39 protein-coding genes, 1 rRNA gene and 1 riboswitch (1 of these 41 running past the window's edge) are annotated in these 57671 nt (G+C 72.3%); of the genes, 16 read left to right on the top strand and 24 right to left on the bottom strand.

Annotated elements, in window-relative coordinates; translation table 11 throughout:
• Window positions 1-13904, bottom strand: the 5' portion of a protein-coding gene (locus ACIQE0_RS27040; RefSeq protein WP_402336926.1) for an amino acid adenylation domain-containing protein. It extends 1276 nt beyond the left edge of the window; the window shows 13904 of its 15180 coding nt (coding positions 1-13904); its start codon is at window positions 13902-13904; the stop codon falls past the left edge of the window.
• A gap of 486 nt (window positions 13905-14390) precedes the next feature.
• Here ACIQE0_RS27040 and ACIQE0_RS27035 point away from each other — a divergent pair, with 486 nt between their 5' ends.
• Together ACIQE0_RS27035 and ACIQE0_RS27030 are read left to right on the top strand one after the other, a co-directional pair.
• Window positions 14391-17174, top strand: coding sequence for an AAA family ATPase (locus ACIQE0_RS27035; protein ID WP_402336924.1), 2784 nt, complete (start codon window positions 14391-14393; stop codon window positions 17172-17174).
• Between the two features lie 287 nt (window positions 17175-17461).
• Window positions 17462-18013 carry a VOC family protein gene (locus ACIQE0_RS27030; protein WP_402336921.1) on the top strand — a complete coding sequence of 184 codons (552 nt, stop codon included), beginning with the start codon at window positions 17462-17464 and terminating at the stop codon, window positions 18011-18013.
• Between the two features lie 78 nt (window positions 18014-18091).
• Here ACIQE0_RS27030 and ACIQE0_RS27025 read toward each other — a convergent pair whose 3' ends face one another.
• Complete coding sequence (locus tag ACIQE0_RS27025) at window positions 18092-18790, bottom strand: alpha/beta hydrolase (protein WP_366335359.1); 699 nt, start codon at window positions 18788-18790, stop codon at window positions 18092-18094.
• A gap of 870 nt (window positions 18791-19660) precedes the next feature.
• Between ACIQE0_RS27025 and ACIQE0_RS27020 the strand changes: the two genes are divergently transcribed.
• A complete protein-coding gene (locus ACIQE0_RS27020) occupies window positions 19661-21715 on the top strand; it encodes a prolyl oligopeptidase family serine peptidase (RefSeq protein ID WP_402337204.1) in 2055 nt (684 codons plus the stop codon).
• Between the two features lie 24 nt (window positions 21716-21739).
• Here ACIQE0_RS27020 and ACIQE0_RS27015 read toward each other — a convergent pair whose 3' ends face one another.
• Window positions 21740-22384 carry a cysteine hydrolase gene (locus ACIQE0_RS27015; RefSeq protein ID WP_402336918.1) on the bottom strand — a complete coding sequence of 215 codons (645 nt, stop codon included), beginning with the start codon at window positions 22382-22384 and terminating at the stop codon, window positions 21740-21742.
• Between the two features lie 333 nt (window positions 22385-22717).
• On the opposite strand from ACIQE0_RS27015, the gene ACIQE0_RS27010 reads away from it, so the two are divergent.
• From ACIQE0_RS27010 to ACIQE0_RS27000, 3 genes are all read left to right on the top strand, one after another.
• Window positions 22718-23227, top strand: coding sequence for a pyridoxamine 5'-phosphate oxidase family protein (locus ACIQE0_RS27010; protein ID WP_366335509.1), 510 nt, complete (start codon window positions 22718-22720; stop codon window positions 23225-23227).
• Window positions 23228-23426: 199 nt separating this feature from the next.
• Complete coding sequence (locus tag ACIQE0_RS27005) at window positions 23427-24935, top strand: acyl-CoA synthetase (RefSeq protein ID WP_402336915.1); 1509 nt, start codon at window positions 23427-23429, stop codon at window positions 24933-24935.
• A complete protein-coding gene (locus ACIQE0_RS27000; RefSeq protein ID WP_402336912.1) occupies window positions 24928-26367 on the top strand; it encodes a carboxyl transferase domain-containing protein in 1440 nt (479 codons plus the stop codon). The genes ACIQE0_RS27005 and ACIQE0_RS27000 overlap by 8 nt, the downstream gene beginning before the upstream one ends.
• 176 nt (window positions 26368-26543) lie before the next feature.
• On the opposite strand, the gene ACIQE0_RS26995 is transcribed toward ACIQE0_RS27000, so the two are convergent.
• A complete protein-coding gene (locus ACIQE0_RS26995) occupies window positions 26544-27494 on the bottom strand; it encodes a LysR family transcriptional regulator (RefSeq protein ID WP_402336909.1) in 951 nt (316 codons plus the stop codon).
• Window positions 27495-27569: 75 nt separating this feature from the next.
• On the opposite strand from ACIQE0_RS26995, the gene ACIQE0_RS26990 reads away from it, so the two are divergent.
• Window positions 27570-28583: a DMT family transporter gene (locus ACIQE0_RS26990; protein ID WP_402336906.1), complete on the top strand. Its 1014-nt coding sequence runs from the start codon at window positions 27570-27572 to the stop codon at window positions 28581-28583.
• A gap of 173 nt (window positions 28584-28756) precedes the next feature.
• On the opposite strand, the gene ACIQE0_RS26985 is transcribed toward ACIQE0_RS26990, so the two are convergent.
• Window positions 28757-30088, bottom strand: a complete 1332-nt coding sequence (locus tag ACIQE0_RS26985; protein ID WP_402336903.1) for an aminotransferase class I/II-fold pyridoxal phosphate-dependent enzyme — start codon at window positions 30086-30088, stop codon at window positions 28757-28759.
• Window positions 30089-30123: 35 nt separating this feature from the next.
• Between ACIQE0_RS26985 and ACIQE0_RS26980 the strand changes: the two genes are divergently transcribed.
• The 3 genes from ACIQE0_RS26980 to ACIQE0_RS26970 all read left to right on the top strand — a co-directional run bounded on the left by ACIQE0_RS26980 (window position 30124) and on the right by ACIQE0_RS26970 (window position 32249).
• The gene (locus tag ACIQE0_RS26980; RefSeq protein ID WP_402337200.1) at window positions 30124-30792 is read left to right on the top strand and encodes a pyridoxamine 5'-phosphate oxidase family protein; all 669 of its coding nucleotides are present in this window, start codon (window positions 30124-30126) and stop codon (window positions 30790-30792) included.
• A gap of 9 nt (window positions 30793-30801) precedes the next feature.
• Window positions 30802-31479 carry an FMN-binding negative transcriptional regulator gene (locus ACIQE0_RS26975; RefSeq protein WP_402336900.1) on the top strand — a complete coding sequence of 226 codons (678 nt, stop codon included), beginning with the start codon at window positions 30802-30804 and terminating at the stop codon, window positions 31477-31479.
• A gap of 155 nt (window positions 31480-31634) precedes the next feature.
• Window positions 31635-32249: an XRE family transcriptional regulator gene (locus ACIQE0_RS26970; RefSeq protein WP_366339182.1), complete on the top strand. Its 615-nt coding sequence runs from the start codon at window positions 31635-31637 to the stop codon at window positions 32247-32249.
• Between the two features lie 256 nt (window positions 32250-32505).
• Here the strand turns inward: ACIQE0_RS26970 and ACIQE0_RS26965 are convergent, their stop codons facing one another.
• From ACIQE0_RS26965 to ACIQE0_RS26955, 3 genes are all read right to left on the bottom strand, one after another.
• Entirely contained in the window at window positions 32506-33480 is a 975-nt protein-coding gene (locus tag ACIQE0_RS26965; protein ID WP_402336896.1) for a DMT family transporter, read from the bottom strand.
• Between the two features lie 179 nt (window positions 33481-33659).
• The gene (locus tag ACIQE0_RS26960; protein ID WP_402336893.1) at window positions 33660-34820 is read right to left on the bottom strand and encodes an EamA family transporter; all 1161 of its coding nucleotides are present in this window, start codon (window positions 34818-34820) and stop codon (window positions 33660-33662) included.
• Between the two features lie 112 nt (window positions 34821-34932).
• A complete protein-coding gene (locus ACIQE0_RS26955; RefSeq protein WP_384091837.1) occupies window positions 34933-35502 on the bottom strand; it encodes a Clp protease N-terminal domain-containing protein in 570 nt (189 codons plus the stop codon).
• A gap of 255 nt (window positions 35503-35757) precedes the next feature.
• Between ACIQE0_RS26955 and ACIQE0_RS26950 the strand changes: the two genes are divergently transcribed.
• The gene (locus ACIQE0_RS26950; RefSeq protein WP_366339190.1) at window positions 35758-36186 is read left to right on the top strand and encodes an SRPBCC family protein; all 429 of its coding nucleotides are present in this window, start codon (window positions 35758-35760) and stop codon (window positions 36184-36186) included.
• A gap of 51 nt (window positions 36187-36237) precedes the next feature.
• Here the strand turns inward: ACIQE0_RS26950 and ACIQE0_RS26945 are convergent, their stop codons facing one another.
• Window positions 36238-36861: a PadR family transcriptional regulator gene (locus tag ACIQE0_RS26945; RefSeq protein ID WP_366339192.1), complete on the bottom strand. Its 624-nt coding sequence runs from the start codon at window positions 36859-36861 to the stop codon at window positions 36238-36240.
• Between the two features lie 236 nt (window positions 36862-37097).
• Between ACIQE0_RS26945 and ACIQE0_RS26940 the strand changes: the two genes are divergently transcribed.
• Window positions 37098-37526, top strand: coding sequence for a VOC family protein (locus ACIQE0_RS26940; RefSeq protein ID WP_402336890.1), 429 nt, complete (start codon window positions 37098-37100; stop codon window positions 37524-37526).
• Between the two features lie 139 nt (window positions 37527-37665).
• On the opposite strand, the gene ACIQE0_RS26935 is transcribed toward ACIQE0_RS26940, so the two are convergent.
• Window positions 37666-38112: an anthrone oxygenase family protein gene (locus tag ACIQE0_RS26935; RefSeq protein WP_402337196.1), complete on the bottom strand. Its 447-nt coding sequence runs from the start codon at window positions 38110-38112 to the stop codon at window positions 37666-37668.
• Between the two features lie 108 nt (window positions 38113-38220).
• Here ACIQE0_RS26935 and ACIQE0_RS26930 point away from each other — a divergent pair, with 108 nt between their 5' ends.
• Entirely contained in the window at window positions 38221-39042 is an 822-nt protein-coding gene (locus ACIQE0_RS26930) for a PhzF family phenazine biosynthesis protein (protein ID WP_402336887.1), read from the top strand.
• Window positions 39043-39111: 69 nt separating this feature from the next.
• On the opposite strand, the gene ACIQE0_RS26925 is transcribed toward ACIQE0_RS26930, so the two are convergent.
• Window positions 39112-39954 carry a CPBP family intramembrane glutamic endopeptidase gene (locus ACIQE0_RS26925; protein WP_402336884.1) on the bottom strand — a complete coding sequence of 281 codons (843 nt, stop codon included), beginning with the start codon at window positions 39952-39954 and terminating at the stop codon, window positions 39112-39114.
• A gap of 452 nt (window positions 39955-40406) precedes the next feature.
• Window positions 40407-41951: a glutamate-cysteine ligase family protein gene (locus ACIQE0_RS26920; protein WP_402336881.1), complete on the bottom strand. Its 1545-nt coding sequence runs from the start codon at window positions 41949-41951 to the stop codon at window positions 40407-40409.
• A 563-nt stretch (window positions 41952-42514) separates the two neighbouring features.
• On the opposite strand from ACIQE0_RS26920, the gene ACIQE0_RS26915 reads away from it, so the two are divergent.
• Both ACIQE0_RS26915 and ACIQE0_RS26910 read left to right on the top strand, forming a co-directional pair.
• A complete protein-coding gene (locus tag ACIQE0_RS26915) occupies window positions 42515-43099 on the top strand; it encodes a hypothetical protein (RefSeq protein ID WP_366339202.1) in 585 nt (194 codons plus the stop codon).
• A 341-nt stretch (window positions 43100-43440) separates the two neighbouring features.
• Window positions 43441-43647, top strand: coding sequence for a DUF5999 family protein (locus ACIQE0_RS26910; RefSeq protein ID WP_366339204.1), 207 nt, complete (start codon window positions 43441-43443; stop codon window positions 43645-43647).
• Window positions 43648-43739: 92 nt separating this feature from the next.
• Here the strand turns inward: ACIQE0_RS26910 and gcvP are convergent, their stop codons facing one another.
• Entirely contained in the window at window positions 43740-46625 is a 2886-nt protein-coding gene (gene gcvP / locus ACIQE0_RS26905; RefSeq protein ID WP_366339206.1) for an aminomethyl-transferring glycine dehydrogenase, read from the bottom strand.
• A gap of 189 nt (window positions 46626-46814) precedes the next feature.
• A riboswitch (glycine riboswitch) is annotated at window positions 46815-46914 on the bottom strand.
• Window positions 46915-47015: 101 nt separating this feature from the next.
• Between gcvP and ACIQE0_RS26900 the strand changes: the two genes are divergently transcribed.
• Window positions 47016-47411 carry a PRC-barrel domain-containing protein gene (locus ACIQE0_RS26900; protein ID WP_366339226.1) on the top strand — a complete coding sequence of 132 codons (396 nt, stop codon included), beginning with the start codon at window positions 47016-47018 and terminating at the stop codon, window positions 47409-47411.
• On the opposite strand, the gene ACIQE0_RS26895 is transcribed toward ACIQE0_RS26900, so the two are convergent.
• The 11 genes from ACIQE0_RS26895 to rrf all read right to left on the bottom strand — a co-directional run.
• Window positions 47321-48769, bottom strand: coding sequence for a DNA polymerase IV (locus tag ACIQE0_RS26895; RefSeq protein ID WP_402336877.1), 1449 nt, complete (start codon window positions 48767-48769; stop codon window positions 47321-47323). The two genes, ACIQE0_RS26900 and ACIQE0_RS26895, sit on opposite strands and share 91 nt — an antisense overlap.
• A 66-nt stretch (window positions 48770-48835) precedes the next feature.
• A complete protein-coding gene (locus ACIQE0_RS26890; RefSeq protein WP_366339210.1) occupies window positions 48836-49441 on the bottom strand; it encodes a MerR family transcriptional regulator in 606 nt (201 codons plus the stop codon).
• Between the two features lie 185 nt (window positions 49442-49626).
• Complete coding sequence (locus tag ACIQE0_RS26885) at window positions 49627-50097, bottom strand: bifunctional nuclease family protein (protein ID WP_016571419.1); 471 nt, start codon at window positions 50095-50097, stop codon at window positions 49627-49629.
• A gap of 53 nt (window positions 50098-50150) precedes the next feature.
• Entirely contained in the window at window positions 50151-50900 is a 750-nt protein-coding gene (locus ACIQE0_RS26880; RefSeq protein ID WP_366339212.1) for a MerR family transcriptional regulator, read from the bottom strand.
• 16 nt (window positions 50901-50916) lie between these two features.
• The gene (locus ACIQE0_RS26875) at window positions 50917-51813 is read right to left on the bottom strand and encodes an FHA domain-containing protein (protein WP_366339213.1); all 897 of its coding nucleotides are present in this window, start codon (window positions 51811-51813) and stop codon (window positions 50917-50919) included.
• A gap of 70 nt (window positions 51814-51883) precedes the next feature.
• Complete coding sequence (locus ACIQE0_RS26870; protein ID WP_402336872.1) at window positions 51884-52870, bottom strand: DUF881 domain-containing protein; 987 nt, start codon at window positions 52868-52870, stop codon at window positions 51884-51886.
• Window positions 52871-52875: 5 nt separating this feature from the next.
• Window positions 52876-53208, bottom strand: coding sequence for a small basic family protein (locus ACIQE0_RS26865; protein ID WP_016578706.1), 333 nt, complete (start codon window positions 53206-53208; stop codon window positions 52876-52878).
• Window positions 53205-54128, bottom strand: a complete 924-nt coding sequence (locus ACIQE0_RS26860; protein WP_402336868.1) for a DUF881 domain-containing protein — start codon at window positions 54126-54128, stop codon at window positions 53205-53207. Before ACIQE0_RS26860 ends, ACIQE0_RS26865 begins: the two co-directional genes overlap by 4 nt.
• A gap of 87 nt (window positions 54129-54215) precedes the next feature.
• Window positions 54216-56711 carry a mannose-1-phosphate guanyltransferase gene (locus tag ACIQE0_RS26855; protein WP_366339218.1) on the bottom strand — a complete coding sequence of 832 codons (2496 nt, stop codon included), beginning with the start codon at window positions 56709-56711 and terminating at the stop codon, window positions 54216-54218.
• Window positions 56712-56829: 118 nt separating this feature from the next.
• A complete protein-coding gene (locus tag ACIQE0_RS26850) occupies window positions 56830-57438 on the bottom strand; it encodes a CDP-alcohol phosphatidyltransferase family protein (protein ID WP_366339220.1) in 609 nt (202 codons plus the stop codon).
• A gap of 145 nt (window positions 57439-57583) precedes the next feature.
• Window positions 57584-57671, bottom strand: a 5S ribosomal RNA gene (gene rrf, locus ACIQE0_RS26845); the annotation flags it as partial.

Raw genomic sequence — 57671 nt, 5'->3', positions numbered from 1 at the left:
GGGCGCCAGACCACATAGCCCACCAGCGAGGCGTCCACCCCCTGGCCGTGGACCGCCACGGCCGCCTCGGCGACATCCTCGTACCGGGCCAACGCGGACTCGATCTCGCCGAGTTCGATGCGGTGGCCGCGCACCTTGACCTGGTCGTCGCCGCGGCCGCGGTACTCCAGGGTGCCGTCCGGCCGCCAGCGCGCCAGATCACCGGTGCGGTACAGCCGGCCGCCGCGCCCGAAGGGGTCCGGTACGAAGCGGTCCGCGGTCAGCCCCGGCCGCCCGGCGTAGCCGCGCACCACGCCCTCGCCGCCGATGAACAACTCGCCCTCGACACCCGCCGGAACGGGCCGCATCCGCCCGTCGAGCACATAGACGCGGGTGCCGGCCAGCGGCCGCCCGATCGGCACCGACGCCGCCTCCGGCCCGCCGGAGGCGGTCTGCGGCAGACGGTGGGCGGTGGACCAGATGGTGGTCTCGGTCGGCCCGTAGACGTTCCACACGGCCTCGGCCGTGCCGCGCAGCCGCTCGGCCAGGGCCGGCGGCAGCGCCTCGCCCCCGCACAGGCCGCGCACGCCCACTCCCCCGTGCCAGCCGGTCTCGGCCAGCAGATGCCAGGTGGCCGGGGTCGCCTGCACCACCGTGACACCGGCGTCGTCCAGGCACTTGGCGAGCAGCCCGCCGTCCCGCGCGCTCTCCCGGTCCACCACGCGGACCGTGGCCCCCGCGGCGAGCGGCACCAGCAACTCCAGTACGGAGATGTCGAACGAGGCGGTGGTGACGGCCGCGACGGTGTCCGCCGGGGTCAGCTGAAGCCTGCGGGTCATGTCCAGCGCGAAGTTGGTCAGGCCGCGGTGCGGGACCATCACGCCCTTGGGGCGGCCGGTGGAGCCGGAGGTGTAGATGACGTACGCGAGGTGGTCGGCTTCCACCGGGGCCGCGGGCGCGCTGTGCGGCTGCCGCGCGATCAACTCCGCGTCCCGGTCCAGGTCCACGGTCCGTACGCCCTCGACGGCCGGGATCCGCTCACGCCCGGCGCCGGAGGTCAGCACCACCCGCACGCCGCTGTCGGCGGTCATGAACGCGATCCGGTCCAGCGGGTAGTCCGGGTCGACGGGCACGTACACGCCCCCGGCCCTGAGCACCGCCGTCAGGCACACCGGCAGATCCACGGTGCGCTCCACGCACACCCCGACGCCGGTGTCCGGTCCCACCCCCAGCGCCCTCAGATGGTGCGCCAGCCGGCTGGTGCGCCGGTCGAACTCCGCGTACGTCAGCGCTCGCTGCCCGTCGTCCACCGCCACCGCGTCCGGGGTGCGGGCGCACTGGGCGGCGATCAGCCGGTGCAGCCGGTCGGGCTCCCCGGCGGCGGCCGGGGCCCCGGTGGCCGCGGGGGCGTTCCACTCGTCCGTCACCCGCCGCTGCTCCGCCGCGTCCAGCAGCGACAGATCCGCCACGGCCCGGCGCGGTTCCGCCGCGGCGCCGGCCAGCAGCCGCGCGAAGGAGCGCAGCAGCAGCTGGACGGTGTCCCGGGTGAACAGGTCGGTGGCGAACACCGCCTGGCCGCTGAGCCCGTCGGCGTCCTCGGTCAGATACAGGCTCAGATCGAACTTGGCGGCCCCGCCGCCCAGTTCCAGCGGCGCCACCTCCAGCCCCGGGAGGTCGGGCGCGGGCACGGTGTCGTCGTTGAGCACCAGCATCACCTGGAAGAGCGGGTTGCGGCTCAGGTCCCGCTCCGGGCTCAGCTCCTCCACCAGACGCTCGAAGGGCACGTCCTGGTGGGTGTAGGCGTCCAGCGTCACCTTCCGCACCCGGTCGAGCACTTCGGCGAAGGACGGGTCGCCGGACAGGTCGGTGCGCAGCACCAGCGTGTTGACGAAGAAGCCGATCAGCGGCTCCAGTTCGGCGTGGCCGCGGCCCGCGAGGGGCGCGCCGACCGCGACGTCCTCGGTCCCCGCCCAGCGCCCCAGCAGCGCCTGGAAGCCCGCCAGCAGCACCATGAACAGCGTCGCGTTGCGCTCCTGACCCACCGCGCGCAGCCGCTCCAAGGCCGGGCGGGGCAGCCGGAAGGCGACCTGGTCGCCGCGGCCGGACGGGGCGGGCGGACGCGGCCGGTCACCGGGCAGCTCCAGGGGAGCCAGGCCCGCCAGCTGCGCGCGCCAGTAGGCCAGCTCGCCCGCCAGCACCTCGCCGGTCATCCGGCCGCGCTGCCAGGTGGCGAAGTCGCGGTAGGTGACCGGGAGTTCGGGCAGGGCCGGGGCCCGCCCGGCGGTCAGGTCCCGGTAGGCGGTAAACAGCTCCTCCCACAGCAGACGGGCCGACCAGCCGTCGAAGGCGGCGTGGTGGACGACCACCACCAGCAGATGCTCCTGGTCGGCGATCCGGATCAGCCGGGCCCGCAGCAGCGGGGCGCGGCCCAGGTCGAAGGAGGCCGCGGCGTCCTGCCGGGCCAGCTCCTGCGCCCGCTCCCGCGCCTGCTCGCGGGGCAGACCGGACAGGTCGGTGCGCTCGGGCACGAAGACCTCGGCGGGCTCCACGACCTGCCGCAGACCGTCCTGCGACGCCTCCTGCCCGTCGGTGGCCAGGCGCGAGCGCAGGACGTCGTGGCGGACGACCACACCGGTCAGCGCGGCCAGGACGGCGTCCTCGTCCAGCGGGCCGGAGAACGCCACGGCGGTGGGCATGTTGTAGTCGGGACGGCCCGGCTGGAGCTGGTCCAGCAGCCACAGCCGACGCTGCCCGAAGGACAGCTCGGCCCGGGACGACGGGCGGTGCACGATCTCCTGGCGCGCCTCGTCCGCCGCACCCAGCGCCTCGGCGAAGGCGGCGATCGTCGGGTGCTGGAAGACCAGCCGCAGCGGAATCTCCCGCTCGAGCCGGCGCCGCAGCCGCGCGGCGACCTGCGTCGCGCGCAGCGAGTGCCCGCCCAGCTCGAAGAAGTCGTCGTGCACCCCGGCCCGTTCGCAGCCCAGCACCTCCTCCCACACGGACGCCACCAGGCGCTCGGTGGCGGTGGCGGGCGCGGTGTAGGCGCGCTGCCGCCGCCCGGTCTGCGGGGCGGGCAGCGCCGCCCGGTGCACCTTGCCGTTCGGCGTCAGCGGCAGCGCCGGCAGCTCCGTCACGACCGAGGGCACCATGGCCTGCGGCAGCTCGCCCCGGAGGAAGTTCCTCAACTTCTCGTGGTCACCGCCGCCTTGGCGCCAGACCACGTAGCCGACCAGCACCCGGTCCAGGCCCTCGCCATGGGCCGCCGCGACGGCCTGCGCCACCTGCGGGTGGCGGGTCAGCGCGGCCTCCACCTCGCCCAGCTCGATACGGTGCCCGCGCACCTTGACCTGGTTGTCCCGGCGGCCGTGGAACTCCAGGGTGCCGTCCGGGCGCCAGCGGGCCAGGTCGCCGGTGCGGTACATCCGGGCACCCGGCGGACCGAACAGGTCCGGGACGAAGTGCGCGGCGGTCCGCACCGGATCGTGCAGATAGCCGCGGGTCACCCCGGGCCCGGCCACGCACAGCTCACCGACCGCGCCCAGCGGAACCGGCTCCAGGTGCGCCCCCAGGAGGTAGCAGCGGGCGTTGGGGATGGGCCGCCCGATGGGGATCCGGCCGCTCGCGATGTCCTGCCCGGTCACCGGATGGTAGGTGGAGGTGTTGGTGCACTCGGTCGGCCCGTACTGGTTGACCAGGACGACGTCCGGCCCGAGCCGGCCCACCTCCCGCGCGGTGGTCGCGGTCAGCGCCTCGCCGGTCGTCATCAGCAGGCGCAGCGGCGCAGCGGGCGGCTCGACGGCGGCCGAGGTGAGCGCGTCCAGCATCGACGGAACGATCGAGAGCACGGCCGTGACCTGCTGCTCCGCCATGATCGCAAGCAGCGCCTCGGGGTCCTTGGCCTCGTCCGGCGACGCCACCACGACGCGCCCGCCCACCGACAGCGGCGCGAACAGATCCCGCACCGACGGGTCGAAGGTCAGCGCGGTCCGGTTGAGCACCACCTCGTCCTCGCCGATGCCGAACGTCGAGGTGAGATAGGTCAGGTAGTTGACCACGCCCCGGTGCGGAACGGCCACGCCCTTGGGGCGCCCGGTGGAGCCGGAGGTGTAGATCGCATAGGCGAGGTCGTCGGGCACCGCGAGCGGCGGCAGATCGTCCGCGGCCGCCGCGGCGATCACCACCCGCTCCCCGTCCAGGTCCAGGACCGGGACACCGGCCAGGCCCGGCGGGGTGCCGGTGCGCGACTGCTGGGTCAGCGCCAGCTGCGCCCGGCTGTCGGAGCACACCAGCGCGATCCGCTCGGCCGGATGGCCGGGATCGACCGGTACGTAGCCACCGCCCGCCTTCAGGACGGCGAGCACCGCCACCACCGCCTCCGGCGAGGGCTCCAGCACCACCGCCACCGTGCGGCCCGGCCGCACCCCGCGCTCGCGCAGGACGCGGGCGAGCCGGTTGGCCTCGGCGTTCAGCTCCCGGTAGGTGAGGTGACGCCCCCCGAGGGAGAGCGCACGGGCGTCGGGGCGGCGCCGGACCTGGGCCTCGACCAGCTCGTGCACGAGCCGGTCACCGGGGAAGTCCGCGGTCACCGTGTGCGCCCGCAGCACCTGGTGGCGCTCCTCCTCACCCAGCAGCTCCAGCCCGGACACCGAACGCGCCGGATCGTCGGCGGCGCCGGCCAGCAGGCGGACGTAGTGGTCGGCCAGCCGCTCCACGGTGGCGCGGTCGAACAGGTCGGTGCTGTAGTCGACCGTCGCCTCAAGGCCGTCGGGGCACTCGGTCAGCGCCAGGCTCAGATCGAACTTCGCGGTCCGGTTGTCCACCTCCACCGGCTCCACCGCGACCCCGTCCATCCGCAGCTGGGCGGGCTGGTCCGGGTGCAGCTGGAAAAGCACGTCGAAGAGCGGGTTGCGGCTCAGGTCGCGCTCCGGGCTCAGCTCCTCCACCAACTTGTCGAACGGTGCCTCCTGGTGGGTGTAGGCGTCCAGGGTCACCTTCCGCACCCGGTCGAGCAGTTCGGTGAAGGACGGGTCGCCGGACAGGTCGGTGCGCAGCACCAGGGTGTTGACGAAGAAGCCGACCAGCGGCTCCAGCTCCGCGCGGTTGCGGCCGGCGATCGGCGAGCCCACGGCGATGTCGTCCTGACCGCTGTAGCGGGCCAGCAGCGCCTGGAACCCGGCGAGCAGCGTCATGAACAGCGTGCCACCGGCCGCCTGCCCCAACGCGCCCAGCCGCACCCGCAGTTCCTCGGGTATCCGGAAGACATACCGGTCGCCCGCCCCGGTGCGCTCGGCCGGTCGGGGCCGGTCTGTGAGCAGCTCCAGCACGGGGGTGCCCGTCAACTGCTCGCGCCAGTACGCGAACTGCTCCGCGAGCGCCCCCGCGGCAAGCCTCTCCTGCTGCCAGGCGGCGAAGTCGCCGTACTGGCACGGAAGCTCGGGCAGCGCCACCCCGGCGCCCTCGCCCGTGCGCAGCGCCCCGTAAGCCGTCGCGATCTCCTCCCACAGCACGGACAGGGACCACCCGTCGCCCGCGGTGTGGTGCACGATCAGCGCGAGGGTGTGCTCCTCGGGCGCGGTACGGACCAGGCGGGCCCGGATCATCGGTGCCTGGGTGAGGTCGAAGGGCGTGGCCATGTCGGAGGCCGCCAGCTCCAGCGCCTGCTCGGCCGCCTCCTGGTGCGGCAGACCGGACAGATCCGTCACCACCGGGGTGAACACCTCCACCGGCGCGACGACTTGGCGCGGCTGGTCGCCCGCCTCCTGGCCGCCGTCCGCCGTGAACCGGGAACGCAGCACCTCGTGACGGCGCACCACCTCCCGCAGCGCACCCAGCAGCGCGCCCTCGTCCAACTCCCCGCGCAGCCGTACGACGAGCGGGATGTTGTAGTCCGGCCGCCCCGGGCTGAGCTGGTCCAGGAACCACAGCCGCTGCTGGGTGGACGACAGCGGAGCCGCTTCCCGGCCCTCCCGCCGCGCGATCGCCGGGCCCGCGTCACCGCCCGTCCGAGCGGCGTCCAGCTCCGCGGCGAACGCCTCCAGCGTCGGGCACTCGAAGAGCGCCCGCAGCGGGAGCTGGGTCTCCAGCCGCGTGTTCAGTCGGGAGATGACCCGGGTGGCCTTGAGCGAGTGTCCGCCGAGGGCGAAGAAGTTGTCGAACCGTCCGGCCTTGTCGAGACCGATCCCGAGCACCTCGGCCCAGACCTCGGCGACCAACTCCTCGGTCTCCGAGGCTGGTTGGACGTACTCCGTGACCGGTCCCTCGTTGCTCGGGAGGGGGAGGGCGGCGCGGTTGGCCTTGCCGTTGGGGGTGGTGGGGAGGTGAGCGAGGACGGTGAGGGAGGTCGGGATCATGTACTCGGGCAGGGTGCGCCGGAGTTGCTGGAGGACGTCGGCGGTGTCGAGCGTGCCACCGGGTGCGGGAACCGCGTAGGCAGCGAGGGCCGTGTCTCCACCGGCGTCCGGATAGGTACGGACGACCGCTTGGGCCACGCCCACGCATTGAGTGAGCTGGTTCTCGATCTCGCCCAGCTCGATGCGGAAACCACGGATCTTGACCTGATCGTCGGCACGCCCCAGGTACTCGAGGGAACCGTCGGGACGATGCCTGGCCAGGTCACCGCTGCGATACATCCGCGCGCCGGGCTCGCCGAAGGGATCGGGCAGGAAACGCTCGGCAGTCAGACCAGGACGGCGGTAATAGCCGCGGGCCAACTGCCTTCCGGCGATGAAGAGTTCACCGGTCAACCCCGGCGGCACCGGACGCAGTTCGGAGTCCAGCACATAGATCTGCGTGTTCCAGACAGGATGCCCGATCGGGACGGAGGTCGCGTCCGGTTGGGGCCGGCAGGTCCAGTGCGTGACGTCGATAGCCGCCTCGGTCGGACCATAAAGATTGTGGAGCGGGGCATCGAGCGTCGCATGGAAAGCGTCGTGAAGATCGCGAGGAAGCGCTTCACCGCTACAGACGACGCGCCGCAGCGAACTGCACGCGGAGGCCGTGGGTTCGTCGAGGAAGGCCCGGAGCATGGAGGGCACGAAGTGGACCGTGGTGATCGCCTCGTCCCGAATGGTACGGGCGAGGTAGACAGGGTCCTTGTGCCCGTCAGGCCGAGCAACGACGAGAGTGGCGCCGGTCAACAGCGGCCACAGGAACTCCCAGACAGAGACATCGAACCCGAACGGCGTCTTCTGCAACACACGATCACCGGCATCGAGCCGATAGGCATCCTGCATCCAGACCAGACGATTGACGACGGCGTGATGAGTGATCGCCGCACCCTTGGGACGACCGGTGGAACCCGACGTGTAGATCAAATAGGCCGGGTGATGCGGAAGCAACGGCGCCACCCGCTCGACGCCGGAGAGCGCGTCGACCGCGGGCTCGCCCTCGTCACCGTTTACCAGAAGTCGCAACACGCCTTCCTCCGCAGGCAGTTCAGCCGCGATGGCAGAGGTCGTCAGGAGCACCTGAGGTGCCGCATCGTCCAAGAGATAGCGAAGGCGCTCGGCGGGCAGATCGGGGTCCAGCGGCATGTACGCGGCACCGGCCTTCAGCGTCGCCAGGATCGCCACCACCAACTCGGTGGAACGACGCAAGGCCAGCGCCACAACGCGTTCGGGACCGGCGCCGTGCCCGATGAGCCGGCGCGACAGGCGGTCGGCACGAGCATTGAGCTCGGCGTACGTGAGGGACTCCCCCTCGAAGACCGTCGCCTGCCGCTCCGGCGTACGGGCCACCTGCGCCTCGAACAGCTCCGGCACCGTGCCCTCCGGCACCGCGTGCCCGGTCGCGTTCCACTCCCGCAGCACCCGCTCGCGGTCCGCCGCGGAGAGCAGGTCGAGCCGTCCCGACGGGGTGTCGGGGGCGTCGGCGACGGTCTCCAGGAGGCGTTCGAGCGCGCCGGCGATGGACGTCGCGGCCTCGCCGGAGAGCGCGTCGGGCCGGTAGTCGACGTTCAGGGACAGCCGCCGGCCCGGGACGACGATCAGGTTGACCGTGTAGTGCGTGGCGTCCGTCGCCTGTGCCTCGGCGAGCCGCAGCCCGCCCCCGAGGTCCGCCAACTCCACGGTGTCCATGGGGTAGTTCTCGAAGGCCACCGCCGTGTCGAACAGCGTGCCCAGCCCGGCGGCCCGCTGGATGTCGGCGATGCCCAGGTACTGGTGGTCCATGAGCGGGGCCTGTTCGGCCTGGAGGCGGGCGATCGCCTCGATCAGCGGTTCCTCGGGGCGGCCGGCGAAGCGCACCGGGAGCGTGTTGATCAGTAGGCCGACCATGTTCTCGACCCCGGCGATCTCGGGGTTGCGGCCGGAGACCGTACTGCCGAAGACCACATCGCCTCGGCCGGTCAGCCGCGTCAGCAGGACCGCCCATGCGCCCTGGAGCACGCTGTTGAGCGTCACTCCGGCGCCCCGGGCCCGTGCGGCGAGCCGTGCGGTGAGGTCCTCGGGCAGTTCCACGGCGATCCGCTCGGGCAGGCTCCGCGTCCGGTGCGGGTCCGCGGTGGCCAGCGTGGTCGCCTCGTCGAGCCCGTCGAGCGCCTGCCGCCAGGCGTCCTGGGCGGCCTCCCGGTCCTGTCGAGCCAGCCAGGAGAGATAGCTCCGGTACGGGACGGCGGCATCGGCCGCGCCGGTCACGCCGGCGTCCGCGCCGGTCCGCGTCAGGTGCCGGTACGCGGCGAACAGTTCCTTGAGGAGGACCGCCAGCGACCAGCCGTCCCACAGGATGTGGTGGTTGGCCAGCACCAGTCGGTGGGCGCGCGAACCCAGCCGGATCAGGGTGAAGCGCAGCAGCGGCGGCCGGGCGAGGTCGAAGCGGCGGGCCCGGTCGTCCGCCAGCAGTCGCTCCAGCTCGACGGTCCGCTCGTCCTTGGCGAGAGCGCTCAAGTCGATTTCGGTGAAGGGGAGTTCGACGTCCCGGAGGACGACCTGCACGGGGTGCGGCAGGCCCTCGGTCACGAATCCGGCGCGCAGGGCGCTGTGGCGGCGCAGCATCTGGTGGCAGGCCGCGCGCAGCGCCGCGGTGTCCGGCTCGCCGTCCAGGTCGAGGACGAGCTGTCCGGTGTAGACGTCCAGGCCCTGCTGGTCGTAGGCGGCGTGGAAGAGCATGCCCTCCTGGAGCGGGGACAGCGGTAGCACGTCCTCCAGGTCCGGGTACTGGGCGGTGAGCCGGTCGATCCCGTCCTGGTCGAGTCCCGCCAACGGGAAGGAGGGGGCGGCCGGTTCGGCCCCCGGGGCGCCTTGGGGCAGTTCGCGTGCGGCTGCCGCGGCGCTCGCGCCCGCTGCGGGGCCTGCGGCTGCCGCGGCGGACGCCCCGTGCTCGGCGAGGCAGGACAGCGCCCGCGCCCACTCCTCGGCCAGTTCCTCGGCCTCGTCCCGGGACAGCAGCGCCTGCGGCCAGCTCCACTCGGCGGTCAGTTCCGGGTGCCCGGCCCGGTCCCGTACCAGCGCGTCGATCTGGAGGCAGTGGTCGACGGGCATGTCCGGGTCGGCGGCGGCGCTCAGCGCCGGTGCCTCGGGGGCGGGTGCGAAGCCGCCGTCCTGGCCGTCGGCCGCCTCGGTGCCGGTGAACCGGCCCAGGTAGTTGAAGAGGATCTGCGGCCGCGCCAGGCCCGTCAGTGCGGGCGCGGTGACGGGGTTGAGATAGCGCAGCAGGCCGTAACCGGAGCCGTCGCCCGGCAGGGCGCGCAGGTCCTGGGCGACCTGGTGCACCAGCCGCGCGAGCGCGGCGCCGCCGCCCCAGGCGCCGTCCGCCTCCGCTTCCGTGCGCGCTTCCGTCCCGGCTCCGGCGAGCCGTACGGGGTACTGGGTGGTGAACCAGCCGACCGTGCGCGAGAGATCGAAGCGCCCGGTGGCGTCGCCGCGCCCGTGCCCCTCGACATCGACCAGCAGGGGCGCCTCGCCGAGCCCGCGCCGCTGCCGCCACCGGCCGACGGCCATCGCCAGCGCCGCCAGGAAGACCTCGTTGACGCCGGTGCCGAACGCGCCGGGGACGGTCGTCAGCAGCGGCCGGATGTGCTCGGCCGGCACCGTGAGCGTCAGCCGCCGCAGGCTCGCCACGGTGTCGCGCGCCGGGTCCGGCCGGCGCTCGCCCAGTGCCGGACCGCCCGCGGGATCCAGCACCCGCTGCCATACGGGCAGTTCGGCGGTGGTGGACGGCTCCTGGGCGCGGCGCTCCAGATGCCGGGCCCAGCCGCGCAACGAGGCCGGCTCCGGCGGAAGGTGCGGGCTTCGGCCCTCGGAGACCGCTTCCCAGGCGGCGGCGAGGTCGGCGAGCAGGATGCGCCAGGAGACGCCGTCCACGGCGAGGTGGTGCACGGTCAGCAGCAGCCGTCCCGGGTGTCCCGGGCCGCGGTCGCACCACACGGCCTGGAGCAGCGCGCCCGCGGCCGGGTCGAGGCGGTCCAGGGCGGCCTCGGCCTGCTCCGTGAGGGCGTGCCGCAGCGACTTCTCGGAGTCCTCGGCCGGCGCCCCCAGGGCGACGCGGGTGACCAGCGGCGCGGCGGCCACCGAGCCGCGCGGCCGGATGCGGCAGTCCCAGCCCGCGCGGCCGCCGTCGCCGCCGGTCGCGGTCATGGTCATGGTCATACGCAGGGCACCGTGCTGGTCGAGCAGCGCCTGTACGGCCGCGGTCACCCGCTCCAGGTCGGCGCCGCGCGGGGTGGTCACCAGCATCGACTGGCTGAACCGGCCCACCGGCCCGCCGTTCTCCCGCAGCCAGTGGACGATCGGCGTCAGCGGCACCTCGCCGTGGTCCTCGTCCTGCGCCCGGTCCCGGCCCTGGTCCGCCGCGTCCGACGGGCCGGCCTCGCGGACGACCTCGGCCAGTGCGGCGGCCGTCCGGTGCTCGAACACCTCGCGCAGCGTGAGCCCGAGGCCGGCCGCACGCGCCCGGCTGACCAGCGAGATCGCGGTGATGCTGTCCCCGCCCAGCTCGAAGAAGCCGTCGTCGGCCCCGACCTCGGCCATCCCGAGCGCCTCGGCGAACAGACCGCACAGCAGAGCCTCGCGGCCGCCGCGCGGCGCCCGTCCGGCCGGGGCGAGGCGCTGCTCCGGCTCGGGCAGCGCCGCCCGGTCGACCTTCCCGCTCGGCGTCAACGGCAGCCGCGCCAGCGGGACATACACCTGCGGGACCATCGGCCGGGGCAGCGACTCGGCCAGGTGGTCGCGCAGCGCCGCCGGCTCCGGGCGGTGCCCGTCGGCGGCGACCACGTACGCGACCAGTGCGCGCGGCCCGGAGGCGGTGCGGGTGACGGTGACGGCGGCCTGGGCGACGCCCGGGTGCCGGGCCAGCTCCGCCTCGATCTCGCCGAGTTCGATCCGATGCCCGTTGATCTTGACCTGGTGGTCGATACGGCCCAGGAACTCCAGCTCCCCCGCGTCCGTCCAGCGCACCAGGTCTCCGGTGCGGTACATCCGGGAGCCGCGCGGCCCCCACGGGTCGGGCACGAACCGCTCGGCGGTCAGCGCGCCCCGCCCCAGATAGCCGCGGGCCAGCCCCGCGCCCGCGATGCACAGCTCGCCGGGCGCGCCCGGCGGCAGCAGCCGCAGCCCCGGACCGACCACATACGCACGGTGGTTGGGCATCGGCCGGCCGATCGGCGGCGACTGCCCGCCGTGCGGCGGCAGGCAGCGCTGCATGGTCACCGCCACCGTGGTCTCGGTGGGCCCGTAGGTGTTCCACACCTCCCGGCCGTCCGCCGCCCAGCGGTCCACGGCATCGCCCGAGGGCGCCTCCCCGCCGGTGGACACCAGCTTCAGCGCGGGCAGTTGCGCCGGCCGCAGCAGCGGCAGCAGCGCCGCGGGCAGGTCGGTGACGGTCACGTTCTGGCGGGCCATCAGCTGCTGGAGCCGGTCGGCGTCCAGCCGCTCCTCGTCGGTGGCCAGCACCAGTGTGGCGCCGGTGAGCAGCGCGCCGAAGAGTTCCAGGACCGAGACGTCGAAGGTGAGCGCGGCGAAGCCGAGGACCCGGGAGTCCTCGTCCACCGCGCAGATCGCGGTGTTGTGGCGGGTGAAGTCGACGGCGGAGCGGTGCTCGACGACCACGCCCTTGGGCCGGCCGGTGCTGCCGGAGGTGTAGATCATGTAGGCGGCGTGGCGGGCGCTGACGGCCCGCTGCGGGCTCGGCCCGTCCGCCCGGCGGGTGTCCTCGTCGCCGTCGGCCGTTCCGCCGCCGTCCGCGATCTCGTCGACGGACACCAGGGTCGCGACGGGGTGCGGCAGATACGCGACGAGCCGTCGGCGGCCGACCACCACGTCCAGCCCGGCGTCCTGGAGGATGAACTCCAGGCGGCGGCGCGGCAGTCCGGGGTCGAGCGGCACATAGCAGCAGCCCGCCTTGAGGACCGCCAGCACCGCGGCGACCATCGTCTCGGAGCGCTCGACGCAGACGCCCACCCGCTGCTCGGGGCCGGCCACCGCGCGCACCCGGCGGGCGAGCGCCTCGGCCCTGGCGTCCAGTTCGCGGTAGCTGAGCTGCCGCCCGTCGCAGACCACCGCGACGGCGTCCGGCCTGCGGCGGACCTGCTCCTCGAAGAGCTCGTGCAGGCACTGGTCGGGCTGCTGCGGCGAGCGGCCGCCGTCGCCCAGTGCGCGCAGCAGGTCCCGGTCGGCCGGCCGCAGGATGTCCACGTCGGCCACCGGCGCCTGGGGGTCCGCCGCCGCGAAGCGCCGCAGGAAGTCCAGGAAGCGGCGCTGGTGGGTGTCGAGTTCCGCGGCGTCGTAACGGGCGGCGTCGGCCTCGAACTGGACGCTGAGCGGCTCGCCGTCGGCACGGTCGTACACGTTGATGGTCAGGCCCTCGACCGGTCCCACAGTGAGGTTGTGGGCCGAGGTGAGGTGTCCGGCGAAGGCCAACTGGTAGTCGAAGGCCATGATGTTGACGGTGATGCCGAACAACTCGCGTTCGCCGTCCCCGAGATCGAGGTCGCGCCGGATGTCCTCCAGCCGGTAGCGCTGGTGGCGCAGCGCCTCGCCGACCGACCGGGACACCCCGTGGATCAGCTCGCCCACCGCGGTGTCCTCGGCGACCGGCACCCGCAGCGGCACCACGTTGGAGAACATGCCCGGGGTGACCCGGGCGGCGGGCGTGCGGCGCCCGGTCACCGGCAGCCCCAGGACCACGTCCTGGACCCCGGCCGCCTGGTGCGCGTACGCGGCCACCGCCGCCAGCACGACCGCGCTCCAGCGGGTGCGGGCCGCGCGCCCGGCGGTCGCGAGGTCCTCGGCGGCCGAGCGGGGCAGCGGCAGCTCCCGACGCAGGATCTCGCCGGAGGGCGTCGCCGCGCGGCCGGCGAGGTCCAACGGTTCGGGCAGCTCGGCCAGTTTTCCGGCCCAGAACGTCCGGTCCGTCGCGAACTCCGGTGAGCCGCGGTAACCGGCGTCCTCGTCGAGGATCTGCCGGAGGGGAGCGGCCGGGGACGGCCCGGCGCCGGCGCCCTCCACCAGTGCCGTGTAGAGCGCGGCGACGCGGTGGGTGATCAGCGAACCGCTCATCCCGTCCACGACGATGTGGTGGTAGCGGTGGAACCACAGATGGCGCTCGGGCCCGATGCGCAGCAGCGCGTGCCCGAACAGCGGCCCGGCGCCCAGGTCGAAGGGCCGGTCCATCTCGCGGCGCATCCAGTGCTCGGCGGCCGAGCGGGGGTCGGCCTCGTCGCTCAGGTCGAGCACCGCCGGCTCCCAGTCCGGCATCTCGACCGGCACCTGCCGTACGGCGCCGTCCCGCTCCTCGAAGCGGACCTGGATCGCCGTGCACTCCGCCATGACCTGGTGCAGCGCCGCCCGGAACGGCCCTGGGTCCACCGGCCCGCGGATGTCGAGGTACTCCCCGAGGTTGAACAGGGTGTGGGAGGGATCGAGTTGGGCGGCCACCCAGATCCCCGTCTGGGCGGACGACAGCGGAAAGCCGGCGGCATCGGCGGCGGACATGGCGGGACCGACCTCTCGTGGTGCAGGGGCATGGTTGCGGCCGGGCGCCGACCGGGCCCGTGGGGGCCGGCGCACCGTGCGCAATCGGTCGGCCGGTCGACCGCGGCCGCCAGTGTGTTCGAAATCCGGAATGACGGCATCCGTTGCCCGTACAGGGGGTTGACCGGGGGGACCCGCACCGTCGGCCCGATGACGGTGCGCCCCGGGCGAGGCACGTCGCTCGACGGCCAACCGCAATGAACCGGCCAACCTCTGTCCGGTTCGACACGAAAAGCGAACGGACTTTTCCCGCCAACGACGAGGAAGCCGGACACTGCGCGACCGTCGGTATCCCCGCTTCCCGACCGGCCCAGCCATCTGTCATATGACGGGGTGGCAGCGCCGTGCGAACTCCCCGTCGCCCTCCGTCACTTGCCTGACCTGCGGCAACTGCCGGGCATGATGCACCGTCCATGGGATTGGGGCCGCCAACGGAAGGAGCACGGTTTGCTGGTCGGTCGTGAAGAGGAACAGGACGAACTAGACAGACTGCTCGCCGCGGCCCGGAAAGGGCACGGCGGCGCCCTGGTATTGCGCGGACCCGCCGGAATCGGCAAGAGCGTCCTGCTGAACCACCTGATGGAACAGGCCGAACCCGACGTACGCGTACTGCGGGCCACCGGCGTCGAGGGCGAGGCCGAGCTGTCCTTCGCCGCCCTGCACCAACTGATGCGCCCCCTGCTGCCCGCCCTGCACACGTTACAGCGCCCCCAATCCGCCGCCCTGGAAGGCGCGTTCGGCCTGGGCACCGCGCCCGCCGACCGCTTCCTGGTCGCACTGGCCGCCCTGACCCTGCTCTCGGACGCCTCCGAGGACGGCCCGCTGCTGCTGCTCGTGGACGACGCCCACTGGCTGGACTCGGCCAGCGCCGACGCGCTGCTGTTCGTGGCCCGCCGGCTGGAGGCCGAGGGCGTCGCCCTGGTGATGGCGGCCCGCGACGGCTCCCACCCCTTCCCCGCCCCCGGCGTCCCCGACCTGCGCATCGGCCCCCTCGAACCGGCCGCCGCCGCCCGCCTGTTGGCGCGCGCCCTCCCCGACGCCGCCCCGATCACCCGCCAGCGGCTGCTGCACGAGGCCGGCGGCAACCCCCTCGCCCTGGTCGAACTCCCCCTCGCGCTCTGCCCCGACCAGCGCGCCGGCTCCGTCGCGCTGCCCGAGCACCTCCCCCTCAACGAACGCCTCCAGCAGGTCTTCTGGCACCGCGCCAGAGCCCTCGCCGGGGGCGGCGACAGCGCCCCCGGCACCCCGGGCACCGACAGCCCGGACCCGGAAGGCGACGCCCTGCTGCTGGCCGCCGCCGAGAACGACGGCGACCTGACCCGCATCCTCTCCGCCGCCCCCGACACCGACCGCGCCATCAACGCCCTGTCCAACGCGGCCGGCGCCGGACTGCTCACCCTCGACCAGCACCAGGTCCGCTTCCGCCACCCCCTGGTCCGCTCCGCCGTCTACCAGGGCGCCCCGCTCAGCCGCCGCCGCGCCGCCCACCTCGCCCTGGCCCGCGCCTTCGGCACCGACGACGACCGCCGCATCTGGCACCTGGCCGCCGCCGCGGTCGGCACCGACGACACCGTCGCCCGCCAACTGGCCGCCCTGGCCGAACGCATCCGCCGCACCGGCGGCGTGGCCACCGCCGCCCAGACCCTGCGCCGCGCCGCCGCCCTCAGCTCCGTCCCCCGCGACCGCGCCCGCCGGCTCGTGGACGCGGCCGAATGCGCCTGGACGGCGGCCGAAACCGCCCAGGCCCAGGCGCTGTTGGACCAGGCCGAGGCGCTCACCGACGACCCCGTGCTCCGCGCCCACTGCGCCCGCGTCCGCGGCGCCATCATCCACGCCAGCAGCGACCCCGCCACCGCCCTGCGGGTCCTGCTGGACGGCGCCCGCCCGGTCCTGGACGAGGACCCCGAACTGGCCGCCGAGATGCTGGTGATGGCGGCCCGCTCGGCCTGGGTGGCCGCCGACCCGGCACAGCTGCGGGACATCGGCGAGCTCTGCGCCCAACTGCACCCGGACCGCGCCCCCGCCGCCGGACAGTTCGCCCGGCACTTCCGCTACCTGGGCAGCCTGGCCACCGACGGGACCTGCCCCGGACGCCCCGACGACCGCAACATCCCCGGCGCCCGCACCACATGGCTCAGCCCGGCCCACCCCCGGCCGTGGGTCTGGCCGCCGGTGTTCCTCCCCTACATGACCGGCAGTACCGAGCCGATGCTCGGCGCCCACCAGTGCGCCGTGGACGCGCTGCGCAAGGCCGGTGCGGCCGGCGCCCTGCCGATGGGCCTCGCCCCTCTCATCGCCCTGGAACTGCTCACCGGCCAGTGGCCCGCCGCCGTCGCCCACGGCGAGGAGGCCCTCACTCTCGCCGACGAGACCGGCCAACTCGGCGTCGCCTGTCATGTGCGTGCCATACTTGCCTGGGCCGCCGCGGCACAGGGCGACGCCGCCCGCTGCCGCGAACTGGCCGAGACCGCGCTGAGCGACGCGCTGCCCCGCCGGATCACCTCCGCCATCGCCCTCGCCCACTGCGCACTGGGCCACAGCGCCCTGGCCGAACGCCGCCCCGACAGCGCCGTACGGCTGCTCGGCGAGGTCATCAACCCCGGCGGCCCGGCCGAGCACTTCATGGTGAGCTGGCTGATCCTGCCCGACCTCGTCGAGGCCCATGTCCGCCTCGGCACCCCGGAGCCGGCCCGCGCGGCCCTGGCCCGCTTCGAGGGGCGCGCCACCCCCGAGCACCTGCCCCACCTGCACGCCACCTGGTACCGCTGCCGCGCCCTGCTCGCCCCGGACGACGAGGCCGCCGCCCTCTACACCGCCGCCCTCCAGGCCGCCGGCCCCTCCGCGTTCGACATCGGCCGCACCCACTTCCTGTACGGCGAGTGGCTGCGGCGCAACCGCCGGATCAGGCCCGCCCGCGACCATCTGCACCAGGCCGCCACCTACCTCGGCGCCCTGGGCGCCCGCCCCTGGACCGAGCTGATCCACAGCGAACTGCGCGCCGCCGGCGACCGCGGCCCCGAGGACACCACCACCGACCCGACCGCCGGCATCCGGCTGCTGACCCCCCGGGAACACCAGATAGCCCGGCTCGCCGCCCAGGGCATGAGCAACGGCGACATCGCCGCCCAGCTCTTCCTCAGCCCGCGCACCGTCGCCTACCACCTTCACAAGGCGTTCCCCAAGCTCGGCATCATCTCCCGCACCCAGCTCTCCACGATGCCGCTGGAATGAACCCCCGCGCCGGCTGCCCGGGCCCGCGGAAGCAGGCCCTTAAACGCAGCCCGGCTCCGACGAGTCGCGGCGCCGGCCGCCGTCTGCAACGGCAGACTGCGACCGGCGCCGGCCGAACAGGAAGGGCCTCCTGCGCCGAGCCGAGTCGGCAGCGCCCGGCACCGAAGGGCAGGGCGGCCGGCCACCGCTCCGCACGAGGCAGCGTCATCTAGGACAGAAGCCGACCTACTGCCTCCCTATCGTCGTTGACGTCCCCCACCATCGACGAAAGGACCGCGATGCCCGCGATGCCCGAAGAGAGGTCGCTGCCCCAACAGGCCAACCGCGCACCCGACGGCTACACCACCGTCGCGCCCTGGGTCGTCACCGACGACACGGGCGCCTTCCTCGACTTCGTCACCCGGGCGTTCGGCGGTGTGGAGCTCGGGCGGGTGCCCACCGAGGACGGCTCGATCGGCCATGGCGAGATCCGGGTCGGCGACACCGTCGTGCTGGCCTTCGACCGGCGGGCGGACTGGCCCGTGATGCCCAGCCTGCTGCGGGTGTTCGTCGCCGACGCGGACGAGGCGTTCGCCCGGGCTGTCGCGGCCGGCGGCCACCTCGTCACCCCGCCGGCCGACGACGCCTTCGGCCAGCGCGGCGGACGCGTCAAGGACCCCTTCGGCAACATCTGGTGGGTGATGAGCCGCGTCGAGGAGGTTTCCGAGGACGAGATGTGGCAGCGGCTCCAGGACCCCGTGTACGCCGAGGTGATGCGCGTCGCCCAGGAGACCCTCGATGCCGAACTGAGCGGCCGACAGGACGGACGCAGCAGCGCACCGGTCAGGGCCGGCGACTGAACGCCCCCTCGCCCGGGGCGATGTCACCGGCCCGCCTCATCGCCCCCCTGCGCGCGCTTGCCGCGTCCGGCCGGTGGCTCAGCTCGCCTCCGGCGACGCTCCCCCGCCGAGCATCGAGCCGATGGCGGCGGCCACGGCGGCCGGTTGCGAGACCGGCGACAGATGGCTGGCGTGCAGCGCGGTGACCGTCGCCCCCGTCCGCTCGGCGAACCACCGTTGCAGCCCCGGGTCGAGGATGCCGTCGTCCAACGAGAGGACATAGGCGCACGGCAGGTCACGCCACGTGCCGTGCCCCGACGGGGTCGAGAAGCAGGCACTGTGCGTCGGCTTCTGCACCGCCGCCAGGACCCGGGTGTCGGCCACCGGGACGTCGGCCGCCATGGCGTCCCGGTAGCGGTCCGGGTCGAGGGTCGTCCAGCCGTCCTCGGCGATCCGGATCGCGCCGGAGCCGCGGGCCCTCGCGCCGCGCCCGCTGAGCGCACGGAGCGTCTCGGACGCGTCCGGAGCGTAGGCCGCGACGAACACCAGCCCCGTGACCTGCTCGTTGTGCTCCGCCGCCCCGGTTATCACCATGCCGCCGTAGGAGTGCCCGACGAGCGTGACCGGGCCGTCGAGTGCCGCGATCTGCTTCCGGGTCCAGGCGATGTCCTCGTCCAGCGACGTCAACGGCAGCTGGACGGACGCCACTTGATGCCCCTCCTCATGGAGGGCGGCGATCACCCGCTGCCAGATGGACCCGTCACTCCACGCTCCGTGCACCAGCACGACGTTCGCCACTACCGCCTCCAGGTCATGCCCCCTCCGGCCGGCACCGCAGCCGGCCGGACCGAGGGACGTTCCGTTGCAGGCGGCAGTCAACCGTGGCTGCCGGCAGGCATCGATCCAGGGCCCGAATTCCCGCGCGCTTTCGACATCGCCCGCGAGCCCATGCCGCTTTTCGACAACGGAGACGGCTGGCGGGACCCGTCCGACCCGACCGGGCGGCGGAGGGAAGCGCTCATCTTCGCCAAGCGGGCTGCGGGCAGTTCCAGAGGGGCGCGTTCCAGACCGCCCCGAGCTCCCGGCACGCCTCCCGCCCCCTTCCCGGTGAGAAATCGCTGCGCCCGCCCGCTCTTTGTGCCTATGATCCACTGGCTCTGAACGCCCCTCACCTGTCACCGGCCCGCTTGTCCGGGGCCTTTCCGATGGGTCGGCGCAGACGGCCGGCAGCGTGCGACGCGCCGCGTACGCTCCGGACACCGTGGCTCAGTCACCGTGTCCGCACGCGGACTTGCCCGGCTCGGCCACCGGCCGACCGCCGCACCGCACGCACCTCTCCATGTGCACACCCGGCGATATCCAGCGACACCCGGCAGCACCCGGCCGCGACACACGCACGTCCTGCACGTCCTGCACGTCCTGCACACCCCGCACACCCCGCACACCCCGCACACCGCGGCATGCCCAGTAGGCGCACGCCGCGGCCCTCACCATTCCTTGGAGGACACCGCCTTGACCCGAAAGCCCCATGACACCACTGACACCGCCGGCCCCACGACGGATGTTGCCGGCGCCGCCAACACGGAGGAAACCGACAACAGTCAGGACGCCGCCAACACGGCAGCATTCCCGGAGCAGTTCGCCCGTACCCGGCGCTTCTCCCTCGGTGTGCCCCGGCAGTTCACCGTCTCCGCGGACGGGCGGCGGGTGCTGTTCCTGCGCACCGGTTCGGGCAGCGATCCCGTAGGACGACTGTGGCAGTACGAGGACGGCCAGGAGCGGCTGCTGGCCGATCCGGCGCTGCTGACGGGGGCCGGCTCCGAGGACGTCCCCGAGGAGGAACGCCTGCGACGCGAGCGGGCGCGGGAACGCTCCACCGGTGTGGTGGGGTTCGCGACCGACGGTGCCGCGCGGGTGGCCGCGTTCGCGCTGTCCGGGGCGCTGTGGGCGGTACGGACGGACGGCGGCGCGCCGTTCGCGGTGCCGGCCGCCGGGCCGGTGGTCGACCCCAGGCCGTCGCCGGACGGGCGGCACCTCGCCTATGTGACCGGGCGCTGTCTGCACGTCGTCGGACTGGACGGCGGCGAAGACGACCGGCAACTGGCGCGGGCGGAGGGGCCGGAGATCTCCTACGGGCTCGCCGACTTCACCGCCGCCGAGTCGATGGGCCGGTCGCGCGGCTACTGGTGGGCACCGGACAGCCGCGGCCTCCTGGTGGCGCGGGTCGACACCTCCCCGATGGCGCTGCGCTACCTCAGCGACCCGGCGGACCCGTCCCGCCCGCCGCAGGTGATCCGCTACCCGTCGGCGGGTACCGCCAACGCCGAGGTGTCCGTCCACCTGCTCACCCTGGACGGCGGCCGCACGGAGGTCTCCTGGGACCGCGCGGCGTACGAGTACCTGGTCGACGCCGGCTGGGACGCACACGGCCCGTTCGTGGCCGTACAGAGCCGCGACCAGCGCGTACTGCGGACGCTCGCGGTCGATCCGGCGACCGGCGCGACCGAGGTGCGGCACGAACGGACCGATCCCGCCTGGGTGGAGCTGGTGCCCGGCACCCCCTCCCGTACGGCCGCCGGCGCCCTGGTGCTCCCACAGGACGCGGGTGACACCCGTCATCTGACCGTGGACGGGCACCGGGTCACCCCCGAGGGGCTGCAACTGCGCGAGGTGCTGGGCATCGAGGGCGAGCGGGTGCTGTTCACGGCGAGCGAGGACCCGATGGAGACCCATGTGTGGCGGTATGAGCCGGGCGCCGGGTGCCGTCGTCTGAGCAGGGAACCCGGCGTCTGGACGGGCGCCGCGCGCGGCGGCACGACCGTGGTGACGGGTTCGACGTCCCAGGGGGACGAGACGCACGTCATACAGGACGACGGGCCCGAGCCCCGGACCTCCGGGTCCATCGCCTCGCTCGCCGAGGAGCCGATGGTCACGCCACGACCACGGCATCTCTCCCTCGGCGAACGGGAGTTGCGCGCATGCCTGTATCTCCCCTCCGGTCACCGGCAGGGCACGAAGCGGCTGCCGGTCCTGCTCGACCCGTACGGAGGCCCGGGGATGCAGCTCGCCGTACGGGCGCGGAGGTGGAGCGGCTGCGTCTCCCAGTGGTTCGCCGAGCAGGGGTTCGCGGTCCTGGTGACGGACGGGCGCGGCACGCCCGGACGGGGCCCCCGCTGGGAGAAGGCCGTGCACGGCGACCAGTTGTGGCCCGCGCTGGAGGACCAGGTGGACGCGGTGCGCGCGGCCGGGGAACGCTTCCCCGATCTGGATCTCGGGCGGGTGGCGATCCGCGGGTGGTCGTTCGGCGGGTTCCTGGCCGCGGCGGCGGTCCTGCACCGCCCGGACGTCTTCCACGCGGCGGTCGCCGGCGCCCCGCCCACCGACCAGCGGATGTACGACACCCACTGGAAGGAGCGGTTCCTGGGCCACCCCGATGAGCACCCGGAGCACTACGCACGCTCCTCCCTGGCCGGGAACGGGCACCTCCTGAGCTGCCCGTTGATGCTCATCCACGGGCTGGCCGACGACAACGTCGCCGTCGCGCACACCCTCCGGTTCTCCGCGGAGCTGCTGGCGGCGGGCCGGCCGCACACCGTGCTGCCGCTCCCGGGCGCCACGCACCTCCCCGCCGACGACGCCGTCAACGCCAATCTGCTGCGCCTCCAGCGGGACTTCCTCCTGGACGCGCTGCCCGCCGCGGAGGCGGACGCCGCGGCGAGGTAGCGCCAACGGACTCCGGTGGCCCGGTCAGCGGGCGCGGCGCGGGTGCCGCCAGCACGCAAGGACGTCCTCGGTGGTCGTGAGGGTGGCCACCAGGGAGAGCGTGTTGCGGACCATCGCGGGGGTGTAGTCAGCGGGCACCCCCGCGATGGCGTCCACCGGAACCACCGCCGTGTAACCGAGGTTGACCGCGTCGAACACGGCATTGGGGATCGCCACGTTCGCCGAGACCCCGGTGACGACGAGCGTGCGGCACCCGATGTTGCGCAGCAGCGCGTCGACGCCGGTGCCGGCGAGGGGTGACAGACCGTGCAGCCGGCGCACCACCAGGTCCTCCTCCGCCACCGGGATGGGGTCGGCGACGCGCACCGCCGTGGACCCGGTCAGCTGCCGCACCCGCAGCCGCTCGGCGGCCCGGAAGAGCCGGGCGTTGCGGCTGGCGCCGCGGCCGTCGGGGCGCCGTTCGGCGATCGCGTGCAGCACCTGGACACCGGCGTCGTGCGCCGCCGCCACCAGGCGGGCGATCCGCGTCAACGCCCCTGAGGCGCGCGCCGCTTCGGCCAGTTCGGGCAGTGCGCTGTCGGTACCGACGACACCGCGCTGGCACTCGACGGTGAGCAGCACCGCCGTGGCCGGGTCCACCTGCTCGACGAGCCCGGTGTCCGAAGGCATGGGCACTCCCCTCTGCGGAAGACGCTCCGGCGGCCGCGTGTACGGGCGGGCGTTGCCGAGCGACGGCGCGGAAGGCGCGAGGGTATCCACCATTGCGCCCGACAGGAAGAGTCCCCATGCTTTTCCTGACGCAGCATCAGATTAGTGCGCAGGGCGCGGCCTTCAGGCACTCCAGCGAACCCGCATTCCGGCAAACCTGCAAACCCGAGCACCTGAGCACCCGAGCACCCGAGCACCCATCAGGCGATCCACCGACGACTCCATCGGAGACGGTGAGGGGCGGCAAGGATGACCGAGACACCACTCCCGACCGACACAGCAGGCACGGCCGACATGGCGGACACGGCAGACCCAGCCGGCACAACCGGCGCAGCCGGGGCGCCCGCGACCCAGCGCCGCGGTCGCCGGATCATGATGACCACCTCCGAACTGGACGCCTTCCTGGCGGCGCAGCGGACCTGCCGCGCCGCCACGGTCGGCGGGGACGGCGCACCGCACGTCGGCGCCCTGTGGTTCGTCTGGGACGGGACGGCGCTCTGGCTGTACTCGCTCACCCGCAGCAAGCGGTGGGCGCAGCTCCGCAAGGACCCGCGGATCACGGTGCTCGTCGACGACGGCCACGCATACGGGGAACTGCGCGGGGCCGAACTGACCGGGCGCGCGGAGTTCGTCGGCGAGGCGCCGCGCACGGGCCGGCCCTGCCCGGAACTGTCCGCGCCGGAACGGCTGTTCGCGCGGAAGTACTTCGAGCTCGACGAGCTGCCGCACGACGGTCGGCATGCCTGGCTGCGGCTGACGCCCGACGCGGTGGTGTCCTGGGACTTCCGCAAGATCCCGGGCTGACCGGCACCGCGACCACGCCTGCGCCCGCCTGCGCCCGTCCCCGCCCGCCGAGTTATCCACAGGCAACCGGTGCGTCGATCACAATGTCACCGCTCTCTGCGAAAGTGGTCTTCGTCAGCCCGTTCCGCGCGGCGGCACGTGCGGGACCGGAATCGTTCCGGGCCACCGGCCGGACGCCGACAAGGACGAAGGAGATCCGGTGAACGTGCTCTTCCCCGCACTGCGCGACGGCTCGCCCACCCCCGCGCTGCGCTTCGGCGACCGTGCGCTCAGCCATCGCCAACTGGCCGCAGTGGCCGGCCCGCTCGCCGACCGGATCGGCGGCCGGACCCGCGGCAGCGGCGCGGCCCGCGTCGCGGTCTGGGCCACGCCGACGCTGGAGACGTCCGTGGGAGTGGTCGCCGCACTGCTCGCCGGAGCGGCCGCGGTGCCGGTCAATCCGAAGATCGGCGAGCGCGAACTGGCGCACATCGTGGCGGACAGCCGCCCCTCCCTCGTCCTGGCCGAGCCGGGCGCCGCCCTGCCCGGCCCGCTGGCCGCGCTCCCCCGCATCGACGTGGAGATCACCGAGCCCGACGAGCGACAGACACCCGACCCGCTCCCGGTGGAGCCGGACACCGAGTCCCCCGCCCTGATCGTCTACACCTCCGGTACCACCGGCCCGCCCAAGGGCGTAGTCCTCCCCCGTCGCGCCCTCGCCCGCACCCTCGACGCCCTGGAGGACGCCTGGCAGTGGACGGCCGACGACGTGCTGGTCCACGCCCTCCCGCTGTTCCACGTCCACGGTCTGATCCTGGGCATCCTCGGCCCGCTGCGCCGCGGCGGCAGCGTCCACCACCTGGGGCGTTTCAGCACCGAGGCGGTCGCCCGGGAGCTGTCCGCGGATGGCACGATGCTCTTCGGCGTACCGACGATGTACCACCGCCTCGCCCTCGAAGCCGGCGAGAACCGCGACCTCGCCAAGGCGTTGAGCCGCGCCCGGCTGCTGGTCTCCGGCTCCGCGGCGCTGCCGCTCACCGACCACGCCCGGATCACCGCGGCCACCGGCCGCCGCGTGATCGAGCGCTACGGCATGACCGAGACGCTGATGAACACCAGCGTGCGCGCGGACGGCCCGGACTCCACCGGCACGGTCGGCGTCCCCCTCCCCGGTGTCTACGTCCGGCTGGTGGACGACGCGGGCCAGGCCATAGAGGAAAGCGACGGCGAAACGGTCGGCGAGATCCAGGTGCGGGGCCCGAACCTCTTCTCCGAGTACCTCAACCGCCCCGATGCCACCGCCGCGGCGTTCGACGGCGGCTGGTTCCGCACCGGCGACATGGCCGTGCGGGACGCCTCCGGGAACTACCGCATCGTCGGCCGCAAGGCCACCGACCTCATCAAGAGCGGCGGCTACAAGATCGGCGCCGGCGAAATCGAGAACGCCCTGCTGGCCCACCCCGGTGTCGCCGAGGCGGCCGTCACCGGCGAGCCCGACGACGACCTGGGCGAGCGGATCGTCGCCTGGATCGTGCCCGTCACCGGCCCCGGCGCCGGGCCGCTCCCCGACGCCGAGGAGCTCGCCGACCACGTCGCCCGTCAGCTGGCCCCCCACAAGCGCCCCCGCATCGTGCACTTCCTCCAAGCCCTCCCCCGCAACGACATGGGCAAGATCCTCAAGCGAGACCTCCGGGTCGCCACGCCTCCGGCGGGAGCCGACGATGCATGAGCACGCACCGCACCACGCGGCCCCACTGCCCAGCCTCCGCCTGACGGCCCGCCAGGCCATCGCGGCCATCACCGACTCCTACACCGAACTCACCCCCACCACCGCCGCCCCGGCCCCCACCCCTCCTGCCGACGGCCCGCTCGGCTGGTACGGCTACGACGCCTCCCGGGAGCGCGCCCGCGCCCGGACCGGCGAGGACGAGTCGGTGCTCACCGCACGCGCCACCATCGGCGGCACCGAAGCCGTGGTGCTCTCCTTCGAGTTCGGCTATCTCGGCGGCTCCCTCGGCGAACGCACCGGCGACCGCCTGGAGGCCGCCTACACCACGGCACGCGAGCAACGCCTGCCACTGGTCTCACTGATCGCCACCGGCGGCAGCCGGATGCAGGAGGGCATGCGGGCCCTGTCCCAACTCCAGCGCGTGGCCGGGCAGTCGGCGCTCAACCGTGCCGCGGGGCTTCCCCAGATCGCGGTCCTCCGCGACCCGACGACGGGCGGCGGCTGGGCGACGCTGGGCGCCGGAGCCGATGTGATCCTCGCGCTCCCCGGAGCCCAGGTCGGCTTCGCGGGCTCGCGCGTCCGCCCACCCGACGCGGATCCCGCCGCCTACTCCGCCGAGGGGCAGTTCGCAGCCGGCCAGGTCGACGCCGTCGTCCCCGCCGACGAGCTGCGCGCCACCCTCCAGCGCTGGCTCCACCTGCTCGCCGAGACTCCACGGCCCTCCGGCGAACCACCCCTGCCGGCGCCCCCGCCCTCCGCGCTGGGCACCACCGGCCTGCCGGAGACCGGCTGGGACGCGGTGATCCGGGCCCGCGCTACCGACCGCCCCCGCGCCGAGTCCTATCTGCGGGCGTACTTCGACGACTGGGAGGAACTCAGCGGCGACCGGTGCGGCGGTCGCGACCCCGGGATGCGCTGCGGCTTCGGCCACCGCGCCGGCCGCACCATCGCCTTCGCGGCCCAGTGCGGCACCGCCACCCGCCCGGCCGGTTTCCGCACCGCGACCCGGCTGATACGGCTCGCGGACCGGCTCGGCCTGCCGGTCCTCACGCTCGTCGACACTCCGGGCGCCGCCAACGACGCGGACGCCGAACGCACGGGCGCCGGCGCCGCCATCGCCGACACCTTCGCCGCGCTCGCCTCCGCCCGCGTCCCGGTCACCTCGCTCCTCATCGGCGAAGGCGGATCGGGCGGCGCACTGGCCCTGGCCGCGCCGGGCCGGCTGTGGGCCACCCCTGACAGCTACTTCTCCGTGATCGCGCCCGAAATGGCCGCGGCCATCCTCAAACGCGGCACGGACGAAATCCAGCACACCGCCGACCAACTCCGCATCCGCCCCCAGGACCTGCTCGAACTGGGCGTCATCCGGGGCATCGTCGATCCCGATCCCGATCCCGACGGCATCATCGATCCGGATCCCGGCGGGGGATAAGCGCCACACGGCACAGGGCGTTCGGCACACCTCGGGGCGGGGAGGGCGAGGAGAGCAGAGGCGGGGCTGCTTTGTGGGACGGGGTGGGGCGGGAGGGGGGCGGGGCAGGGGGGAGGGGAGGGGGGAAGCCCCCAGAGGAAAACTTGCCCGCCTCCCCACCCCACCGACCCCACCCCTCACCCGCGCCCCATCCCCCGCCGACCGCCGCCCGCCATCTCCGTCTCGGCCTCCACCCGCTCCCCGGCCTCCCGCAGCGCGGCCACGGCCGCCCGGATCGAGGGCCTGCGTTCCGCGTCCGCACGCCAGATCGCGTAGATATGCCGCCGCATCGGATGACGTACCGGCACCACACTCACCCCCTCCGGCACCGGCCCTCGCCCCAGCCGCGGTGCGACCGCAACGCCCAAGCCGGCGGCGATCAGGGCAAGTTGGGTGTGATGCTCCTCGGCCATGTGCGAAATGCGCGGTTCAAAACCCTTGCTCCGCAGGGTGAACATCAGCCAGTCATGGCAGAACTCCGCCTGCGGCCAGGAGATCCACTCATCGTCCGCGAACTCCTCCAGTTCCACGAACCGGCGCCCGGCCAGCGGATGGTCCGACGGCATCGCCACATCGGACGGATCATCGAGCAACGGCGCCTTCGCCAGCCCCTCGGGAACGGGCAGCGGCCGGTTGTACCAGTCGAGAACGACAGCTACGTCGAGATCACCGCGCACCAGGCCGCGCACCGACTCGTCCGGATCCAACTCGATGAGCTTCGGCCGGAGTTGCGGGTGTTCGGCGCGCAGTGCAGCGAGCGCGAAGGGGAAGAGCCCACGCGCCGCGGTCGGGAACGCCCCCATCCGCAGCTGCCCCACCGGACGACCGCGATGCGCCTCCAGCTCGGCCTGCGCCAGCTCCACCTGGGACAGGATCCGCGCCGCATGGTCGGCGAGCAGTCGTCCGGCATCGGTCAGCCGGATCCCGCGCCCGTTCTTCGCCAACAGCCGCTGTCCGGTCTCGCGCTCCAGCTTGGCGATCTGCTGCGAGACCGCCGACGTCGTGATGTGGAGCCCCTCGGCAGCCGCGCTGACCGAACCGTGCCGGGCGATCGCAGACAACGTCCGCAGACGATCGAGGTTCAACATGTAAGCAATGCTAAACGGTATCCACCATTAATTATCGCTTGTGCTACGAATTTATTTCACTGCATCGTAGACGCCATGAGCACCACCGCCGACGCGTCCGCCGGAGCCGCTGTGCCCTCCGCCACCCCAGCACCTGGACCTACGCCTGCACCCATCCGCCCCGGGAGCTCCCCCGTCCGCTCGCCGGACGGGCCGGCACCGCGCCGCGCCCTCGCCTGGCAGATCCGTTTCGCCGTCCTCTGCCTGGTCTGGGGATTCAGCTTCCTCTTCATCAAGGTGGGCACCGAGGGCTTCGCACCGCTTCAAGTCACGCTGGGCCGCGTGGCGTTCGGCGCTCTGGTGCTGCTGGCGTTCCTCGTCGTCAAACGCGAACGGCTCCCCCGCTCGGCCCGCACCTGGGGACACCTCGCGGTCGCCGCGTTCCTCCTCAACGCGCTGCCGTTCTCGCTCTTCGCGTACTCCGAGCTGACGATCCCCTCCACCTTGGCCAGCATCTGCAACGCCACCTCGCCGCTGTGGGGCATGGTGCTCTCCGTCGTGGCGCTCTCGGAGGACCGCCCCACGCGGCGCCGGGTCGCGGGCCTCGGCATCGGGTTCCTGGGCGTCCTCACCGTCCTCGGCGCGTGGCAGGGCTTCTCCGGGGTCGACCTGGCGGGTACCGCCATGGCGCTGGGCGCCTCGCTCAGCTACCCCATCGGCTGGATCTACGTCCGCCGCACCCTCGCACACGCCCAGCAGTCGCACCTGGCCATCTCCAGCGCCCAGCTGCTGCTCGCCACCGTCCAACTGGCTGTCGTCACCGCGCTGTTCACCCCGCTCCCGACCGCATTCCCGGTCGTCCCGCTGCTCGCCGTCTTCGCCCTCGGCGCCCTGGGCACCGGCGTCGCCTTCCTGCTGCAGTACGGCCTGGTCGCGGAAGTCGGGCCCACCACGGCCCAGATGGTCACCTACTTCATCCCCGTCATCGCCACCGCGTCCGGCGTGGCGCTCCTCAACGAGCACCTCTCCTGGAACACGCCGGTGGGCGCCCTCATCGTCCTGGCAGGCGCGGCCCTCACCCAGAGCAAACCCAAACCCCGCACTCCGTAGCCGGCAGCACCCGACCGATCCCCCACGGCGCGACACCGCACCGCCGACCCGATCCGATCCGAAGCCGGCCACGGCCGAACCACCAGCTCCCACTCGCGTGCGACCAGCCCAACCCCCGGCCGATCCCCGGGGGTTGCCGCTTTACCCGGCCTCCTCTCCTCTGCCCTCACACCTCACTCATACCGCCGCGCCTCCCCCACCCCCGTGGCCTCGGCCACCGCGTCAGCAAGAGGGACGATGTCGTCGGCAGTGAGGTCGGAGACGGTGATCCGGATGCCGGGTGGTGACTGCATGCGGAAGCGCGCGCCGGGGGCGACCGCCCAGCCGGAGTGGAGCAGGCGGGCCACCGCACTGGTCTCGTCGGGGACCGGCACCCAGACATTCATCCCGCTGCGGCCATGGGCCGTGACCCCGCGCTGCTCAAGTGCCTGTATCAGCGCATCGCGCCGTTCGCCGTAGGCGGCGGCGACCGCCGTGGGGTCGATCGCGTAGGTGCGCCAGAGGTGGACGACGGCGTGCTGGAGCAGATGGCTGACCCAGCCGGGGCCGAGGCGCTGACGTCCGCGAACCCGGTCGACGGTGACGGTGTCGCCGGTGAGAACCGCCAGGCGCAGGTCGGGACCGTAGGCCTTGGCCGTCGAGCGGACCAGTACCCAGTGGTCGGTGACGCCGGAGAGGCAGTGCAGGGGGAGGTCCACGATGCCGTGGCCGTGATCGTCCTCGATGAGGAGCACGCCGGGGTGTCCGGCCAGCAGGGTGCGGAGCTCGACGGCGCGGGGGCCGCTGAGGGCGGCGCCTGTGGGGTTCTGCGCGCGGTCGGTGACGACGACCGCGCGGGCCCCGTCCTTGAGCGCCGCCGCCATCCGGTCGGGCATCGGGCCGTCGTCGTCCACGCCAACCGGTATGGGGCGCAGGCCGAGAGCCGGGACGAGGTCCAACAGGCTGCCCCAGCCCGGGTCTTCGATCGCCACCGCATCGCCGGGGCGCAGGTGTGCCGCGAGGACCCGCTCGATGGCGTCGAGCGAGCCACTGGCGACGGCGATGGCGGATTCGGGCACCCCGTCCCGGGCGAAGGCCGCCCGGGCGAGCGCTTCGAGGTCGTCGTCGATGGCGGGCGTGCCGTAGAGAGCGGGACGTTGCGCGTTCCACGCCGCGGCCTCGGCGAGTGCGTCCTGGAGTGGAGGCAGCAGGGCCGGGTCGGGGTTGCCGTCTGCGACGTTCCGGACGCCGGGCGGTGCCACCACCCCCAGCGCCTCGCGAGAGGTGCTGGCGGGTCTGGGCCGGACGCGGCTGCCTCGCCGGCCCGCCGTTTCGATCACTCCGCGGTCGCGGAGCGTGCGGTAGGCGGCCGCGACCGTGTTGGGATTCACCTCCAGATAGACGGCCAACTCCCTGAGCGGGGGCAGGACTTCGCCCGGTTCGAGCTCGCCCGCACCGACGGCCCGCTCAACACTGGCGGCAATCTCCGATGCGCGCCGCCCCTCGATCCGATATCCTCCTAGCACAAACTTGATTATGTACTAGTGCAATGGAGTTTGCAATGGCCGAGGGCAAGTCTTTCGCCGCGACGGACCGCACCACCCCCACCCGGTCCCGGGAGCGGGCCAGCTACGACGAGGCGACGGTGCACGCGATCCTCGACGAGGGCTACGTCTGCCACCTCGGCTTTGTGCGCGACGGCGCCCCGGTCGTCCTGCCGACGCTCTACGGCCGGGTCGGCGACCGCCTCTACCTCCACGGTTCGACCGGCTCGCGCCCGCTGCGGATGGCCGGTGAGCCGGGCGCCGACCCCGGCCTCGCGGTCTGCGTCACCGTCACCCACGTCGACGGCCTGGTCCTCGCCAAGTCCGCGTTCCACCACTCCATCAACTACCGCAGCGTCGTCGTCCACGGCACCGCCCACCAGGTCACCGACCCGGAGGAGAAGAAGGCCGCCCTCGACGCCCTCGTCGACCACGTCCTGCCCGGCCGCGCCGCGGACTCCCGACCCGGCAACGACAAGGAGCTGGCCGCCACGGCCGTGATCCGCCTCGATCTGCGCGAGGTCTCCGCGAAGATCCGCACCGGCGGCCCCAACGACGAGCCCGAGGACCTCGGCCTGCCCCACTGGAGCGGCGTCCTCCCCGTCTCCCCCGTATACGGCGCGCCGATACCGGCCGAGGACCTCACCCCCGGCATCCCCGTGCCGGCCTACCTCTCCGCCCGCTGAGGAGCCCCCGTGCTCATCCACCCCTGGGACGCCCCCACCGACGACGCCGAGTGGCAGGAGTGGCTCGCCGCCCACGACTTCGGCCAGCTCGCCGTCAACGGCTCCGCCGGCGAACCTCCCTGGGTCCAGCCGCTGCACTTCGCCTACGACCCCGCCCGCCGCGAGGCCGTCACCCACCTCGCCCGTCCGAACCCCATCTGGTCCGCACTGGAGGACCGGCCGACGGTCCTGCTGAGCGTGGTCGACGACTACACCTTCATCCCCGGCCCCTGGCAGGCCAACGAGGACCAGCCGCCCGAGCACGGCGTCCCCACCAGTTTCTACGCGGCCGTCCAGCTCATCTGCACCGCACACGTGGTGGACGACCCGGAGGCCAAGGCCGCACTGGTGCAGCGCCAGACGGCGCACTTCCAGCCGGACGGCGGCTCGGCCCCCATCGTCGCCGGTGAGGCCCCGTACGGGCGGCAGCTGCCCGGCATCCGCGGGCTGCGCCTCGAAGTGCACGACATACGGGCGAAGTTCAAGTACGGCGGCAAGCGGACCGAGACGGTCCAGCACCGCATCTCGGAGCGCCTCGCCGAGCGGAACGGTCCCGGCGACGCCGCGGCCCGCAGCCACCAACTGCGCCGCCTCACGGCCGCCCGCACCGCCGCACCCGTGACGGACGGGCCGGGCACCCGGCCGTAAGCGGCCTCGGCCCGACCGGCCCGGCCATTCCCGGCCGGCAGGAATCGCACCACACCGCAGGTCAGCGGCTCACCGCTGCCGATGACAGGAACCGCGCCGCCACTCGTCGCCGCTTCAGCAATCGTGGTTGCCAGATCCGGGAAGGACGCGGTGCAATGGGAGATGTGGAACACACTGCCGCCATTTCCCAGGCACTCGCCGAGGTCGGTCCGCGTCTCAAGCGGTTGCGGACGGAACGCGGGGTGACGCTGTCCGCGTTGGCGGAGGTCACGGGGATCTCGAAGAGCACCCTGTCCCGTCTGGAGTCCGGTCAGCGTCGCCCGAGTCTGGAGCTGCTGCTCCCCATCGCCCAGGCCCATCAGGTGCCGTTGGACGAGTTGGTCGGGGCGCCGGAGGTCGGTGATCCGAGGATCCGGTTGAAGCCGCAGCACCGGCACGGCTCCACGGTGCTGCCCCTGACACGTCAGCCGGGTCCGCTGCAGACGTTCAAGATGATCATTCCGGCCTCGCGGTCCACCCCGGACCCGTGTACGCACGAGGGCTACGAGTGGCTGTACGTGCTCGCGGGGCGGCTGCGGTTGGTGCTGGCCGATCACGATCTGGTGATGGGGGCGGGCGAGGCCGCCGAGTTCGACACCCGCCTGCCGCACTGGTTCGGGAGTACGGGGGACGGTCCGGTGGAGGTGCTCAGTCTCTTCGGACGGCAGGGCGAGCGCATCCATGTGCGCGCCAAGCCCCGGTCGCGTGCGGCGGACGCCGACGACCGTTGAGCACACGGCCCCGTACGTCCCGGCCGATGGCGCCCGCCGCTCGTGACCACCGCCTGCGCGCCGGCTGCCTTCCGTTCCCGACCATCGCCCCAGGGCTCGGCCGACCGCCGCGGCGGCTCCCGACGGCACCACCTCGGCACCACCCGCAACTCCCCTTGCCCGTAACGGGTGTTCCGGGCCGAGTGCCCGTCGTCCACGACCGGCACACGCCGCGGCTCAGACGGCGGCCGGCCCCGTAGGACCGGCCGCCGCCCGGCTATCCGAGCTGGCCGCGGACCCGGCCGCGGGCCTCCGTCACCGCCAGCGCCGCGACGGCCGTCAACAGGACCGTGGTGCCGGCCGCCGTCGCCGCGGTGAGCCGTTCGCCGAGGAACAGCACCGCGATGGCCGCCGCCGAGACCGGTTCGATCAGGGAGATCACCGAAGCGGTCGCGGCCCGCACGGCGGCGAGCCCGGCGAAGTAGAGGCCGTAGGCGAGCGCGGTGGGGATGGCGGCGATATAGCCGAGCAGGACCAGGCTGCGGCCCAGGTCGTGGGCGTGCGGCCAGAGGCCCTCGGCCGCGGCGAGGGGCAGCAGGCAGAGCGCCCCGACCGCGAACGCACTGACCGTCGAGGCATAGGGATCACTGCTGCCGCCCCTGCCGAGGCGGCGGGTGGTCAGGGTCATCACGGCGCAGCCGGCGGCGGAGAGCAGGGCGAACCCGACGCCGGCCGGGCGGACGGCGGCAGTGGCGGTGCCGTCGCCACCGAGGACGAGGACGAGCAGACCGGTCAGCGCTCCGGTCACGGCCAGGATGCCGCCGATCCCCAGCCGTTCGCCCATGGTCAGGCGCGCCCCGATGGCGATGAGCACAGGCCCGGCGCCCATGGTGACAACGGTGCCGACGGCCAGGCCGGTGGCTTCGACGGAGGCGAAGTAGGCGGCCTGGAAGACGGCGAGGGCGATGCCGGTGACCGCGATCCGCGCGGCGCGGCGGCGCAGCGGCTCGGCCGGCAGCGGGGCGGTGGCATCGGCCGCGGCGCCGGTGCGGTGCGCCCGCACCGCCCGCACGGCGAGCAGGATCAGCAGGCCGCCGAACGTGCGCCAGAAGGTGAGGGCGAGGGGGCCGAGGCCGCTGCCCTGGTAGAGGAGGGCGGCGGCCGCGCCGGCGGTGCCCCAGGCGGTGGCGGCGAGCGAGACGTAGGCCAGTCCCCGGCCCACGGGCAGGGCGGAGTGAGGTGTGGTGTGCATGGGAGAGGTGCTCCGGGAAGTCCATGACGGCGCGGTGCGCCGCGAAATGGTCGCGTGGTCCCGTGTGCGGACAGCGCCGACCGGCTCGGGGCTTGAGCCCGGGCCGGGAATTCCTCGGTGGCCGCCGCCCGCCTTACGCGGCGGGAGGGGGCAGCACGGTCGAATGCATGATCGTGACCTTATGTCGTGCGCGAACCGGTCGGCAAGTCTCCGCCGGAGGGTGTGGAAAAGCCGTCGGCGCCCGGCGCGTTGGGGGTCCCGTGGCCGTCCGCGGCGGGTGCTCCGCCGGTGGCCACGGTGATGCTGCCGCGCTCGCCCGAGGCGGCCGGCGGCTTGGCCGACTGGGCGACGAAGGCACCGATCAGGACGACCGCGCCGCCGGCGATCTGGGGCGCGGAGAGGTGTTCGCCGAGCAGCACCCAGGCGAGCACGGTGGCGATCACCGCTTCCAGACAGGCGACGACACCGGCGATCTGCGGGGAGAGCCGCCGGACCGACACCACGCCGGTGGCGTAGGCGACGACCGTGGCGACCAGCACGATCCAGACGAGCAGCAAAACAGCCGGGACCGTGGCACCGTTGAGGTCCGCGGTGCCGCCCAGCACCGGCCAGTTCATGGTCCAGGGGTGGGCGACGAGGGTGAGCACCACCGCGCCCAGCAGCAGACCGTAGGCGATGACGCCGAGCGGATCCGGAGCCGCGCCACCGTCCTCGTCCGCGCCGTGGTCGGAGAGGACGAAGTAGCCGACCTGGCAGCCGGCCGCCCCCAGCGCGAGGGCCAGTCCCAGGGGGTCGAAGCTGAGGCCGGACCACACCTCGACGACACAGGCCAGTCCGCCGACGGCCAGCACGACACCGAAGGCGGCCGCGCGGGTGACCGGACGCTTCTGCACGAAGCGCACCCACCCCAGGACGAGGGCCGGGGCGAGGTATTCGATGAGCAGCGCGACACCGACGGGGATACGGGAGAGCGCGGCGAAGTAGAACGCCTGGACACCGGCGACGGCCAGCAGTCCGAAGCCGAGGAGGAGCGCCGGCCGGCGCCGGGGCAGATCGCGGTGGCGCCAGGCGACGGGGAGCATGACCAGCGCGGCGCCGGTGACCCGCAGCCAGGTGACGTGCAGCGGTTCGAGGCCGGCGGCTATCAGGGGTTTGGCGGCGACTCCGGAGCCGCCGAAGGCGAGCGCGGAGATCAGGGCGAGACCGAGCCCGGCGCCGCGGCCGGTATGCCGGGCACCGCCCGGGGCCGGCGCGGCCGGCTGCTGGGTCCCCCAGGACCCGGAAGTTCCTTGGCCCGATCCGGTCGCGTGACCCGCCGAGCTCCCCGATGAGGCGTGCATCGGGTCATCATGACAGCCGCGGTCAGCAGCGTCATCCCGTAAAGCCCCTGTCTCACAAGGCGATACGAGCAGGAGTCAGGGGCGTGCAGGGGCCTAAGAGGGCGGCAGTCGGTCAGACCGGTTCGGGGCGCTGGTCGCCGTCGAGGCGGGCGGCGAGCCGGGCGGTGTCGACGGAGGCGCGGCGCAGCACCTCGACGGCCCGGGATTCGGGGTCGTCGACGAGGGCGGCGAGGAGGTCGAGGCAGCCGGCGCGGGTGTCGTAGCGGGCATGGGCGCGGTCGAGGGCGCCGTCCATCGCGGCGGCCGCGGCCGGCGACCACCCGGGAACGCCGCCTTCGGCGACCATGGGGACCGCTCCGGAGTCCTCGACCGTGCCGTGCCATTGGAGGCCGTAGCCGATGGTGCGCTGGACGAGGTAGCCGAGCAGCCGGGCGACCTGGGGGCCGCCGTCGAAGACCTCGCGCACCGCGGGGTCCCACTCCAGAAGTCCGTGCAGCAGGTGCGCGGTGTCGACGTGCCGGTCGCCGTCGCGGGTGGCCCGCCTGCGGGCAGCGGAAACCACCGACGCGAGCTCCACGGTGAGCCGGCTGTCGAGGTCTTCCTGGGCGGAGCGATCCCCGCCGCTGTACGCAGTACCGATGTGCACAAGCCCCACCCCACCAGTCCGCAGGGGCCGGAGCATCCCCGACGAGAAGCATTTGCGCATCCCACCATGGTTGGGGAAGCCCACACACGATCTCATCCTTACGGAGGAGATGCGGAGGGATCATGGAGACCGGGCATCCCACCGGAAACGGATACCGGCTGGTCCGCGCCCCGCCCCTCCCCCAGAACTGATGACCCCTCAATAAAGCGGGGCCCTCGGCATTGCACCTTCACCCCCGTACGGCTACCTTCCGCGCACCAACCAGGACGCCGTCACCAAAGGGGTGCTTGCATGGCCGACGTCACCGCCCAGGCCCGGATCGAGGCACCGGCCGAGAAGGTCTGGGAGCGGCTCACCGACTTCGACTCCTACGGGGAGTGGAACGCCACCCACACCGACTTTCCGCACGGCGGCCCGCACCCTCTCCAGGTCGGTGCGGCCTACGCGGAGAACATGAAGCTGATGGGCTTCCCCGCGGAGGTGGCCTGGACGGTGCGGGAGGTGGAGCCGGGCCGACTGCTCGATGTCCAGGGCAAGGGCCCGATGGGCGTCAGCCTCGGCATGCGCTACCAGCTGACGCCGGACGGCGGGGCGACCACCGTCCGGATCGACGGCTCCTTCACCGGCGCCGCGGTCTCTCTGATGGCGGCCAAGCTGAAGGACTCGGCGACCTCCGCACTGGAGGAGTCCCTGCGCAAGCTCGCCGGCCTGGCGACCTGACGCCGCCGGGGCGGCCGCGCCCTTCGACGCCACCGCCCCGGCCCGCGCCCCTCAGTCCTCCTCGGCGAGGATCAGATACAGCTCCTTGCGGGCCTTGTTGACCACCGCCATGGCCTTCTCCCGCTGCTCGGGACTGCCGGTGGCCCACACCTGACGGAACGCCTCGACCAGGCCGCCGCCCGCCTTGCGGATCTCGTTCATGGCCTCCCAGTCGACGCCGCGACCGGCGTCCTCCCAGGGGGCGTCGGGGCCGCCGTCCGCCTCGGCACGCCCCTCGTCGGTCAGCGAGAACAGCTTCTTGCCGCCCTCACTGGCGCTGACGATCAGCCCCTCGTCCTCCAGCAGCTGGAGGGTGGGGTAGACCGAGCCGGGACTGGGCTTCCACGCCCCGCCGCTGCGCTCGGCGATCTCCTGGATCATTTCGTACCCGTGCATCGGGCGGTCCTTGAGCAGCGCCAGTATCGAGGCGCGCACATCGCCGCGCCGGGCCCGGCCGCGCGGTCCGCCGCGCCCCCTGCCGCCCCCGAAGGGCGGGCCTCCGAACGGCGGGCCGAAGCCGCCGAAGGCGGAGCGCCGGCGCTCGAAGCCGCCGAACTCCCCGCGCTCGCCGCGGCGTCCGGGACCGCGGTGCTCATGTCGCTGTTCATGCTCGTGTCCGTATCCCTGGGAACGCATGGCGCGCCCTCCCTCTCGTCGTCGGTACATCGCGCACGTGCTATCGCTCGCCATCGTTGATCGATCGCGATGCTTCAACGATATATCGGGAGCGTTCGCCGAACAAGGGCCCGTCCGAGCTTTCCGCTGTCCTGCCTCATGCGAATTGGCCGCCACCTCAGGCGACCTGGTCCGATTCGCTCGTCACCTCAGGCGATCCGGCCCCGTTGACGCTGCTCCGCCAATACGGTGGGCCGATGACGTCGATCAAGAAGTTCCAAGTCACCTTCGACTGTGCGGAACCCGAGCGCCTCGCCCGTTTTTGGTGCGAGGTGCTGGGGTACGTCGTACCGCCACCGCCGGAGGGGTTCGCCACATGGGATGACTTCAAGGGCTCGCAGCCGCCTGAGCATCGGGATTCCTGGTTCGCCTGCATCGACCCCTCAGGCGTGGGCCCGCGGCTGTACTTCCAACGCGTCCCCGAGGGGAAGGCCGCCAAGAACCGGGTGCACCTTGATGTGCGGGTCGGCACCGGACTCGTGGGCGAAGAGCGCCTCGCCGCACTCGAGGCCGAATGCGCACGGCTGGTCCCGCTCGGCGCGGTACACGTGCAAACGCTGCACGACGGCAACGATTCATGCATCCCGATGCTGGACATCGAGGGCAACGAGTTCTGCATCGACTGAGGCCGCGAACGCGCCCCCGCTCCGCCCCCTGCGAGAGGATCTGGCCCGCGGCCTCAAGCGATCCGGCTCTCGCGGTGTACGGAACGGGTGGTCGCGTCGAGCAGGTAGCGCACCGCCTGCGCGGTCTCGACCCGCGGGCTCAGGCGAGGGCGGCGGGCAGCAGGGCGAAGGCGGCGACAAGGACGGCGACGCGGACGTAGTGGAAGCGGTCCCAGCGGTTCATCTGCTCCTTCCAGTCCTCGGGCCGGTTCTCAGGGGTCCACGTCTTGCCCCGGTTGTTGATCGGGACGAGCAGCAGAAGCGACATGATCACGCCGAGGATCAGCAGCGCGCCGGCGATGACGACGAGGACCGCGCCGGGGCGGCCCCATCCGGCGATGGCCCCGACCGCGACGAGCACGAGCGAGGTGAGGTACCAGACCGGCATCACGGCGCCGAGCATCCGACCCCCGTGGGCGCGGCCGAGTTGGCCGTTGTCGCCGGGGAGTGCGTCGAGGATCCGGTTGATGACGAAGGCGACGGAGAACTCCACCCCCACCATCACGCCGACGACCACGGTGGTGAACACCTCAAGTGCGTTGAGCATGACGACCGACCCCGGGTTCTTGTCCAGCGCCAGACGGGTCATTCCGTGTCCAGTTCCCCGGGATTGGCCTTGGCCTGCGGCTCGGCTCCGCGCCTAGGCTCCGGGCCCATGAGGATCCGCATCGTCGACGCCTTCACCGAGCGTCCCTTCGCCGGCAACCCCGCAGGGGTCGTCCTGCTCGACGCCGACGCCTTCCCCGAGGACGCCTGGCTGCAGCACGTCGCCACCGAGGTCAATCTCTCCGAAACCGCCTTCGCGCACCCGCTCCCCCCGGGCGGCGACGCCGACTGGGCGCTCCGCTGGCTCACCCCCACCGCCGAGGTCAACATGTGCGGGCACGCCACCCTGGCCACCGCGCACGTGCTGCGCACCACCGGCACGGCCACCGGCACCGTCCGCTTCCGGACCCGCAGCGGCGTGCTGCGCACCACCGCCGACGACGGCGGCTCGATCACCATGGACTTCCCCACCGCCCCGCTGACCCCCGTGGACGTGCCGGACGCCATCGCCCGGGCACTGCGCACCGAGATCCGCTCCGCCCATGACACCGGACCCGACGTCGGCGACCTGCTCATCGAGCTGGCCGACGAGAAGTCCGTACGCGCCCTGGCACCGGACCTGGCGCTGCTGGCCGGGCACGGCGGGCGGGGCGTGATCGCCACCGCCCGCGCCGAAGACCCCGACGGCGGCTACGACTTCGCCTCCCGCGGCTTCTTCCCCTCCGTGGGCATCGCCGAGGACCCGGTGACCGGCAGCGCGCACACCGCGCTCGCCCCCTTCTGGTCGGCGCGCCTGGGCCGCGACACCCTGGTCGGCCTCCAGGGCGGCACCCGGACCGGGCTCGTCCGCACCGAACTGCGCGGCGACCGCACCCTGTTGACCGGCTCGGCGGTGACCGTCATCGACGGCGAACTGCTCGCCGGCGCCTGACGCCGTCCCGGTACGGCACGGGGCGGGGGCCGCCAGGCCACCCGCCCCGTGCACCGGCTTCCCGCGCGCTCACATCGTGGGCAGCCAGGACACCTGCCCCGCGAGCAGCGCGTAGCCGAGGAAGGCCACGATGTCGATCAGGGCGTGCGCGGCGACCAGCGGCCCGACCCGGCCCCAGCGCCGGTACACCAGGGCGAAGATCAGGCCCATCACCATGTTGCCGAAGAAGCCGCCGATGCCCTGGTAGAGGTGGTAGGAGCCGCGCAGCACCGAACTGGCCGCCACCGCCGCCCACGGCGTCCACCCCAGTTGCCCCAGTCGGCGCAGCAGATAGCCGACGACGATGACCTCTTCCAGCACGGCGTTCTGCACCGCGGAGGCGACCAGCACCGGAAGCTTCCACCACACGTCGGGCAGCGCCTCGGGCACCACCGTCAGGTTGGCGCCTGCCGCCCGCGCCCCCAGGTAGAGCAGCAGACCGCTGCCCCCGATGAGCGCCGCCAGTGCGGTGCCCACCCCCAGGTCGAAGCCGGGCCGCCGCCGGTCGAAGCCGATCGCGCGCAGCCCGCCGGCCCGCTCCCGCATCAGCAGGTGGGCCACCAGCACGACCGGGACCAGCGCGGTCGCGATCCCGAACAGCTGCCAGGCCAGATCCAGCCAGGGCCGGCCGGGGGCGTGCGAGGCGTTCAGCGTCGCCGCCTGGTGCTTGAGGCCGCCGGGCTTGGTCAGCGACCCGACGAAACTGATGAGCGCGGAGACCGCGCTGGCCCCCAGGGAGAGCGCCAGGACGATCAGCGTCTCGCTCCGCAGCACGCTCCGGGAGGGCTCCCCGGCCGCCTGCGCGGGGCGCCCCGCGCCGTTCCCCGCGCCCGGAACATCAGCGTCCGCCACGGGACTTGCATCCGACTGCAAAGGTTCCTCCACTTCCGCAATGCCGCCTCTCCCCCCACCGTCGCCCCGACGGGTCCCAGGGTCCCGAAAGCGGGTACGAAGATCGCGCGCGACAGGCCGGGACGGACGCCCTCCGCAGAGAGGCGTTTCCCGTCGGCAACGATCCCTCGGAGATCCGGGCTCCGAACCGCCACGTACCGGGAAAGGCACCACCGCACGAGAGGTCACAGCTTGCCCCACGCCTCCGTGCCGCACGGAACGGGGTCCCCCGCGGGCAGCTCGGCGCCCCGCACCGGCCGACCGTCACCACCGAGGCGGCCGGCGCCGCCCCCGCCGACTCACCGCCGAACGAGCGGACGCGGCTCCCCACCATCCGCGGCACCGGCACCACGTGGCGCCCCTCGGCCCCATAGCCCTCGCCTCACGACAGGGCCTGGCGGAACCGCCCCGTCACCCGTGCTCAGCGGCGGGGCTCACGAGACGCTCCCCTCCGCCGCGGGACGCCGCTGCCGCGGCACGGCGGCCCCGTCGAGCGGCCAGGTGTGCACCGGTTCCCCGGTGTGCATCAGCTCGCTGTAGCGCCGGGTCATCGCGGCCAGCGCGGCGTCCCGGGCAAGGCCCTGCCGTCGCGCCTGGTGGAACGCCGCGGCCTGCCAGGACGCCCCGTTGACCCGGCGTGCGCAGCGGGCCTCGATGATGCCCAGATAGCGGTCGCGGTCGGCCGCTTCGACGCCCCAGGCGTCCAGCCCGGCGGCCGCCAGCGGCAGCAGTTCCTGCTGGACCAGGCGTACGGCGGGGACCTCGGCGATGCCGCCGGCCCGGCCGGGGCGGGGCCAGCGGAGGGTGGCGTCGATGCCGTGGCGGCAGGCGGCGTCGAAGTTGGCGTCCGCGGCGCTGAACGGGAGGCGGCTCCAGACGGGGCGGGGCTGTTCGGCCAGTGCGCGCACCAGGCCGTAGTAGAAGGCGGTGTTGGCGATGACGTCGGCGACGGTGGGGCCGGCCGGCAGGACGCGGTTCTCCACGCGCAGGTGCGGGACGCCGTCGGCGACCGCGTAGACGGGGCGGTTCCAGCGGTAGATGGTGCCGTTGTGCAGCACCAGTTCGGCGAGGTCGGGCACTCCGCCCTCGTCGAGGACGCGCAGCGGGTCCTGCGGTCCGCACAGCGGCAGCAGCGGCGGGAAGAAGCGCAGGTTCTCCTCGAACAGCTCGTAGGCGGAGGCCACCCAGCGCTCGCCGAACCACGTGCGCGGCCGCACTCCCTGTGCCTGGAGTTCGGGTGCGCGGGTGTCGGTGGCCTGCTGGAAGGCCGGTGGCCGCGATTCCCGCCACAGCTCCCGCCCGAACAGGAAGGGGGAGTTGGCGCCGACGGCTATCTGGACGGCGGCGATCGCCTGGGCCGCGTTCCAGACGGCGGCGAAGCGGCCGGGCGTGACCTGGAGGTGCAGTTGGACGGAGGTGCAGGCGGCTTCGGGGGCGATCGAGGGGGACCGGGCGACCAGGTGCTCGACACCCTGTATGTCGATGGCGAAGTCCTCGCCACGGGCGGCCCGCATCTGGTCGTTGAGCAGTGCGTAGCGGTCGTTGGCGGAGAGGCTGGCGACGGTGAGGTCCTCGGCGCCCAGCGTCGGCAGGATGCCGATCATCACGATGCGGGCGGCGGCCTCGCGGGCCTTTCTCTCCGCGTAGCCGAGGCCGGTGCGCAGTTCCTCGGCGAGCTGGTCCAATACCTGTCCGGACAGGCGGTGCGGGGTGATGTTGACCTCTAGATTGCACTGGGCGAGTTCGGTCTGGAAATCACCGCTGGCGATCTTTTCGAGGACCTGGGAGTTCAGCATGCGGGGCAGTCCGTCGGCGCCCGCGAGATTGAGTTCGATCTCCAGCCCCATGAGATTCTTGGGGCGGTCGAACCGCTTCTCCACCAGGAGCCGGTGCAGCCCCTCCAGGCAGTCGTAAAGCTTTCTTCGATAGCGCTCCCGGTCCGCCAGGTCGTGCCCTTCCGCGTCGACCTTCTCCCCCATCGGCGGTCCCTCCTAGAGTGAACGGCCCGCGGCCACGGGCTGGGTTGGGGCGCCGTCCCCGGTGCCCCGGGCACGGGCTACGGTCGATGATGCCCCGGCAATCAGATCCATAACGCCTCAGGGGCATGCCGGTGCCGCTAGGCTCATAGAGGCGGACACACGGCACTTCCCGCAGGCATATCTCGCCGGCCAACACCGTCCGCATTTCGCTCGTAAAAAACACCGATGAGTTCCGGCCTACCACTCCGCGGAAGAATTACGAGGCAACTCCTCGAAATTCCCGCACAAAGCGGAGGAAATCACCCTGGACAGCGGTCCGGATTCCGCCTTGCCGGAAATCCGCAAGGCGGGTAGCCGAAACACTTCCAGAACAAATGTCGTATAAACTTCGCAGACGAGGCAGAGATTTGGCGCCAGCGTGGCGGTGTGCTCACCGGTGCTCCGGCACCGCGGCCGGCCCGTCGGTCCCCGCGCTCCGGTCAGCCAGGCTCTGACCCGCCCGCAGACAGCGCCGTCCGCACTGCTGCGCTCCACCGTGTCTCCGAAGTGAGAGGCGACCCGCCATGCCGCTGCATGTTCCCCCTGCTCCTGAGCCCGCCCTGCGCAGCGTTCTCAGTGCCCTCGGCTCCCCCACCGCGGTCCGCGAGGCCCCGGCCGCCGCGCTCCGCACCCACCAGGGACCGCTGAGCCCCGACCACCCGCTGCCCGTGCACGTCTGGGCGGACATCAGCCAGGCCGGCCCACCCCGCACCCGCCTGGCCGGCTGGCGCTTCCTGGTCCGGGGCGGCGAGCGGGCCGTGGCCGCAGCCGAGGCCCGGCTCACCGCAGACGGCTGGGCGTTCTCCCACTTCTGCGACGGCCCCTACGTCGCCGCGACGGAACGGGCGCTGCTGCAGGCCGAGTCGCTCACCGCGCCCTACCAGCCCCGGCTGCTGTCCGTCCCGGAGCTCTACATGCTCACCCTCTGGCTGCACCACGATCTCTCCGCGGACGGCGCCGACGGCATGCCCGCCCCCGGTGACCTCCTGGTGCCGCTGGCCCCCGCCCCGCCCGGAATCGCCTCCCACCTCCCGCAGCGCGTCGCCGACCTGCTGCCCCGCCTCGCCCTCCGACTCGGCCCCACGCCGCTGCTGCGCAAACCGGCCTGACCGCACTCCCCCAGCACCGGCCTCCACCCCACCAAAGAAGCACGCCACCCCACGCGCCCGCCGTGCTCCCGTGCGCCCCGTGACCGCCGCCCCGGCCGCGGGGCGCACCACGTCATCCGCCCCCACCCACCGGCAACGCGCCAATCCCCGGGGAACCACGCGCACTTGGGCAACCGCCCGCACGGGTGACACGTCCGTATCGAGTGTGCACCGCTGCTGCGAAATCCCTGCGGAATCCCTTCCGTAGGGCAAGACTGGGACCGACAAGAAACGGGGGAGCGGCCATGACCACCTCATCAAGCCGCACAACGTCCACCACTCCGCAGCGAAAGACAACTTCCATGTGCCAGCATCAACCGCCATGCCCGTCAGCCGACTCCACGGACCGGGAGGCCGCGCACCTGGTGGCGCACCACCCGGAGCAGGGCTGGAGCCTGCTGTGCAACGGCGTCCTGCTCTTCGAGGACACCGGTGAGCTGCTGCCGGACGGGCAGGTCATCGCCCCGCACCGGCCGCTCGGCACGCCCCGGGTCACCGCCGCCGCCTGATATCCGCGGCCACCCGGCACGTACAACAGGGCCCCCGGCAGATGCGCCGAGGGCCCTTTGATGTGGCCACCGGTCACCGGTGGCCCCGTCGATCAGACGTCGTACTCGTCCAGCGGCGGGCAGGAGCAGACGAGGTTCCGGTCACCGAAGGCACCGTCGATCCGGCGCACCGGCGGCCAGTACTTGCCCGCGGCGTCGACCCCGGCCGGGAAGACGGCCTCCTCGCGGCTGTAGGCGTGGCTCCACTCACCGCCGAGCGCGGCCGTGGTGTGCGGGGCGTTGCGCAGCGGGTTGTCGTCCTTGTCCCATTCCCCCGAGCCGACCTTTTCGATCTCGGCACGAATGGCGATCATCGCGTCGCAGAACCGGTCGAGCTCGGTCAGGTTCTCGCTCTCGGTCGGCTCGATCATCAGCGTGCCGGCCACCGGGAAGGACATCGTCGGCGCGTGGAAGCCGTAGTCGATGAGCCGCTTGGCGACATCGTCGATGCTCACACCCGTCGCCTTGGTCAGCGGCCGGACGTCGATGATGCACTCGTGGGCGACCAGCCCGCCGGGGCCGGTGTAGAGCACCGGGTAGTGCGGCTCCAGGCGCTTGGCGATGTAGTTCGCGGACAGCACCGCGACCTGGGTCGCGCGCTTGAGGCCCTCGCCGCCCATCAGCCGGACGTACGCCCAGGAGATCGGCAGGATGCCGGCCGAGCCCCAGGGGGCGGCCGAGATCGGCCCGACACCGGTCTCCGGGCCCGCGGTGGGCTGGAGCGGGTGGTTGGGCAGGTACGGCGCCAGGTGGGCACGGACGCCGACCGGGCCCACACCGGGACCGCCGCCGCCGTGCGGGATGCAGAACGTCTTGTGCAGGTTGAGGTGCGAGACGTCGCCGCCGAACTTCCCCGGCTCGGCCAGACCGACCAGCGCGTTGAGGTTGGCGCCGTCCACGTAGACCTGACCGCCGGCCTCGTGCACCGCCGCGCAGATCTCGCTGATGTGCTCCTCGAACACCCCGTGGGTGGACGGGTAGGTGACCATCAGGACGGCCAACTCGTCCCGGTGCTTGGCGATCTTGGCGTGCAGGTCCTCGGTGTCGACCTCGCCGTCCTCACCGGTCTTGACGACGACGACCTTCATGCCGGCCATCACGGCGCTGGCCGCATTGGTGCCGTGCGCCGACGACGGGATCAGGCAGACGGTGCGCTGCTCGTCGCCGTTGGCACGGTGGTAGGCGCGGACCGCGAGCAGACCGGCCAGCTCGCCCTGGGAACCGGCGTTGGGCTGGATCGACACCTTGGCGTAGCCGGTGACCGTGGCGAGCCGCTCCTCCAGCTCCTGGATGAGCGTGAGGTAGCCCTGCGCCTGGTCGGTCGGGACGAAGGGGTGCACCTGGCCGAACTCCGGCCAGGTCACCGGCTCCATCTCGGTCGTGGCGTTCAGCTTCATCGTGCAGGAACCGAGCGGGATCATCCCTCGGTCCAGCGCGTAGTCCTTGTCGGCCAGCGTGCGCAGGTAGCGCAGCATCGCGGTCTCGGAGCGGTGCTGGTGGAAGACCGGGTGGCCGAGGTAGTCGTCGGTGCGCAGCAGCGACTGCGGCAGGGCGTCGGCCGCGGCCGCGTCCAGCGCCTCGATGTCGCCCCGGACCCCGAACGCGCCCCAGACGCCGGCCAGCTCGGCACGACCGGTGGTCTCGTCGCAGGCGATGCCGACGAGGTCCGCGTCCACCTGCCGGAGGTTGACACCGGCCTCGCGGGCGGCCGCGACGACCTCGGCGGCCCGACCCGGCACCCGCGCGGTCAGGGTGTCGAAGTACGCGTCATGGACGAGCTCGACACCGCCGTCCGCCAGGCCCTTGGCCAGGATCGCGGCGTAGCGGTGGGTACGCCGGGCGATGGTGCGCAGCCCCTCGGGACCGTGGTACACGGCGTACATACCGGCCATGACGGCGAGCAGCACCTGCGCGGTGCAGATGTTGCTGGTGGCCTTCTCCCGGCGGATGTGCTGCTCACGGGTCTGCAGCGCCAGGCGGTAGGCCTTGTTGCCGTCGGCGTCGACGGAGACGCCCACCAGCCGGCCGGGGAGGCTGCGGGCGTGCTGCTGGCGGACGGCCATGAAGCCGGCGTGCGGGCCACCGAAGCCCATCGGGACGCCGAAGCGCTGGGTGGTACCGACCGCTATGTCCGCACCGAGCTCACCGGGCGAGGTCAGCAGCGTCAGCGCCAGCAGGTCGGCGGCGACGGTGACGACGGCACCCAGCTCATGAGCCCGCTCGATGAGGGCCCGCGGGTCGCGCACCGCACCGGACGCACCCGGGTACTGGAGCAGCACGCCGAAGACGCCGCGCTCGGCGACCTCCTCCGGGATGCCGTCCGACAGGTCGGCGACCACGACCTCCACACCGGTCGGTTCGGCACGGGTCCGGACGACCGCGATGGTCTGCGGCAGACAGTCCGCGTCGACCAGGAAGACGCCCTGCTTGACCTTGCCGACCCGGCGGGAGAGCGCCATCGCCTCAGCGGCGGCCGTGCCCTCGTCCAGGAGGGACGCACCGGAGGTGGGCAGTCCGGTCAGGTCCGCGACCATGGTCTGGAAGTTCAGCAGGGCCTCCAGCCGGCCCTGCGAGATCTCCGGCTGGTAGGGCGTGTAGGCCGTGTACCAGGACGGGTTCTCCATCACGTTGCGCAGGATCACCGGCGGCGTGAAGGTGCCGTAGTAGCCGAGCCCGATCATGGGCGACAGGACCTGGTTGCGCTCCGCGAGGGCACGCAGCTCCGCCAGGACCTCGGCCTCGGTACGGGCCTGCGGCAGACCCAGCGCCTCGGCACTCTTGATCACGTCGGGGACTGCGGCGGCGGTGAGCTCGTCCAGCGATCCGAAGCCGACCTGCGCGAGCATCTTGGCCTGCGCCTCGTGGTCGGGGCCGATGTGCCGGTCCTCGAACGGGGTGCCGCGCTCCAGCTCGGTCAGGGGGATGCGGTTGGTGGTCATCGTGCGGGGGCCTCCTGGTCACTATGACCTACGAGGGGCACCACGGCGCTGGTGCCCGGACGGCCTCCCCCTCTGTCATCTCAACCTGAGAGCTTCACCGGCCCGCAGGCTGCGGCCCGGCTTTCACCGTCGGTGAGGAGGGGTTCCGGCGTGATGCTGTCCGTGGCCCGCCCTGCTTTCCAGAGTGACCTCGTCCATGCGGTACGTGTGCCTGAGAGTTTCCGGGGAGGATTTGCTCCTTCGGCGCCCCTGGTCGCGAACGACAAAAGGACTCTCCCGCATGGGGTCGACGGCCATCGCCAGCCTACCAGCGCACTGCCGGAACGATCCTTCGAGTGGCCGAGGCTTGGAATGTGCCGTTTCGTAGTTGTCACAAGGCAGTTGCGACCAATTGGAGGGACCGTGCAAACCGATATCGATCCCCGGAGCCTCATCGGCCGCAAAGCGTTCGACCGGAACGGCACGAAAATAGGGACCGTCGACGAGGTCTACCTCGACGATGCGACGGGCGAACCGGAGTGGGCGGCCGTCCGCACCGGCCTCTTCAGCCGAGACGCGTTCGTCCCCCTGGAACCGAGCAAGATGGTCGGCGAAAGCCTGCACATCCCCTACGACCGCAAGCTCATCAAGGGCGCCCCGGACTTCGGCGTCGGCCGGCACCTCTCCCCCGAACAGGAACTCCAGCTCTACCACCACTACCGACTGGATATCTCCTCGCCGGCCGCGGACCCCGCCTCGTCCGCCGGTGACACCGACTTCGGACGGATCGCCGGCGCGGACGGCTGATCCGGCCCGCCCAGCAGCGACAGGGGCTCACCCGGCCGCAGCGCCGGATCGTCGACGGCGAAGGTCCGCACCCGTCCCGGTGCGGACCACGGCGTCTCGAACCGCACGGTCACCCTCCCCACACCGCTGCCCTGCACCCACCCGGCGCCGAACTCCTCATGGACCACGTCCAGCCCCGGGTGCCAGCGCCGCGGCAGCTCCGGAGCAGCCTCGCGCTCCCCCGCCGGCACCTCCGCCGCCGGCTCCGCCGCCCCGCCCGCGGACCGCTCCTCCGCCTCCCGCTCCGTGGCCAGCTGCGCGAACAGGTCCTCCTGCGTGAAGTCGGCCAGCCCACTGACCCCCACACCCAGCAGCCGGACCCCGCCGGTGGTGTCCACCGTCTCCAACAGCCGTACAGCGGCCTCCCGGACGACCGCCGGGTCGTCCGTGGGCCCACGCAACGTCTCGGACCGGGTCAGTGTCGAGAAGTCGTAGTTCCGCACCTTGATCACCACCGTGCGACCGGACCGCCCGGCAGCCCGCAGCCGCGCCACACACCGGTCCGCCAGCCGCAGCATCTCGTTCCGCACCCGCGTCCGGTCCGTCAGATCGACCTCGAAGGTGTCCTCGACCGACACCGACTTCGCGTCCCGCTCGGCCACCACCGGCCGGTCGTCCTGCCCCATCGCCATCGCGTACAGCCCGGCGCCGTGCGCCTTGCCCAACAGCCGCACCAGCTCCGCCTCCCCCGCCTCGGCGGTCTCCGCGACGGTGTGGATCCCGGCCCGGCGCAGCGTCTCGGCCGTCGCCGGACCGACCCCGGGCAGCGTCCGCACCGGCATCGGCTCCAACAACTCCCGCTCGGTGCCGGGCTCGATCACCACCAGACCGTCCGGCTTCGCCGCCTCCGACGCGATCTTGGCAAGCATCTTGGCACCGGCCAGCCCCACCGAACCGGTCAGCCCGGTGACCACCCGGATATCGCGCCGCAGCCGCTCCCCCACCGCCCGCGCCGCCGCCGACTCCGCCGGCACCCCGCCCGCCTCCAGGTCCACAAAGGCCTCATCCAGGCTCAGCGGCTCCACCAGCGGCGAGAGCGCCCGCAGCAGCTCCATGACGGCATCACTCACCTGGCGGTACAGCGTGAACCGCGGAGTGAGATAGGCAGCGTTGGGGCACAACCGGCGCGCCTGCGCCGTAGGCATCGCCGAACGCACTCCAAAGACCCGCGCCTCATACGAGGCCGTGGCAACCACTCCACGCGGCCCGATCCCGCCGACGACCACGGGTTTCCCGCGCAGGCTCGGCTTGGCCGCCTGCTCGGCGGACGCGTAGAAGGCATCCATGTCCAGATGCAGAATCGTCGGCGCACGTCTCACACCACTGATGCTGCCGCACACCACTGACAATGGCCCGATCCCGGGGCCGGAGCCGACCGCCCGCCGTCAACCGGCGCGGTTGCGCCGCCGCGCCAGCTCGTCGTGCGGGTTCTTCCCGATCAGCGTCTCCCCGGTGTCCACCCGCTCCCCATGGAGCTGTGACAGCGACGCCTCCACGTCCCGCCACACCACGCCCACCGCGATCCCGAAGACGCCCTGGCCGCCCTGGAGGAGGTCCACGACCTGGTCGGGCGAAGTGCACTCATAGACCGTCGCGCCATCGCTCATCAACGTCATCCGCGTCAGGTCGGCCAATCCGCGCGCCCGCAGGTGCTGAACGGCGGTGCGGATGTTCTGCAGCGACACCCCGGTGTCCAACAGCCGCTTGACGATCTTCAGGACGACGACATCCCGAAAGCTGTAGAGCCGCTGGGTCCCTGATCCATAGGCGGGGCGGATGCTGGGCTCCACAAGCCCCGTGCGCGCCCAGTAGTCCAGCTGCCGGTAGGTGATACCCGCGGCCGCGCATGCGGTCGGTCCGCGGTAGCCGATGCTCTCCGCCTCACGGTCCCCCGACACCGCAGCGGGCTGCACAGGACTGTGGTTCGCCGCCGCGCCCGAGGGGAGCGGCAATGCCCCTTCCGCCGCCGTACCGTCGCCGGTGATTGCCACGCCGCCCTCCGTCCTCCACGTCCCGGACGGGACCTGCCATATCGACGGTATGCAGTCACTCGGGGTGCGTCAACGATCGCCGCGCTCGCCACGCCGAGTGATAATCACCCTACGAGTGGTTTCTCGTGACTTGTCACGGGGAATGGATGGCAGGTTGGCCGGAAACAGGCGGTTCACCTGACCGGTCACTGGTTGGTGCCGAAGTCCTCGGGCGAGATCTGGTCGAGGAACTCGCGGAACTTCTCCACCTCGTCCTCCTGCTCGTCCGGGATGGCGATGCCCGCGTCGTCCAGCACGCCGTCGGTACCGAAGATCGGGGTCCCGGTGCGCAACGCCAGCGCTATCGCGTCCGACGGCCGGGCACTGACCTCGACTCCACTGGCGAAGACCAGTTCGGCGTAGAAGACCCCCTCGCGCAGATCCGTGATCCGGACCTGCGTCAGCTCCTGGCCCACGGCCTCCAGCACGTCCTTGAAGAGGTCATGCGTCAGCGGCCGGGCAGGGACCATGCCCTGCTGGGCGAATGCGATGGCGGTGGCCTCCCCCGGCCCGATCCAAATGGGCAGGTAACGGTCGCCTCCCACCTCCCGCAACAGCACGATCGGTTGGCTGGAAGGCATCTCCACCCGGACACCCACGACGTCGAGCTCGTTCACACAGCAACCCTAGGCCGTGCCCGGCAGGTTTGGGTAGTCGGGCACTCGTTTGCTCATGGCAGACGGATACGCAGCGCGCTCTGCAACAGCGCCGCGTGTAGCCGCACCGACAGCGTGGCCAGCTCCCGGGCGGTGGCCTCGGCATGGGCCCGGGTCTGCGGATTGCGGTGCCGCCGAAGGGGTGCCACGACCTGCTCGACGAGCCCCGCCTCACGCTCCGCGGACGCCTTGACCGCCCGCAGGTGCCGCGGCTCCAGACCGAATCGACCGAGATCCGCCACGAGTTTGGCGACGGCGACCGCTTCGATGTCGTACCTGCCGCCCTCGTGCGCGACGATGAGTCCGTACGACTCCCAGTCGACGAGCGCCGCCTCGTCCACCCCAGCGGCGGCCAGCAGCTCCGCCCGGCCGATCCGGGCGGCCGTCGGGCGCTCCTCGTCCGGCTCGGAGACGCCCTCGACCAAATCGCGGGACGGCGCCGCCGCAGCCGGCAGCTGGACCTGCTCGCCCCGCTCCAGGGCCTCCAGATGCTCCCTGATGACCTTCAGGGGAAGGTAGTGGTCCCGCTGCATCCGCAGCACGTTCGCCAGGCGCTCGACGTCCGCCGCGGTGAACTTGCGGTACCCGGAAGGCGTGCGCTGCGGCTCGACCAGCCCCTCGGCCTCCAAAAAACGGATCTTGGAGATGGTGACCTCGGGAAACTCCTCGCGCAGCACGTTGAGCACCGAGCCGATGCTCATCGGTTTGCGGTCCGAGGAGGCGGCGCCGGACGAGCCGGCACCGCCTGTCGGTGATTGGCGCATTTGCCTTCCCTGACGGTCAGATACCGACGCCCCGCTGGCTCGGGTAGAAGACCAGGCGGTACTTGCCGATCTGCACCTCGTCGCCATTGGCGAGAACCACGGCCTCGATCGGCTCACGGTTGACGTAGGTGCCGTTGAGACTGCCGACGTCGGTCACCGTGAAGTGGCCGTCCGAACCGCGCCGGAACTCCACGTGGCTACGGGAGACCGTCACATCGTCGAGGAAGATGTCGCCCTGCGGGTGCCGGCCCGCGGTCGTCAGCTCGCTGTCCAGAAGGAAGCGGCTGCCCGCGTTCGGACCCCGACGGACGACCAGCAGCGCCGAGCCCATCGGAAGGGCGTCAACGGCCGCCTGAGCCTCCGGGGAGAGCGCCGGCGACAGGTTCTGCCCGGTCGTCTCCGCGTCGTACGCCTCGATCCCCGAGATGGAGATCGTCGAGGTCGTCTCGGAGGCCCGCTCGGCATGGGCGCCCGCGCGCAGCGGGGCACCGCAGTTGGAACAGAACCGGCTCGCCTCGGCGTTCCGGTGCCCGCACCTCGTACAAACCGGCAAGGCCGACCCTCCACCCGTGGTTGAGGTTGATGATTCCTGGGAACCTATGCGGCCGGCACCGGAGGGGTCAACAGAACCCGCGCCGTGCCCCCCGGACGGACCGTCGACCTCATCACGGAACAGCGGACGGTTCTCCGACGCCGCGTCCTCCTCCGGACGACGCGGAGCACGGTGCCGTGCCGAACCGCCGTCGCCCTCCTGGCGCGCGCTCTTGCCAAACAGCTTTCCAAACAACTTCACGGGCGATTCCCCTTGTACGACACAGACCCGCCCGTGGGGCAGGACGAACCCTCGATACACACACCAGCCGTTCCGGACATCCTGTGAACGTCCGCGGCTTCCAGACAGTTTCCACCACACACCACACGCACAGTGTGCCGACCCCCCGCTACCTCATGCCCTTGCCGGGCCCTCACCATACGTGGACGCCTCACCGGGATGACGACCGAGCGTAGTCAGGCCGCTTCGCCTCCCGCAAGGCATCCACAACGATCTTCCCTTCACGGGTCACAGACACCTTGGCCTGCTCCTTTTCCAGCGTCTGGACCACGCCGCCAGGAATGTTGAGCGCCGGCTCCAGATCCTCCGGCTTCCCGATGACCTTGAACCGGTACGGCGGCGTGACGCTCTTGCCGTCAACCTCCACCCCGCCCCGGAGATCCGAGAAGTAGGTGTTCGCGACGACCCGGACATTGTTGACCTGGACGGCCTCGGCCCCCGCCGCCCGCAGCTCCTGGATGGTGTCCAGCAGCTTGTCCGCCTCCACCGAGTGGTGGGGGTCGTCGATGGTCAGGTTGATGCCGGGGCCCTGCGCCGCGACAGTCCCCGCCAACACACCCAGCTGCTGTTCCTTCTCCACGGTCTGCTTGCGAGCCTCCTCGGCCTGGTCCGAGCTGTTCTCCAACTCGGTCCGCTGTCCTTCCAGGCGCCGCTGCTCATCCGTCAACCGCTGGGAGCGATTGTCCAGTTCGTCAAGAATGCGCACCAAGTCCTCCTGGCGCGCACCTCGCAGCGCACTGTTGTCACTGGTGGAACGTACCTGAATCGCGAGGCCGAGGCCGAGAATGAACAGGAGCAACGCAACGATCAGTTGAGCTCGGGACAACCGCGGCGGCCACAGACCTGCGACGAGCCGCTGCCGCCCGGTCATCGGCGGCGCGGCTTCCGCGTCCGCTGTCGCGTCCGAGCCGGCACCAGCAACCGGTTCGCTCTCCTCCTGCCCCGATTCCCGCTGCTCATGCGCCGGTTCGGGCCCCTTGCCACCCTCCGACGCCCAACCCGGCCTGTGCGGCCTCTCAGGCGGCATCGGCCGCCGGCCCGCCGGGCTCTCCACAGGGCCCTCAGACGCCGTCTCGGGCTTCCGCTCCGGCCGTTCCTCCGGCGTGCGCTCCGGCCCCGGGGTCTCGTCCGCTGGCATCGGCCTCACGCCCGGAAGACGTGCCGGCGGATCGCGGCAGCGTTGGAGAAGATGCGGATACCGAGCACCACCACGACACCGGTGGAGAGTTGGGCACCGACGCCCAACTTGTCCCCGAGGAAGACGATCAGGGCGGCGACCACCACGTTGGACAGGAAGGAGACGACGAAGACCTTGTCGTCGAAGATGCCGTCCAACATCGCGCGCAGACCCCCGAACACGGCGTCCAACGCGGCCACGACAGCGATCGGCAAGTAGGGCTCGACCACCGTCGGCACCACGGGTCGGACGACGATTCCGACCACGACTCCCACGATGAGGCCCAATACGGCGATCACGATGTGCCCTTCCCTGTGACGGCGCCGTCCACCTTCGCGGCACCGGCCTTCGGCTTTGCAGTACGTACGGTCAAGCTCGGCGCGGGCGGCAGCGTGACCTCGTTCTCCACGGAAATCCTGGCGCGCACGCCGTAGTTCTCCTGCAGCACGTGCAGATACTGGCCGTCGGTGCTGTCCTGGAACGTGGTGCTCAGCCGCTGCCCGTCCCCCACCGCCAGCACCGTATACGGCGGCACCAGTGGCTTGTTGTCGACCAGTATGGCGTCTCCCGCGGCTCTGATCGCCGAGAGGGACGTGAGCCGCTGCCCATTGACGGAGATGGCCTCCGCACCGGACTGCCACAACCCGTTCACGACGCGCTGCATATCCCGGTCACGCACCCGTCCGGTGTCCGAGAAGTCGCTGCTCTCGCGCGGACCTCCGGTACCGGCTGTGGCCCCCTTGGCATCATCCACCACGAGTTTCACACCCGGCCCACTGACCTGTGTCGAACCGGCCAACAACGCCAGCAGCTCGGCCTTCCCATCGCCGTACTGTCTGAGTGCCTGGCGCTGCATCCGGTCCACCGCGTCCCGGGTCGCGTCCACCTTCTGCTGCTGGGTGTCGGCCTCGGCGGTGCCCTTCTGGATGCGATGGATCAGCTCCTCGCGCTCCTTGGCCAGCGTCGGCGCCGAGACCCGCGCCTGCGCCGCCCCCACGGTCACCACCAGCGCCGCCAGCACCAGCCCCGCCGCCAGGCCCAACTTCGCCCGCAGCGTGCGCGGCAGACCGCTGACGCCCTCCGCGGCCCTCCGCGCGGCGGCCTCGGCGTACCCGTCGTCGAGGCTGTGATCCATCACATTGGTGAGCAGCGACATGGACGCATCAGGGCGCGCGGCCGAGGGATGGGGATTGCTCCGATCGGGGCGCTGCTGCGACATGCCGCACATCGTCGCACGTCGGCGACGCGGTCTCCCAACGGCCCCACCCGGCGTGCTGATCGGGCAGCACGCCGGGTGGGGTCGGGCTCAGCGCCCGGCGCTGTCGACGACGGCCGCCCACTCGTCGAGCAGTTGCTGAGCCGAGGCGTCGTCCGGCCCCTCCGCCCAGAGATGGGTGACCGCCTCAGCCGGGTCAGGCAGCACCAGCACCCAACGCCCGTCGGCCTCCACGACCCGCACACCGTCGGTGGTGTCCACGTCACGGTCGCCGGCCGCCTCCACGACGTGCCGCATCACCAGCCCCTTGACCGCCCACGGCGTCGCCAGATCGCGCCGCTGGACGTGCGCCCGCGGAATCCGCGCGTCGATCTGGCTGAGCGTGAGCTGCGTACGGGCCACCAGACCGATCAGCCGGACGAACGCCGCGGAGCCGTCGAAGACGCTGCTGAACTCCGGGATGATGAAGCCGCCCCTGCCGTCCCCGCCGAACACCGTGCCGTCCGACCGTCCCACCCGCGTCAGATCGTCCGGCGAGGTCGTCGTCCACTCGACCTGCGTGCCGTGATACGCCGCCACCTGCTCGGCGATCCGGGTCGTGGTCACCGGCAGCGCCACCCGCCCGCTGCGCCGCTCGGCGGCGATCAGATCCAGCATCACCAGCAGCGCACGGTCGTCCTCGATGATCCGGCCGCGCTCGTCCACCAGGGAGAGCCGCTCCCCGACCGGGTCGAAACGTACACCGAACGCGGCCCGGGCCGAGGCCACGATCTCGCCCAGCCGGACCAGCCCGGAGCGGCGGGCCTCGGCGGTCTCGGTCGGCCGGGCCTCGTCGAGGCCCGGATTGATGGTCAACGAGTCGACGCCGAGCCGTCCGAGCAGGCTGGGCAGCACCAGACCGGCGCTCCCGTTCGACGCGTCCACGACGACTTTGAGCCCGGACTCACCGACCCCCTGGGTGTCCACGGCCCGCAACAAGGCTCCCGTATAGGAGTCGAAGACGCTGGCCGGGAAGCTGAGGTCACCGATCTCGCCGGGGAAGGCCCGTCTGTACTCCTGACGGGCATAGACCCGGTCGAGCTTGCGCTGACCGGCCTGCGAGAGATCCGCGCCCCGCTCGTCGAAGAACATGATGTCGACGGAGTCCGGCACACCGGGCGTGGTCCGCACCATGATCCCGCCGGCGCTGCCCCGCGCGGTCTGCTGCCTGGCGACCGGCAACGGCACGTTCTCCAGGTCCCGCACGTCGATGGCGCTCGCCTGCAACGCGGAGATCACCGCCCGCTTCAGCGCCCGGGCACCGCGGGAGTGGTCGCGCGCGGTGGTGACCGTCGCCCCCTTCTTCAAGGTGGTGGCGTACGCACCGGCCAGCCGCACCGCGAGTTCCGGGGTGATCTCGACGTTGAGGATTCCCGACACCCCACGCGCGCCGAACAGATGCGCCTGGCCACGGGATTCCCAGATCACCGAGGTGTTGACGAACGCACCGGCCTCGATCGTCTTGAACGGGTACACCCGCACATTGCCTTGGACGATCGACTCCTCGCCGATGAGGCATTCATCGCCGATGACCGCGCCGTCCTCGATCCGCGCGGCCCGCATGATGTCGGTGTTCTTCCCGATCACGCAGCCGCGCAGATTGCTCTGCTGACCGATGAAGACGTTGTCGTGCACCACGGCCCGGTGGAGGAACGCACCGCTCTTGACGACGACATTGGAGCCGACGACCGTGTGCTCGCGGATCTCCACATCCGCCTCGACCTTGGCGTAGTCACCGATGTACAACGGGCCGCGCAGCACGGCGTCCGGATGCACCTCGGCGCCTTCGGCAACCCACACACCCGGCGAGATCTCGAAGCCGTCGATTTCGACGTCGACTTTCCCCTCGAGCACGTCGGCCTGGGCCTTCACATAGCTCTCGTGCGTACCGACGTCCTCCCAGTAGCCCTCGGCCACATAGCCGAAGACCGGCTTGCCTTCCTTCATCAACTGCGGAAAGACATCCCCGGACCAGTCGACCGGAACGTCGGACTCGACGTAGTCGAAGACCTCCGGCTCCATCACGTAGATACCCGTGTTGACGGTGTCGGAGAAGACCTGCCCCCAGGTCGGCTTCTCCAGGAACCGCTCGACCCGCCCGCCCTCGTCGACGATGGTGATGCCGAACTCCAGCGGATTGGGCACCCGTGTGAGGCACACGGTGACCAGGGCACCCTTTTCCTTGTGGAAGCGGATGAGGTCGGTGAGGTCGAAGTCGGTGAGGGCGTCACCGGAGATGACGAGGAAGGCGTCGTCCCTGAGGGCCTCCTCGGCGTTCTTCACGCTACCGGCGGTGCCAAGTGGCTTTTCCTCATTGGCATAGGTGAGCTCCATGCCCAGCTCTTCCCCGTCACCGAAATAGTTCCGGACGAGCGAGGCCAGGAATTGCACGGTCACAACGGTCTCGGTGAGACCATGCCTTTTCAGCAGCCGCAGTACGTGCTCCATGATCGGCCTATTGGCCACAGGAAGCAGCGGCTTGGGCATGCTGGACGTCATGGGGCGAAGACGTGTTCCTTCTCCGCCGGCCATCACAACGGCCTTCATGTCGGAAGCGTCCTCCTCGAAAGAGACGACGGTCTTGCCGACTTCACCTGTCAAGAGCGCCCACTGTTTGCCCCCGCACGGGCGCTGAGCCTTGGCGCAATCTGCCGGTTCGGCGAGCTCAGTCGGCCGTGGCGTCCGCCCTGATGATCTGGCGAACCTGGACCACGTAGAGGATCCCTGCCCACCAGTACAGCGCCGTACCCCATCCTGCGAACGCCCATCCGAAAATAGCAGCGAGCGTGTGAAGCCAGTCACTTCCGCCACTGAGTAGCAGCAACGGGAAGGCGTACATCAAGTTGAACGTAGCCGCTTTGCCCAGGAAGTTCACCTGGGGAGGCCCGTAGCCGTGGCGTCCGAGGATTCCGACCGCGACCAGCAGCATCAGCTCTCGGGCGAGCAGCGCCGCGGTGAGCCAGACCGGAAGGATCTCCCGCCAGGTCAGGCCGACGAGGGTGGAAAGGATGTAGAGGCGGTCGGCCGCCGGATCGAGGATCCGCCCCAGGCTGCTGACCTGGTTCCAGCGCCGGGCGAGCTTGCCGTCGAGGTAGTCGCTGACGCCGCTCAGCGCGAGCACCAGCAGCGCCCAGCCATCGACGTTCGGACCGCCGAATTTCGGCCAGAGGATCAACCACAGGAACACGGGCACGCCGACCAGGCGGGCCATGCTCAGAATATTCGGGATGGTGAGGACACGATCTGTCTGGATCCGCGTCTCCTGGACCTCCACGCGGAAGCCTCCTGTGGGAAATATGCCGATGATGCCCCAGACTTTACCTGGCCCGCCGGCCCGGCCACGCCGCGGGGCCCTGTCCTAGAACGCAAGAAAGCCCTGTTGGGAACTTGGTTCCCAACAGGGCTTTCTCTTAAAAGGAGTTCGGCGGCGTCCTACTCTCCCACAGGGTCCCCCCTGCAGTACCATCGGCGCTGAAAGGCTTAGCTTCCGGGTTCGGAATGTAACCG

The sequence above is a fragment of the Streptomyces sp. NPDC093097 genome, assembly GCF_044754325.1.
In the GTDB taxonomy this organism is placed as follows: Bacteria; Actinomycetota; Actinomycetes; order Streptomycetales; family Streptomycetaceae; genus Streptomyces.
This window is presented reverse-complemented; position numbering and strand designations above follow the sequence as displayed.

Coding starts and splice junctions, on each gene's coding strand:
- ACIQE0_RS27015 (WP_402336918.1), bottom strand. CDS start 22,384: ATGCCTTCGGACACCGGGCTCGTCGAGCAGGTGGACCCGGCCACGGCG.
- ACIQE0_RS26980 (WP_402337200.1), top strand. CDS start 30,124: ATGGCCGAGGGCAAGTCTTTCGCCGCGACGGACCGCACCACCCCCACC.
- ACIQE0_RS26870 (WP_402336872.1), bottom strand. CDS start 52,870: ATGCCAGCGGACGAGACCCCGGGGCCGGAGCGCACGCCGGAGGAACGG.
- ACIQE0_RS26965 (WP_402336896.1), bottom strand. CDS start 33,480: ATGCACACCACACCTCACTCCGCCCTGCCCGTGGGCCGGGGACTGGCC.
- ACIQE0_RS26855 (WP_366339218.1), bottom strand. CDS start 56,711: ATGAAGGCCGTTGTGATGGCCGGCGGAGAAGGAACACGTCTTCGCCCC.
- ACIQE0_RS26860 (WP_402336868.1), bottom strand. CDS start 54,128: ATGTCGCAGCAGCGCCCCGATCGGAGCAATCCCCATCCCTCGGCCGCG.
- ACIQE0_RS26995 (WP_402336909.1), bottom strand. CDS start 27,494: ATGTTGAACCTCGATCGTCTGCGGACGTTGTCTGCGATCGCCCGGCAC.
- ACIQE0_RS26910 (WP_366339204.1), top strand. CDS start 43,441: ATGTGCCAGCATCAACCGCCATGCCCGTCAGCCGACTCCACGGACCGG.
- ACIQE0_RS26930 (WP_402336887.1), top strand. CDS start 38,221: ATGAGGATCCGCATCGTCGACGCCTTCACCGAGCGTCCCTTCGCCGGC.
- ACIQE0_RS26945 (WP_366339192.1), bottom strand. CDS start 36,861: ATGCGTTCCCAGGGATACGGACACGAGCATGAACAGCGACATGAGCAC.
- ACIQE0_RS26935 (WP_402337196.1), bottom strand. CDS start 38,112: ATGCTCAACGCACTTGAGGTGTTCACCACCGTGGTCGTCGGCGTGATG.
- ACIQE0_RS26970 (WP_366339182.1), top strand. CDS start 31,635: ATGGGAGATGTGGAACACACTGCCGCCATTTCCCAGGCACTCGCCGAG.
- ACIQE0_RS27030 (WP_402336921.1), top strand. CDS start 17,462: ATGCCCGAAGAGAGGTCGCTGCCCCAACAGGCCAACCGCGCACCCGAC.
- ACIQE0_RS26880 (WP_366339212.1), bottom strand. CDS start 50,900: ATGCGCCAATCACCGACAGGCGGTGCCGGCTCGTCCGGCGCCGCCTCC.
- gcvP (WP_366339206.1), bottom strand. CDS start 46,625: ATGACCACCAACCGCATCCCCCTGACCGAGCTGGAGCGCGGCACCCCG.
- ACIQE0_RS26955 (WP_384091837.1), bottom strand. CDS start 35,502: ATGCTCCGGCCCCTGCGGACTGGTGGGGTGGGGCTTGTGCACATCGGT.
- ACIQE0_RS26960 (WP_402336893.1), bottom strand. CDS start 34,820: ATGCACGCCTCATCGGGGAGCTCGGCGGGTCACGCGACCGGATCGGGC.
- ACIQE0_RS26915 (WP_366339202.1), top strand. CDS start 42,515: ATGCCGCTGCATGTTCCCCCTGCTCCTGAGCCCGCCCTGCGCAGCGTT.
- ACIQE0_RS27010 (WP_366335509.1), top strand. CDS start 22,718: ATGGCGGACACGGCAGACCCAGCCGGCACAACCGGCGCAGCCGGGGCG.
- ACIQE0_RS27000 (WP_402336912.1), top strand. CDS start 24,928: ATGCATGAGCACGCACCGCACCACGCGGCCCCACTGCCCAGCCTCCGC.
- ACIQE0_RS26940 (WP_402336890.1), top strand. CDS start 37,098: ATGACGTCGATCAAGAAGTTCCAAGTCACCTTCGACTGTGCGGAACCC.
- ACIQE0_RS26950 (WP_366339190.1), top strand. CDS start 35,758: ATGGCCGACGTCACCGCCCAGGCCCGGATCGAGGCACCGGCCGAGAAG.
- ACIQE0_RS26990 (WP_402336906.1), top strand. CDS start 27,570: ATGAGCACCACCGCCGACGCGTCCGCCGGAGCCGCTGTGCCCTCCGCC.
- ACIQE0_RS26920 (WP_402336881.1), bottom strand. CDS start 41,951: ATGGGGGAGAAGGTCGACGCGGAAGGGCACGACCTGGCGGACCGGGAG.